We start from the raw sequence: 56,922 nt of genomic DNA, 5'->3' as shown, positions 1-56,922 counted from the left end.
GCTGGTCGATTTCCCGGCCGACCATCATGGCGATCAGCGCCTCGGTATTCTGCAACAGGTCGCGGTCGGGGTAACCGACCACTTCCCCGTTACGCAGCACGGTGCCGCGGTCGCAGAGGGTGGCTATCTCATTGAGGTAGTGGGAAATATACAGAATGGCAATGCCCTGGTCGCGCAGGCGAAGGATGGCGGAAGAGACCAGACTAGCCTCCTGCGCCTCCAGGGGGGCGGTGGGCTCGTCGAACACCACCAGCCGCGCCGCGCCGTCGATCAGCGCGCGGGCAATCTGCACCAGCTTGCGCTCGGCCAGGCTCAGGTCGCGCACCAGCCGTTCGGGGTCGATCGCCAGCTGCCAGTTTTGCTGGAAAAATTGCGCCGTGGCGGCCTTCATCCGTCGGCGATCCAGCGCCCCCCAGCGGGTGCGATACTCCTGGCCGAGAAACACCGATTCCGCGACGGTAAAGTGCGGGATCAGGTTAAGCTCCTGGTGGATAACGCGGATGCCGGCGGCTTCAATGGCTGCCGGGTTGCCGAGGGGCAGCGGGTGACCGTCGAGGGTCGCGCTGCCGCTGTCGGCCTGATAGACGCCGGCGAGGATCTTGATTAGCGTCGATTTACCGGCGCCGTTCTCGCCAATCAGGCCATGAATTTCCCCGGGATTGAGACGCAGGGTAACCGCATTAAGCGCCGTAACGCTGGCAAAACGCTTGCTGATCTGGTTCATGACCAGACCCGCGGCGGGGCGCTCCCCGCCAGGGTGTTGATTTATCACTGCAGTTCGCCGTATCCCAACTGTTTATACACCGCTTTCGCTTCCTGCGGACCTTTCACCGGTATCACCGGGATAAAGGTTTGCACCGGCAGTTTCTGACCGGCAAAGTAGCGGGCCACGTTGTCGGCGGAGGTCTGGCCAATCAGATGCGGCTGCTGCGCGACGTTAGCCACAAACGGACTGCCAGGCTCTGCCATGATCTCCAGCGTCTCCGGACCGGCGTCGATGGCCGTCACTTTCACGTCCTTATCACGGCCGGTCTCTTCCAGTGCCTGGACGATACCGATGGCCGGTTGATCCCAGCAGGCGACATGGATCGCATCCAGTTTGCCTTTCGGATACTGGCTGAGTAATTCGAGGGTTTTCTTCCGCGCATCTTCTGGCGAGTTGGCGAACTGCTCCGCCAGCTCGGGTTGGATAATATGAATATCCGGATAATCCTTAAGGACATATTTCCACTGATCGTAACGAATTCCGCAAATACGCAGCGCGCTGGAGAACGCGTTAAATACGGCGACGTTGCCTTTGCCGCCTAATTCATCCGCCATGTAGCGGCCGATGGTCGAGCCTAAGGTGTAGTTATCGGAGGTGGTATTGTTGACCGAATATTGAGAAACATGATCCACGGTAAATACCGGGATACCAGCATCACGCAATGCTTTAAATTTTGGTTCGACGGCGCTGTCGCCGAGAATACTAATTACCGCGTCCACCTTGCGTGACAGTAAAATATCGTGATTATTGGCATGAACCTGATTATCGCGGCCGCCATCGACGCCAATGACTTTGCCTCCCAGTTTCTCCACTTCCTCTGTCGCACCTTTAAAGGCCTCGCGATCCCAAAAATGCTGAGTGCCAACAACGGCAACGCCAATGGTTTTTCCCTGTAAGGAGAGGGCGTCTGCGGCAGTGACGCTCAGCGAGGCAAGGGAAAGCAGTCCCAGCGCGGCAGGCAATAATTTTCTCTTCTGCGACATTGTTATTATGATCCTGTGATGAAGGTGGTTGCGGACCGGTAGCATGACAAGAAGCACCTCGCCACCTCAAATACAAAATAAGTCTAAGTTATGCCGGGAATGTTATATCGCAGAAACGCCAGAGAAAAAGGTTATTTTGCCATCGGGAACCTGAAAATATTTCATGATGCAAAATATACCTTTTTATTTTGTGGTTTTATTTTTGACTTATTCCGTGTTTATTTAACGGATAAAGACGGCTTTCTGTTTATTGTGATGGCGTGGAGAAATACGGCCCTTGCAGGGAAATGCAGGTGATTGCGCGGGCTAATACTTTTTTTAGCAGAGTAATGTCTGGCTGGGACGGGGATATTTCCGTCATTTCCTCGATTTATTTTAACGAGTTTTTTGGCTGAGAAGAACGCGAGTGCTATGAAGAAACAGCATAATTATACGGTGATGCACTGGGGAACGTGGCAGGTGGAGAGCCGCGAGGGCGATATCGTGGCGGTTAATCCGGTGCCCTGGGATAAAAATCCGTCACGCATTGGTCAGTCGCTCCCCGACGCAGTGACCAGCCAAACGCGCATTCGCCGTCCGGCGGTGCGCGCCGGCTATCTTCAGCAGGGGCCGGCGTCACGAGAAGGGCGAGGCAAGGAGCCCTTTGTCGAAGTCAGCTGGGAGGTGGCGCTGGACCTGCTGGCTCGCGAGCTGCGCTCGGTCAAGGCGCGCTGCGGCAATGAGGCGATCTACGGCGGCTCTTACGGCTGGGCCAGCGCTGGACGCTTTCACCATGCGCAGAGCCAGCTGCACCGGTTTCTCAAGGGATTTGGCGGGTACACCGCCAGCACCAATACCTATAGCAGCGCCGCGGGCGAGCGCATTCTGCCGCATATTCTCGGGCCGCTGAGCCCGCTGCACCGTCAGCATACCCATTTTTCCGAGCTGGCGCGGGAGTGCCAGCTGTTTGTCGCGATTGGCGGTCTGCCGCTGCGCAATGCCCAGGTCAACGGCGGTGGCGCCAATGACCATATGCTGCCGTACTGGCTGGATAAGATGCAGGCCAACGGCACCCGGTTTATGAATATCAGTCCGGTGCGCAATGACCTCAGCGCGGTGCCCGACGCCGAGTGGCTGGCCATTCGGCCGGGCACCGATACTGCATTGCTGCTGGCGCTGAGCTATGTGCTGATCGCTGAGTCCCTTTACGACCAGGCGTTTGTGGCCAGCCATACCGTCGGGTTTGCCCCTTACCGCGCTTATCTGTTGGGCGAGCACGACGGCGTAGCGAAAACCCCGGCGTGGGCGGCGGCGATTACCGGCCTGGACGCCCAGCGCATCGCCGACCTGGCGCGGGAGATGGCCCGCCACCGGACGATGGTGAATATCTCCTGGTCTATCCAGCGCGCCCGTCAGGGGGAGCAGGCCTACTGGGCGACGGTGGCCCTGACCGCGCTGCTGGGACAGATCGGCACACCGGGCGGCGGCCTCGGGTTTGGCTACGCCTGCACTAACCTGGCGGGCGCGGTGCGAAAAGCGTTTTCCGGCCCACGCTTACCCGCCGGAGAGAATGCAGTGGACAGCGTTATCCCGGTGGCGCGGCTGTCCGATATGTTGCTGCATCCGGGAGAAGCCTATGAGTTCGACGGTCAGCAGCTGCACTATCCCGACATCCGTCTGGTTTACTGGGCGGGAGGCAATGCGTTTCATCATCACCAGGACATCAACCGACTGTGCGAGGCCTGGCGCCGTCCGGAGACGGTGGTGGTGCATGAGCAGTACTGGACCGCGCAGGCTAAATTCTCCGATATCGTCCTGCCAGCCACCACCTCGCTGGAGCGAGAGGATATCGGCAGCGGCGGTCACGACGGGTTTATGATCGCCATGAGCGCGCAGATCCCGCCGGTGGGCGAAGCGCGTGACGATTACGCCATTTTCCACGATCTGGCCGATCGGCTGGGCTTCGGAGAACCGTTCAGCGAGGGGCGGGACGCCGGGCAGTGGCTGCGTCATCTCTATGAGGAGTCAAGACCGCGGGCGCAGGAGGAGGGTATTGCGCTGCCTTCGTTCGAGGACTTCTGGCAGCAAGGGGTACTGGAGTACAGCGCGCCGGAGCGGCCGCAGATCTTTCTCGCCGATTTTCGCGCCGATCCGCAGCGCTATCCGCTCTCCACGCCCTCCGGCAAGATTGAACTCTTTTCCGCCACCGTCGCCGGGTTTGGCTATCGTGAATGCCCTGGCCATCCGTGGTGGGATGAACAGGAGGCCGCCCGGCAGCGGCAGGAGGCGGCGCGCTGGCCGCTTCATCTGCTCTCCAGCCAGCCGCGCGCCCGACTGCACAGTCAGTATGACCATGGCAGCGTCAGCCGGGCGACGAAAATTCAGGGACGCGAGCCGCTGTGGATGCATCCGAGCGATGCGCAGGCAAGAGACATCCGCGAAGGCAGCGTGGTGAAGGTCTATAACGACCGCGGGGCGATTCTGGCGGGCGTGCACCTGAGCGAGCAGATTTTGCCCGGCGTGGTACAGATGTCCACCGGCGCCTGGTATGACCCTCTGGATCCGAATGAAAAAGGATCGCTCGATAAGCACGGTAATCCCAACGTGTTAACCGAGGATCGCGGCAGTTCGCGCCTGGGGCAGGGCTGTAGCGCCCAGAGCTGTTGGGTGGAGATCGCCCCGTGGCGTGAGGAACTGCCGCCGATCACCGCCTTTGATCCGCCGAAGTTTATTGCGGTTTAGGTGTGGGGGAGCGCCAGCGGCGGGCGGGTAGCCCGGAGAAGGCGCGGTATGCGCCGTCTCCGGGAAAGTGCGCGCCAGGCAATTTACTGATGGCAGTGGGACGTTACGCCAGCCGTGGGTAGGCGCTGGCGATATCGTCGCCGGTAAACTGGGCGATCCAGCCTTCCGGGTTATCAAAAATGCGAATGGCGGTGAAGTTCGGTTCTGATCCCATATCAAACCAGTGCGGAGTGTGGGCAGGAACCGAAATCAGATCATTCTTTTCGCACAGTACCTGGAACACCTCGTCGCCAATATGCAGGCAAAACAAACCTGCGCCCTCGACAAAGAAACGCACCTCGTCTTCGCCATGGGTGTGCTCGTTAAGGAATTTCTCCCGCAGCGCCGCTTTTTGCGGGTTATCGGCGCGCAGGCTGATGACGTCCCAGCTCTGGTAGCCCTTTTCGGCGACCAGTTTGTCAATCGCGTGCTGATAGGCGGCAATCACCGTTTCTGCGCTGGGGGCTGCGCCCAGATCGCGGTCGGCCTGCCAGCGCTCGAAGCGGACGCCTTTGGCGTTAAGTTGATCCTGAATCGCTTTGGCGTCGGTGCTGTGCCAGAGCGGTGTTTGCGGATCGGTCACGGAAAAAAGAGTTAATGCGCTCATGCTGGGATCTGCTCCGGATGAATGTCGTCAAAACGCTGAACCTGGGGATGGTGGCTCGCCGGGTCGCGGTCGCCGCGTACCAGCTGGATCGTGCGCAAACCCGCGGCCTCGGCGGCGTCGAGTTCCTGATGGATATCCGACAGGAACAGGATGGTGCCGGGGGCATGGCCCAGGTGTTCAGCAATGTTACGGTAGGATTGCACTTCGCGTTTGGCGCCTACCAGGGTATCGAAATAGCCCGTGAACAGATGAGTAATATCACCTTCATCGCTGTAGCCAAATAACAATTTCTGCGCGGCGACGGAGCCTGAAGAATATACATACAGATCAATGCCCTGCGCTTTCCATTTCTCCAGGGCCGGCAGTACGTCCGGGTAGAGATGGCCGGTAAAGTCGCCATTGAGGTAGCCGTCACGCCAGATGATCCCCTGCAGCGCCTTTAGCGCCGTGGATTTACGGTCTTCGTCCATAAAGGCGAAGAGGGTAGTGATAAGGTCGGCGGTGCTGGCGGCCGGAGCGTCTGTCTCGCGGCGCAGGTTGTCGAGAATGGTTTTGACGGGCTCAGCGTACTGCTGAGCGGTCACAAAGCCGGCCAGTCGTTCGCGGGCGTAGGGGAACAGCACGTTATGCACGAAGCGGATATCGCTGGTGGTGCCTTCTATGTCGGTCACGATGGCGCGGATCATGGTTTCTCCAGAGTGGCGTAGCGCGGAATAACATTAGCATTTAGACGTCTAAGCGTCTTGATTGCCAAATATTAACATCGTGTTATAGTGGCTTCAACAACAGCATTACAATCGGTATAAAAAGAATGAGTAATAACCCTTTGATTCCAGAGAGTAAACTCCCGGCGCTCGGCACCACGATTTTTACCCAGATGAGCGCCCTGGCCCAGCAGCATCAGGCCATCAACTTGTCACAGGGCTTTCCCGATTTCGACGGCCCGCGCTATCTTCAGGAGCGTCTGGCGTACCATGTGGCGCAGGGGGCGAATCAGTACGCCCCGATGACCGGCGTGCCGGCGCTGCGCGAGGCGATCGCCGGGAAGACGGCGGAGCTGTATGGTTACCTGCCCGACGTCAATAGCGATATCACGGTCACCGCCGGGGCGACGGAGGCCCTGTACGCGGCGATCACCGCTCTGGTGCGCCGCGGCGACGAAGTGATCTGTTTCGATCCCAGCTATGACAGCTATGCTCCCGCGGTGGCGCTAGCCGGCGGCGAGTTACGCCGTATTGCGCTGCAGCCGCCGCATTTTCGCGTCGACTGGCAGCAGTTTGCTGCGGCGCTGAGCGATAAAACCCGGCTGGTGATCCTCAATACCCCGCACAATCCATCAGCTACCGTCTGGCAGCGCGAGGATTTTGCTGCTCTGTGGCAGGCAATCGCCGAACGCGAGATCTATGTCCTCAGCGATGAGGTTTATGAGCATATCAATTTCGCCGCTGACGGCCACGCCAGCGTACTGGCGCATCCTCAACTGCGCGAGCGGGCGGTGGAGGTCTCCTCGTTTGGCAAAACGTTTCATATGACCGGCTGGAAGGTCGGCTACTGCGTGGCCCCTGCAGCCATCAGCGCCGAGCTGCGCAAGGTGCACCAGTATCTGACCTTCTCGGTGAATACCCCGGCGCAGCTGGCGATCGCCGACATGCTGCGCGAAGCGCCGGAGCACTATCGTGAGCTGCCGGCGTTCTATCGGGAACGTCGCGATCTGTTTATTGACGCGCTGCGCCCGAGCCGGCTGGAACTTCTGCCCTGTGAAGGGACCTATTTCCTGCTGGCGGACTACAGCGCTATTTCCGATCTTGACGACGTCAGCTTCTGCCGTTGGCTGACGACCGAAGTCGGGGTGGCGGCGATCCCGCTCTCCGTCTTCTGCGCCGATCCGTTCCCGCACAAGCTGATCCGCTTGTGCTTCGCCAAACAGCCGGCGACCCTGCTGGCCGCGGCGGCGCGTTTGTGCCAGCTGTAGTTACTTAATCGTCCACGCCTGAGAGAACTGGCGGCCAGCGAACATCTCCGTCAGGCCGCTAATTTGTTTCAGGCGCAGCACCTCATCGGCATCCATTCCCAGCTCTTTGCCGATCTTCTGCGGCGTCCAGCCGAGCTGGGTCAGTTCGCGGACGATTTCCGACATGGCGTGGATTTGGTGGCGTCCGCGCGCCCGGTTGTGGCGTATGGTCGCTGCCATCAGCCCGTCACGCGAGGCGGCTTCACTCGTCAGGCAGGTCACCGGCAGGTAACCTTTCAGTGTTTTTTTCAGCGCGGCTTTGTTGCAGGCCAGCTCATGACGGTGAAAACCGTCGACAATCGTATACGCCTGCGGGCTTTGCTGGATGACGACGACCGGCTGGGTAAAGCCGTCGGCTTCCAGCGACGTTTGCAGCAGGCGTTTTTCCGGTGGCGCCACGTTATTCGGGTTGTAATCGTTGGGGATGACCTGCTCCTGTTTTACCCACAGCACGCAGTCAACGGGCTGGGAGCGGAAGGGGCTGCGCTGGTGGAGCACTCGGCGAAACGCGTTGATTGCCTCGATGCGCGCCTCGTCATCCAGCGTTTGCAGATAAGCGTCCAGCGCCTGCGTCAGTTGTTGTTGCATAATATCCCCCATTGTTGGCGATGTTTTTCCATGCGTTTACGGTAGCGCTGATAGTGGCTGCTTTTGGTCGGGCTAAACGAGAGCTGGCGGCACCAGTAGTCGTTATTGAGCAGCACCTTGCAGACTCGCCGCCAGGACGGGATATCTTTGGTGCCAATGTCTGCGGGCTGGGTGTCGGGAATATCCTCCATGCCTTTTTTCAGATACCAGCGCAGATAAACGGCAATTTTGTTACGGTAGTGCTCGGCAGTGGTTTCCGGCATGCTGTCGAGCAAGAACAGGGCGTAGCTTTTCCACGTCAGGTGGTCGGGTTTTTCGATTTTTCGATGACCGTAGAATTGATTATCATGCCCGGCATAGACCCCACCGCTGTGCGCGCCGCTCACCCGCTGACACATCGCAGCCCAGCGTTCAGGCTCCAGCACATGGTAGAGCCACAGTCCCTGGCGCTGCTCCGGACCGAACGGTTCGCAGATGCGCATATAGCGCAGCGGTACCCCAGCCTGATACATCAGATCGTACAGTGGGTTATAGGACTGACCGCTTTTGGCAAACCAGGTCCAAATGTCGGCGGTTTTCCAGTCATAGAGTGGGTAGATGTACCAGGCATGGCCGCCCGGCGCCGAGGTGGTCCACGGTTTATCGTCGGCGAAACGCTGTTTGCGCTGCGAAGAGATGGTCATAAAGCGATTCAGTGACTCGTCGGCGCGAATGCCGACCAGCACGGCAGCGGGGCGCCGCTGTGAAAACCACTCGGCAAAGTGGCTGACAAAGGACTCAAAGCTCATCCCCGGTTGGTAAAACGAAAAATAGCCCGGGTGGGTAATTGCCCAGGGCGGCGGCTGACGGACCCAGTCGGTCCCGGGCTCCCAGCATTGCCATTGCGGTTTATACTGCGTCAGGGCATTTTGGGTCGTTAGCGGCAGGGCAACCCAGTAAAAGGCGTCGATCACATCCTGATACTGGAGGCGTAGTTTTTCACAGTGGGCGATGGTGCAGGAGAACTGCGCTTCCCAGTCAATAAACAACACACTGATTTTTTTCCCCTGTAACCGTGCCGCCTGGGCGGTTAAATGCAGCATGACGGTGGAGTCTTTTCCACCCGAGAAAGAGACGCAAATACGTGAAAAATTATCCAGCACCCACTGGATGCGCTGCTCAGTTGCCTGCAGCACCGATTCCGGTAAGGGATATTTAATAAACGACATGACCATTAATCCTTTAACAGTAGAAATTCCCGCTCGCTCAGTATAAACGATGAGGGCTGCGAAATTAATGGTCGATTTGCATTCTGACAGGGTGCGAAAAATAGGCAGGAAAGTTACTCGCTGTTATTAAGTTGTGGGCGTGATACATCTCGGTCATTCATTAATATTTTTATTAATTCAGATAAGAAATGATTTTGTGTTGATGATTGGTGATAGTTAATATATATCGTGATGTCCGGAAATAGCTCGTCTATATTGATGACGTGAAGTTGCATGGCCGGCGAAATAAAGTCATATAAATAAGAAGGAACGAAGCCAATTAAGTCGGTTTTATTGATCATGTTAAGAATGGTCATAAAAGAGTCGCTGCGAAAGGCAATATTACGCGGATTTAACCATGGCGTGCTGCTTTGCTGGACGCGCTGAATGACAGGATCGTTGGTGATATAGTGGGTGAAAAATTCCTGCGCCAGCGCATCAATCGACGTGAGTTGCTCTCGCCGCGGATGGTCCGCCCGGCAAACCGCCAGGGTCTGCACCGTCTGATAGGGCTCACACAAAGTGGCACGGTTGGTAACGGGCATTCGGGTGAACACCAGGTCCGCCTGGCGATACGCCAGCAGCTCCTCAGCCGATTCCGTGGTGGTCAGGTTATGGTGCTCAATCTGCAAATTGGCCTGATGACAGAGCTCATTAATCATAAAATGGCTATTGACTGAACAGAACAGCGGGGGGCCATATATCACAATACGTTTACGCAGTTCGGAGCGATTATTGAGATTGATGGTTTTTTCCAGCTGTTCAAGATTTTGTTGCAAATGATAATGAAGATTGACGCAGGCGGTGGTGGGTGTCATCCCTTTCCCGACGCGAACAAATAACGGATCGTCTAACTGCTGGCGCAAACGCTGCAACGACTGACTCACCGCTGACGGGGTGATAAATAACATGGCGGCTGCTTTGCTGATGCTCAAATGTTGATAGATACATTCAAAAATAACCAATAAATTCAAATCGAACTTTTTCAGATCGTAAAGATTTGCCATTAATGCAGTCCTGTGTATTATCAGCGCGGGTGAAAATATTTTTAATGGGAATGTTGAGTGGCTTAATATTCGTGGTGTGAATTTAATTTCTGGCCAATAATGTTAAGTTCTGCTTAATATATCTTATTGTCGACAGGGGCGCCAGCGGTCGTGGTTATCTGGCGCCATTATGCAATGAGATTATTCTTGTTCGCCCATCATGATATGCAGCTTTTCTTTATCTGGCAGACCGACCACCTGCTGTAACATATTATCCTTATTCATATAGTAAATGGCTGGCGTGACGTTGGCCCCCAGCTCGTCCATCAGCTGCTGATTAACGTTGAGCACTTTCATCTTCTCCGGTGGGATAGCCTGCGGGAGCGTCAGGGCCATTTTCCCGTTTGATTGCTCGTAATCATGCCAGGTCTTCGCCGGATCCTTGGTGGCAAGAATGGCGGCGGCGGTGGCCGGGCTTTCTGGCTTGATCACGCCCACCAGCAGGGTGCGAATCTGTACTTTACCGGCTTCCACCCAGGGACGGGATTGCTGCCAGAACTGTTTACAGTAGGGGCAGAAGGGATCGGCAAAGACATACAGCACGATGGGGGCGTCCTTGTGGCCATCCTGCAGCCAGTTGGCCTGAGCCATCTTCTGCCACATCTCCTGTCCTGCCGGAGTGTAGAGTTCTTTCTGAAACAGCTGCTCGCTGAGGTTGGTGCCGTTCTCATCATACATATAGCCGGAGATCGCGTGTTTACCGTCTGGTGTTAGGTAGATGGCGACGCCCATATCCTGATATTTTCCCAGCCAGCCTTTCATTCCCCCCGGTGCGTCAAAAGGTTTGATGATAGTAATGCCCTGTTTTTCAATCGCTTTTACCGGGGCGGGTAGGTCCTCCGCATGGCTGCATAACGGGAAAACGCTGAGTAACAGCAGTCGCTTTAACATGAGTATTCCTTGTAAAATCAGCAGGTAAGGGAAAAGCATTGCCGAACCTATTACAGTCATAGGTAAGAACAGCTGAACGATGGATTGCCCTTTCCTGGCATGGGTGATGTAATCCTGGATGCTGTTACATTAAGGTAATGTAGAGCGCAACACATAGCCAGTCTGACTGGCGCTGAACCTACCTTCGGGTATTTCAGGTAACGGGGCCGCCTGAAAGGGTGGCCTTTTTACTTTTGTCGCGGCAAATGATGCGAAAAACAGCGAACAGCGCTGAACGCGTCGACAGGTTCACAGAGTTGTCTTGTTCCGGTTGTTAGATAACGCTTATTGATTCGATAATGTAAACGCATTGGTCGGGTCAGGAAAAATTCGTTAACTTAGACCTCAACGAAAACACGGAGGAAGTATAGATGTCCTTAATTAACACTAAAATCAAACCGTTCAAAAACCAGGCATTCAAAAATGGTGAATTCATCGAAGTCACCGAGAAAGACACCGAAGGCCGCTGGAGCGTCTTCTTCTTCTATCCGGCTGACTTCACTTTCGTCTGCCCGACCGAACTGGGCGACGTGGCTGACCATTACGAAGAACTGCAGAAGCTGGGCGTAGACGTTTACTCTGTGTCTACCGATACCCACTTCACCCACAAAGCGTGGCACAGCAGCTCTGAAACCATCGCGAAAATCAAATACGCGATGATCGGTGACCCGACTGGCGCCCTGACCCGTAACTTCGACAACATGCGTGAAGATGAAGGTCTGGCTGACCGTGCCACCTTCGTGGTTGACCCGCAGGGTATCATCCAGGCGATCGAAGTTACCGCTGAAGGTATCGGCCGTGATGCGTCTGACCTGCTGCGTAAAATCAAAGCGGCGCAGTACGTTGCTTCTCACCCAGGCGAAGTCTGCCCGGCTAAATGGAAAGAAGGCGAAGCGACACTGGCTCCGTCTCTGGACCTGGTCGGTAAGATTTAAGTCTGTTTGTGCCCGGCGGCGCTACGCTTGCACGGGCCTACAAGATCGTAGGCCGGGTAAACGGCGTGCCACCCGGCAATCAATGGGCGCTTTCGCGCCCATTTTATTCCAACACCATGATGCAAGCGCATTCAGGCCGCCTGGACAAGGCCGCTTGCATGATGATGTTTTAAGCCCAGGAGATAACAATGCTCGACACCAACATGAAAACCCAGCTCAAGGCCTACCTTGAGAAGCTGACCAAGCCTGTTGAGCTGATTGCCACGCTGGATGACAGCGCTAAATCGGCAGAGATCAAGGAACTGTTGGCTGAAATCGCTGAACTGTCAGACAAAGTCACCTTTAAAGAAGACAACACGCTCGCGGTACGTAAGCCATCATTCCTGATTACGAACCCAGGTTCCGACCAGGGTCCACGCTTTGCGGGCTCCCCGCTGGGCCACGAATTTACCTCGCTGGTGCTGGCGCTGTTGTGGACCGGCGGTCATCCGTCGAAAGAGGCCCAGTCGCTGCTGGAGCAGATCCGTGATATCGATGGCGATTTCGAGTTCGAAACTTACTATTCGCTCTCCTGTCATAACTGCCCGGATGTGGTGCAGGCCCTGAACCTGATGTCGGTGCTCAACCCGCGCATCAAGCACACGGCGATTGACGGCGGGACCTTCCAGAATGAAATTACCGATCGTAACGTCATGGGCGTTCCCGCGGTGTATCTGAATGGTCAAGAGTTTGGTCAGGGTCGGATGACGCTGACGGAAATTGTCGCCAAAGTGGATACCGGTGCGGAAAAACGCGCAGCAGAAGAGCTGAACCAACGTGACGCTTACGATGTGCTGATCGTCGGCTCCGGCCCGTCCGGCGCGGCAGCGGCGGTCTACTCTGCGCGTAAAGGTATTCGTACCGGCCTGATGGGCGAACGCTTCGGCGGCCAGGTGCTGGATACCGTGGATATCGAAAACTATATTTCGGTGCCGAAAACCGAAGGCCAGAAACTGGCCGGCGCGCTGAAAGCGCACGTCAGCGACTATGACGTCGATGTGATCGACTCCCAGAGCGCGACCAAACTGACCCCAGCGGCGACAGAGGGCGGCCTGCATCAGATTGAAACCGCCTCTGGCGCGGTGCTGAAGGCGCGCAGCGTGATCATCGCCACCGGGGCGAAATGGCGCAATATGAACGTACCGGGCGAAGATCAGTATCGCACCAAAGGCGTGACCTACTGCCCGCACTGCGACGGTCCGCTGTTTAAGGGCAAACGCGTAGCGGTAATTGGCGGCGGGAACTCCGGGGTAGAAGCCGCTATCGACCTGGCGGGCGTCGTAGAGCACGTGACCCTGCTGGAGTTTGCTCCAGAGATGAAAGCCGACCAGGTGTTGCAGGACAAAGTCCGCAGCCTGAAGAATGTCGACATCATTCTTAATGCGCAGACCACGGAAGTGAAAGGCGATGGCAGCAAAGTCACCGGCCTGCAGTATCGTGATCGGGTAAGCGGTGATGAGCATCATGTCGCGCTGGCGGGGATCTTCGTCCAGATTGGCCTGCTGCCTAACACCACCTGGCTGGAAGGCGCCGTTGAGCGTAACCGCATGGGTGAGATCATCATCGACGCGAAGTGCGAAACCAACGTCAAAGGCGTGTTCGCCGCTGGCGACTGCACCACCGTGCCGTACAAGCAGATTATTATCGCGGCAGGGGAAGGGGCAAAAGCGTCGCTGAGTGCCTTCGACTACCTGATCCGCACGAAAACCGCATAACAAGTCAGACAATAAACCTGCATAACAAAGAGGCTACCCTGGGGTAGCCTCTTTTTTTATCCTTTATTTCGTCACGCTTACCTGACGACCATCACCGGGATATGGGCATGGCGGATCACGCTTGAGGCATTGGATCCGAGCAGGTGGGTACTGATGGACGGGTTGCGCGAGCCAATTACCACGACATCGGCGTTAATTTCGTTGGCCAGCTCGTTGACCATATCGCGCACGCTGCCGAAACGGACATGCAGCTTGATACGCGATGGGTCAATGCTGAAATGGCTGACCATCGTCTGAAGACGGGTTTCCGCTTCATGCTGCAGGTGTTCTTCAAACCGCCGCAGATCGGCGGTAAAGCGGCTCATGGTGAAGCTCGCAGAACCGGGTAATACGTGGAGCAGATGGATCACCCCGTCCTGCTGGGCCAGAAACTCCGCATGCCGGACGGCCTTATCGCTCAGCGCCATCTCAAAGACATCAACGGGCATAATGATAGTCTTATACATATGCATTCCTCCTTGTTCGTTTGCGTCTATATCAACATATTATATGCGGATATAGTGTCATTCAGGTCGCAAAACTGTCAGTCAGGCAGGTGCAAAGCGTAAAAAAAGGTTAGCGGGGGAAGAAACAGCAGAAAGAGGATGTATGGACATCCTCTGAATAAAGCGCGAAACGCCTCAGGCAGCAGGGATTAGCGGTGGAATTCGCCAGCGGCTTCCGGCTGGTACAATAGCTCCAGCACTTCCAGGTGTGTCGATGCACCGCCCGGCAGCTCCCAGTGAATGGTGCTGCCGACTTTCAGACCCAGCAGCGCGGCGCCCACCGGCGCGAGGACGGAGAGCTGGCTGGCGCTGTCAGTCACCTGTGACGGAAACACCAGCGTCCGCACGCGCTCTTCGCCGCTGGTTAAATCGCGGAATTTTACCTTACTGTTCATGGTGACGACGTCATACGGCATCGCTTCCGGCGCCAGCATTTGCGCGCGGTCGAGCTCGTCATTCAGGGCATCGGCAACCGGTAAGTTGGCGAAAGCCGGCTGCTCCAGCAGCCTGTCGATACGTTCGGCATCCAGTTCGTTAATGATGATTGCGGGTCTGGTCATTGCATACTCCATGTTATCCAGGAACCTGTCCGTAAAAGAAAACCCTCGCCGAAAAGGGCAAGGGTTAAGGTTTTACCATCATACTGAGAGTTGCCGGCGGTTTGAAGTGATGAAACGCACATTCAGCGTGCAACGCCACCCGGAGGGCGGCGTTTTCTGCTCAGCACGTCGCTTTGCGCTACTCACCAACCTTATCCAGGATAAACTGGGTTCCACAGTTGCCCGGGTGAGGCTGTGGCAGAAAGGCGGAAGTGGTCAGCGGGGCGTTAATCGTGGCGGCGTTGAGGGAGATTTGCATCTCAGTCAGATAGGCCGGATTACCGTTACAGGTTAATTTAAACGCCTTCACGCTTTGTGGACCCCAGGCGCGGGCCACCGCGGCATCGAAGTCGGCGCGGCTGACGGTTTGACCATAATGCTTCGCGAGGAAATCGCCTACCGGGCTATGCTTAATTTCCCCATTCAGGCGCACCATGGTGCCAAAATAGCTATCGGGATCAAAGCCGAAGCAGACGCCATGTTTGGCGTATTCGTAGCGCTCCAGGCAGGAGGTGCCGCCCGAACCCGGCATCACGTTATTGAGCTTATTGGCCATCTCCAGCGACAGGCCGGTTTCCGCCGCCTGGCATTTGCGGTTCGCTTTCACTTCCGGCATGTCGGGCACCGGGCGCGTGGCGCAGCCGTAGCGCATCCAGCGTCGTTCATCCACCCCGCGTGCGGCAATCGATTTTGGCAGTCCGGGCCACAGGCCGTGCACGGTCAGAAAATCGGCTTTGTTCGCCGTGTCCTGTTGCAGGCGGCACTCTTCCGGTTCGCTACGGTTGCGGTCAAGCATGCTCTGACAGAATCCGGTTTGCCAGGAGAGGGCAAGGACGTAGCGGTCAAAATCAGCGTATCGCGTCGCGGTGAGCGGTTCAGCGCCGGCCTGAGTGGCGGTGAGCACAAGGGCTATCGCGGCGAAATCCTTCCTGAACATGTTTATTCCTGATTGTGGATGACAAAAGATAACGGGGAGTTATTAAAGCATAAAAAAGGCGCCTGCTGGCGCCTTTTCGCGTGGTTAGACCATTAGTGGATTGCGCTGCCGGGTACGAGGATCTCGGTAGCGATAATCACCACCAGCAGGCCAACCATCACCGGCACGGAGGTGCGTTTAACTACTTCGAACGGCGAAATTTTCGCCATCCCGGCGACGGCAACCACTACCCCGGAGACCGGCGATATCGTGCGGCCGAGGTTAGAGGCCTGCAGCATCGGAATCGACAGGTAAGCCGGATTGATGCCGGAAGAGTGCGCCAGCTTGGGGATCATCTCAACAAAGGCATAGAACGGGGCATTACCGGAGCCGGTAGTCATCGCCGCCAGCATGGTCAGGATCACCAGCACCAGCATCAGAATAATACTGGCCGAGCCGAACGACGTGGCGATGGAGATCAGCCCGTTGATAAAGCCGATAGTGCTTAACCCCTGGGCAAAGACGCCGGCAGCGACCAGCAGCATTACCACGCCGGCGAAGGCGTCGGCCATGCCGCGGTAGGCAACTTCCAGCCCGCTGAAGACATTTTTGGTGTTAAACCCGCGCAGGAACTCAAGGATCGCCGCCAGCAGCATGCAGCCAACGAGGATAGTGATAATGTGCAGTTCCGGTCCCCATTTACCATCAAAGATCAGTACGCCGATGATCGGGGTAAACGGCAGAATGGCGTACAGCGCCGGGGCGGTGGTGGTGATGTCGTTGACATCCAGCATTTCGTGGGAAATGTTCTCTTTTTTATCCAGATAACGCTGCCAGAAGAAGTGGGCAATCGCCATGCAAATAATGGCCGCGATGGAAATAGGCAGCGTGGTCTTGAAGGCAAAGTCGATCAGCGGCATTTCAGCGGCTTTCGCCGCCAGCACGACATCGCCAGAGGTGGGCGAGAGGATAATGGCCGCTGGTGAAGCGCAGATGGCGGCAGCCGCGCCGCGGCTGATACCGACGTTCACCATCACCGGGAACAGCGTCGCCATCAGCAGCACGCCAAGGCCGGTCGCCGAGGAGACCGCCAGCGACATCAGGCAGGCGACAAAGTAGGCGGCAATCATCAGCAGATAGGGCGAATTAATATAGCGCAGCGGCTTTGACGCTAATTTCACCACCATGTCATTGGCGCCAATATGGGTCATATAGGTGGCGAAGCCGCACAGCATCATAATCATCATACCCAGATCGCCACCGCGGCTCATGAGTAGAATCTTAATGTATTCAATAATATCGGTAGCGGAATAGCCGGTGCTGTCGGTGTTTCCCGGCAAGACTTTATGCCCCAGCAGGGCGCTGACGATCAATAAGATTAAGCCCCCGACGAACAGCACCCCGGTGGCCGAGTAGCCCTTAATGATATAGCGGGCGACGCCCACAATGACCACAATCCCGATCAGGATCTCAACAAACGTCAGCATTTATTACCCCTAAGCCCAAAGAATATGTAGATAAAAAGCGTCACACCAAATTTTAATGTGCGAATGTGCCGAAAAAACGGACAAAACTCGCTGATGCAAATCAATAAAGCGATAAGAACTACGCGTCACCCGTCTCGCCTGGATATAATCACCAGATGGATAGTTAAAAGGTTCTGATGGTCACCGGGCGAAAATCAGGAGTTTGCCTTATTTCGTTCAACCTGTATTGAGGCTATCTTTGCTATTTTAGGCGGCTTTTAAATGAAAGTGGTAATGGAAAAGTGTTGATGTTACGTCGTTTTTCACTGTTTTCTCTTGGTTTTTTTGGATGGTTGTTGGTATCCGTAAACGCCAGCGCGTCGTTTTCATCGACCCTCAGCGAAGGTTACCATACCTTAAGTAATAACGTGGCGCAGACCTGGAATGAGCCGGAGCACTATGACTTGTACGTTCCAGCCATTACCTGGCACGCGCGGTTTGCCTATGATAAGGAAAAGACGGATAAGTATAACGAACGCCCCTGGGGGGCGGGTTTTGGCGTCTCCCGCTGGGATGACAAAGGAAACTGGCACGGCCTGTACCTGATGGCGTTTAAAGATTCTTTCAATAAATGGGAGCCTATCGGCGGCTACGGCTGGGAGAAAACCTGGCGCCCGCTGACCGACCAGAACTTCCACCTTGGCCTCGGCTATACCCTCGGGGTAACGGCGCGCGATAACTGGAACTACATTCCTATCCCGGTGATCTTGCCATTAGCATCAATAGGTTACGGTCCAGCAACCTTTCAGATGACCTATATTCCAGGCACTTACAATAACGGTAACGTTTACTTCGCCTGGGCTCGTATACAGTTTTAATTCGCTAAGTCTTAGCAATAAATGAGATAAGCGGTGCGTCTTGTGGAAAAACAAGGACTAAAGCGTTACCCACTAAAAAAGATAGCGACTTTTATCACTTTTTAGCAAAGTTGCACTGGACAAAAGGTACCACAATTGGTGTACTGATACCCGACACAGCATTAGTGTCGATTTTTCATATAAAGGTAATTTTGATGTCTAAGATTAAAGGTAACGTTAAGTGGTTTAATGAGTCCAAAGGATTCGGTTTCATTACTCCGGAAGATGGCAGCAAAGATGTATTCGTACACTTCTCTGCAATCCAGTCCAACGGTTTCAAAACTCTGGCTGAAGGTCAGCGCGTAGAGTTCGAAATCACTAACGGTGCCAAAGGCCCTTCTGCTGCAAACGTAATGGCTATCTAACCAACACGTCAGTAGAATATAAAAACCCGCTTTAAGCGGGTTTTTTTTTGCCTGTTTTCAGGGTCTTAACGGCTGGCAGCCTGCGAGAAAAGCCAGAAGGCGGCCGCTGTCATAGCAAACGACCCCAGCAAATTTACCAGCACGTTGAGGAGTGCCCAGCTCACCCGTCCCTGTTGCAGGAGAAAGACCACTTCCGCAGAGAAAGTGGAGAAGGTCGTCAGCCCACCGCAGAATCCGGTGGTAATCAGCAACTTCCACATCGGGTCAATATCGGTTAGACGATTAAACCACGCCAGCCCGGCGCCAATCACAAAGGCACCTACCAGGTTGGCCGTCAGCGTCCCAATCGGGATAGCATGATGCACAGGATTGAGCTTCATGCCGAGCCACCAGCGCAATACGCTGCCGGTGCCACCGCCGATAAAAACGGCGCAAAGAAGTTGAAACACGGTTGTTTCCTGCTATTTGATATAAGAGAGCCTCAAGTGTAGCGCGCGACGGGCGCGGTTGGCTATTCATAACCTGACGGAGAAAAACATGCGGGTAGCGGCAGGACAATTTGCCGTCACGCCAGTATGGCGGACGAATGCGCAGACCTGTGTGGCGATGATGCAACAGGCTGCGCGTGAAGGGGCGGCGCTGCTGGTGCTGCCGGAGGCGTTGCTGGCGCGGGATGACAACGACCCGGACATGTCAGTGAAATCGGCTCAGTCGCTGGATGGGGAATTTTTGCAACTGCTGCTGGCTGAGAGCGGGCGTAACCGTTTGACCACGGTCCTGACACTGCACGTGCCGTCAGGAGAGGGCAGAGCGACCAATACGCTGGTGGTATTGCGGGGTGGCGAAGTGATAGCTCATTATCACAAGCTCCATTTATATGATGCCTTCGCAATGCAGGAGTCGCGGCGGGTGGATCCTGGCCAGCAGATCCCGCCGGTGATTGAGGTGGCGGGATTACGCGTTGGCCTGATGACCTGCTACGATCTGCGCTTTCCGGAACTGGCGCTATCGCTGGCGCTGAACGGGGCGGAGCTGCTGGTACTGCCCACCGCATGGGTGAGGGGGCCGCAGAAAGAGCACCACTGGGCGACGCTGCTGGCGGCGCGCGCCCTTGATACCACCTGCTATATCGTGGCGGCAGGCGAGTGCGGGACGCGGAATATCGGTCAGAGCCGCATTATTGATCCGCTGGGAACGACGCTGGCGGGGGCAGGGAGTGAGCCGCAGGTGATCTTTGCCGATGTCTCCGCGGAATACCTTGCCCGGGTTCGCGAGCGTTTGCCGGTGCTGCAGAACCGACGATTTGCGCCACCGCAATTATTGTGATGTTTTTTTAAACAGGGCTTGATTCACCTTGTTACAGATTGCTATTGTGTCCGCGCGTCAAATACCCGTATTGTTTATCCGAATAATTCGCTGTGCACGTCAGGATGGACACCTCTGCACTAACTCCTTGAGGAGAAGGCTCTGGGCCGAATCACGCAGCCCACGCACAGGTGGATTACAATATGACGGATAAATGCGTGTATGATGGCGTATTCGCAGCTTGTATAGAGAAGAAGGTTAGCTATGGGTGAGATTAGTATTACCAAACTGCTGGTAGTCGCAGCACTGATTATCTTAGTGTTTGGTACCAAGAAATTACGTACGCTGGGCGGCGACCTGGGTTCGGCTATCAAGGGCTTTAAAAAGGCCATGAACGAGGATGACGATAGCGCGAAGAAAGCCACCGTGGAAGAAGAAGCGCCGGCGCAGAAGATCTCTCATAAAGAGTAATTGACCCGATGCATCCCTCCGGAGGGATGCTGGCGGAACGGCGAAGAGGCCGCGACGAATATCGTTGCGGCCTTTGTCGTTTTTGGCGATGCCGTGCAGAAAAGATGCAACGAACTGTTACGAAAACGCGAAGCAGAGGAAGCGGAGAGGGGCCGCTGCGGCGAAAAATCGCGCAGCGGCAGAAGCGGCAGTTACTTCACTTCCATCCCTTTAGCCTGCAGGTCGGCATGGTAGGAAGAGCGAACGAAGGGACCGCAGGCGGCGTGGGTGAAGCCCATAGCCATTGCTTCCGCTTTCATCTCTTCGAACTCTTCCGGGCTGACGTAGCGCTGTACTGGCAGGTGGTGACGGCTCGGCTGCAGATACTGGCCTAACGTCAGCATGGTGACGCCGTGGCGACGCAGGTCGCGCATTACTTCAATGATCTCGGCGTTGGTCTCACCCAGACCGACCATCAGGCCGGATTTCGTCGGGAGCTCCGGGTGCGCTTCTTTAAAACGCTCCAGCAGCTTCAGCGACCAGTTGTAATCCGCGCCCGGACGCACCTGACGATAAAGACGTGGTACGTTTTCGAGGTTGTGGTTAAAGACGTCCGGCGGGGTCACCGTCAGGATTTCGAGCGCGCGATCCATACGGCCGCGGAAATCCGGCACCAGCGTTTCGATCTTAATTGACGGGTTTTTCTCGCGAATGGCGCTAATGCAGTCGGCAAAATGTTGCGCTCCGCCATCGCGCAGGTCGTCACGGTCCACTGAGGTGACCACGACATAGCGCAGACCCATATCGGCGATGGTTTGCGCCAGCTTCTGTGGCTCGTTCGCATCTGGGGTGACCGGACGTCCATGCGCAACATCGCAGAACGGGCAGCGACGGGTACAGATCGCGCCGAGGATCATAAAGGTCGCGGTACCGTGGTTGAAGCATTCTGCAAGGTTCGGGCAGGAGGCCTCTTCACACACAGAGTGCAGGCCGTTCTTACGCATCGCTGCTTTGATACCCTGGATACGGGACGAATCTGCCGGAAGTTTGATTTTCATCCATTCCGGTTTTCTGAGCAGAGCTTCACGCTCAGTTGCCACGTTTTTCACCGGGATAAGGGCCATTTTATCGGCGTCGCGGTACTTAACACCGCGTTCCATCACAATGGGTTTACTCATAGCGTGCGTGTTCCAGTTGCGAGTCACGAAGGAAAGCGAATTAATTCAATGAAATGTTGCAATTATCAACTATTTTTGAATCAAGAGCAGGCAGTATACCATTGAAAAGGGGCAGAAAGCAGCCTGCCTGCCTCGCAAATTGTAAAATAGTTGTTGTTTTATCCTTTTCCTTTCCGTGCGCTACGCCTTAAACGCCTGGATTACCGTCTCGATAATCTCTTTCAGCAACGGCTCCTTCCCACTTTGTTTATTGTAGTGCAGTGCGACATTAATTTTTTCGTCCTGCAGGGGATTGAAATCAAGGGGTTGCAGCGGCCAGAGCCGGGATACCATGGCGAACAGGCGCTCGGTGGTTAGCCCCAGCATGTCGCTCTCGGCGATCATGGCTGCCTGGGTCAGCAGGTTAAAGGTGCTGAATCCGCAGCGTCGTTCGCCCATCTCTTCCTGCAGTCGACGGTGAAGGGTAGGGTAGCGCTGGCCTTCCGGCAGCAGCAGCGCAAACTCATACTGAGCGAGGTGAGTTTCATCCTGCGGGCCGTGCAGCGCGGGGTGTTCAGCACGGCAGTACATCCGCACCCGATCCTGGTACAGCACGTGATGGCTTATCGCCTGGCCGCTGTGCAGATGAGTGTCAATTAACAGATCCACCTGGCGCTGGTCGAGTTGTCGCGCGGCGTCGGTGATGGCGATGTTGTGCAACAGGATCTGCGGAAAGGCCGGTTTCAGCGCGCTGGCCACGATGGGCATCAGCAGCGCCCCCATCCCTGGCGTGGTGGCGATAGTGATCACCCGCTGCTGGTGGGGGCTACCGGCGATATCCAGTGCACTGAGGAAAGCCTCCATACCCCGGCTGATGTACTGATGAAGATGGGTGGCATACGCGGTGGGCATCACGCCTTGCCCCTTGCGGATAAACAGCGGGTCAGGAAAAAGCGCCCGCAGTTTGTTAATCGACTGGCTAATAGCCGACGGCGTGATATTCAGTATCTTAGCGGCGTTGACGATGCCTTTATGGACGTAAACGGCTTCGAAAATAGTTAACAGGTTGAGGTCAATATTGCGCAGGATGCGAAACATCTGGCGGTCATAACGTTCATCCTGTCGTTCAGGGGATTCTGACGGAGACGTATTCTCTGGCACACGATGAGTCCGGTTGGGAATGATAGGGCAAGTATAGCGGCCCACCGCATCCCGTACGTGACAATTGATTGCAAAAATAATGTGTTAATCGTTTAGCGCCCCGCCGCCAGCGGGGCGCTGATCTGCCGTTTACTGCTGGGGGAGATATTCGTGCGGGGGATGGTCCAGCAGCGCCAGCAGATTGGCGACCAGCCGCGGGGCGACCGTCTCTGGAGTCACCTCTGGCTGCCACTGGCGCATTTGCGTCATCTCCATGCCGGCATAGCCGCAGGGATTGATGCGCAGAAACGGCGCGAGATCCATCGCGATATTGAGCGCCAGGCCGTGGAAAGAACACCCTTTGCGGATCCGCAGTCCCAGTGAGCAGATTTTGCGATCGCCGACGTAGACGCCTGGGGCGTCGGCGCGGGGATGCGATTCGATGCCATACTCGGCCAGGGTATTAACGACCGTTTGCTCCAGCAGCGTCACCAGCTCGCGCACACCCAGCTTGCGGCGTTTAAGGTTCAACAGAACATACATTACCTGCTGTCCTGGACCGTGATAGGTCACCTGGCCGCCGCGATCGCTCTGGATCACCGGAATATCGCCGGGCACCAGCACGTGTTCCGCTTTGCCTGCCTGGCCCTGAGTGAAGACCGGGTGATGTTCCACCAGCCAGATCTCGTCGAGGGTGTTTTCATCGCGGGCGTCGGTGAATTCATGCATCGCCTGCGAGATGGGTTCGTAAGGTTGCAGGCCAAGCTGCCGGATAAGAATTTTATTGTGCTGCAAAACAACATCTCCGCCGGGAAGAGAGGACTCAGGGCGGGGAGTATATCACAGCAGGGCAGAAGGGGATGAAAGGACCCGGCACGGCGGCCGGGTCGGGGAAAAGGTTACAGCACCATCCGTACGATATCGATATTGCCTAACTCTTCGTACAGCGTTTCCACTTGCTCAATGTGGGTGGCGTTGATGGTGATGGAGACCGAGTGGTAGTTACCTTTGCTGCTCGGTTTTACTGACGGCGAGTAATCACCAGGCGCATGGCGCTGTACCACTTCCACCACCTGATCAACCAGCTCCGGCAATGCCTGCCCCATTACTTTGTAAGTAAAGGGTGTAGGGAATTCCAGCAGTTCGTTAAGTTTGGTTTTCATGTCAGCTCCGGTGTTACGACAAAATAATAACTCCCACCAAGGGCGGGAGTTATCAGGTTACTTGGATAAATAGTATATGGGGATGGAAATCACACTTTCAAGTGTTCGATTTTTAACCAAACCAGTGGTGGAACATTAACTTAATGTAATCAATAATTTTGCCAAAGAAATTCCCTTCCGGAATTTCCTGCAGCACCACCAGCGGGCGCTGATCGATGGTTTTGCCATCCAGCTGGAAGTTGATGGTGCCGACCACCTGATTTTTCTGCAGCGGGGCGTGCAGTTCAGTGTTATTCAGCACATAGCTGGCTTTCAGATCTTTCATCCGGCCACGCGGGATGGTCAGGTAGACATCTTTATCCACCCCCAGCGAGGCGCGATCGCTGTCGCCGAACCAGGCCGGTTCGGACGCAAACTCTTTGCCGGCTTTAATCGGGTTGACGGTTTCGAAGAAGCGGAAACCCCAGGTCAGCAGTTTTTTACTTTCCGACTCACGACCTTTGAAAGTACGCCCGCCCATGACCGCCGAGATAAGACGCATCTGGCCTTCGGTGGCAGAGGCGACGAGGTTATAGCCCGCCTTGTCGGTATGACCGGTTTTGATGCCATCGACGTTCAGGCTGTTATCCCACAGCAGGCCGTTACGGTTCAGCTGGCGGATACCGTTGAAGGTAAACTCTTTCTCACGATAGATGGAGTACTCGTTCGGCACATCGCGGATCAGCGCCTGGCCAATCAGCGCCATGTCGCGCGCGGAGCTGTACTGCCCGTCGGCATCAAGACCGTGAACGGTCTGGAAATGGGTGTTTTTCAGGCCCAGGGCGTTAACATAGTTGTTCATCAGGCTGACGAAGGCGTCCTGGCTACCGGCAACAAAGTCGGCCATGGCCACGCAGGCATCGTTACCCGACTGCAGGTTGATACCACGGATCAGCTGCGAAACCGGAACCTGCATTCCTGGCTTGAGGAACATCAGGGAAGAGCCTTTGAAAACCGGGTTGCCGGTGGCCCAGGCATCGTTGCCGACAGTGACCAGATCGGACTCTTTGAATTTACCCGCTTTCATCGCCTGACCGATAACATAGCTGGTCATCATTTTAGTCAGACTGGCCGGGTCGCGACGGGAGTCGGCGTTATTTTCCGCCAGCACTTTGCCGGAGTTATAATCAATTAGCACCCAGGATTCGGCGTCAATCTGCGGGGCGCCTGGGATCATCGTTTTGATATTCAGGTCATCGGCGCGGGCAGCGGAGGAGAGCGCTGCAACGGAGAGCGCCGTGATGAGTAAACGAGCGGTGAAAGAGGTCTTCATGGTCAGAACAACGGCATCCGTGATGGAGTTAAAAAAAGTGCCTTACTATAGCAAATGCTCTGCGGGCCAGCATCCGACATTGCGCATGAGTTTGTTAATGACTTTTACATGCGCATCTTGAGCGGGCCGCCCGCGGCGTTTAGTTGGCGTGAGTAATAAAGGACTGCAGCTGCGCTTCGCTTTGCAGGCGCTGCTGAACCGCGCTGGCCTGCGCCTTGTCAGCAAACGGGCCCAGTTGAATACGCCATACCGCGCCATTCTGCATGACCCGGCCTGGTACGGAGAACTGCTGGCTCAGGCGCTGTTGATACTGCTTCGCCCGCGCCTGGTCGCTTACCGCGCCAACCTGGACGACAAAATTACCGCTGGCGCTGGAGGTGGCGGTAGAGGAGGCGGCGCCGGCGGTCGCGGCAGTGGCCGCTGTAGCCGCTACGCTACCCTGGATGGAGCCTGGCGCGGTGACGGGAGCCGTTTGCGTCGCGACGGCAGCAGCAGGGGCCGCAGTGGCAGCGGTCGTGGCTGCCGGCTCGCTACTTTCCAGCACGCCGCTGTTCAGCGGCGTCGGGGCGCCGAGGAAACCGCCGCTGTTCACCGGTGCGCCGACACTGTCTTCCGGCTTCAGGGTGTTGTTGCTGATCGGGCGAACGTCGGCAGGCGCAGGCTGGCTCATGCCTGTGGCGTCACCGCCGTCCAGATTCGGTCGAGCGGGCAGGGCGTACGTTTGTTTGGCGACGGTGGTGCAGGCCATTCCCGGACCGGAAAGCGAACCGTCAGGCGCAACGATGATGGGGTCGATACGCACCTTGGTGTTGTTCGAGGTGTTCAGACGGTCAGCGGACGCACGGGAGAGCGAGATGACGCGATCGTTACCATACGGGCCGCGATCGTTAATCCGTACGACGATCATGCGCCCGTTAGCTAGGTTGGTGATCCGCGCATAGCTCGGGATTGGCAGTGTGGGGTGCGCTGCGGTCAGTTGCGTCGGATCGAAGGCTTCGCCGCTGGCAGTCAGGTTACTGTTGGGCTCAGCGTCATAGATCGCCGCAAAACCGGTCTGAGTAAAGTTTGCCGGATCCTGAACGACTTTGTAACTTTTGCCGTCGCGCTCATAATCCTGATTCGCCGTGGCGTTCGGCGTTTCATACTGCGGATCGGCACCACTGATCTCAACCGTCGGGCCATTACAGACGGCCGGCTGTGGAGTACTGACCGTTTTTTGTTGCACGTCATCACTCGAACATGCCGCCAGCAGCCCCGCTGCTATGCAGATCCCCAGCCATTGCTTACGCATTGCAAACCCCTTTAAACGCTTTTCGACAACATTTTTCTGTGGGTATGGATCGACATCACGATACCAAACCCGGCCATCAATACGATCAGGGCGGAGCCCCCGTAGCTCACCAGCGGCAACGGTACGCCCACCACCGGTAAAATACCACTCACCATACCAATATTTACGAAGACATAAACGAATAAAATCAACATTAAACCACCGGCCATGACCCGGCCAAAGGTGGTTTGTGCCTGGGCGGCAATCCACAGTCCGCGCATGATCAGCAGGATATACAACGCCAGCAGGATCAGCACGCCAATCAGCCCCAGTTCTTCGGCCAGTACGGCGAAGATAAAGTCGGTGTGGCGTTCCGGCAGGAACTCCAGCTGCGACTGCGTGCCGTGCAGCCAGCCTTTGCCGCGCAGACCGCCGGAGCCAATGGCAATTTTAGACTGAATAATGTGATAGCCGGCGCCCAGCGGGTCGGTTTCCGGATCGAGGAGCATCATCACGCGCTGGCGCTGATAGTCATGCATCAGGAAGAACCACAGGATCGGAATAAAGGCGGCGACCAGCACCACGGCGATCCCGATAAGACGCCAGCTCAGGCCGGAAAGGAACAGCACAAACAGCCCGGAGAGAGCGATCAGAATCGAGGTGCCGAGGTCGGGCTGCGCTGCCACCAGCAGGGTCGGCAGGAAGATCAGCACCAGCGCAATCGCGGTGTTCTTCAGCGAGGGCGGACAGACGTCGCGGTTAATAAAGCGCGCGACCATCAGCGGCACGGCGATTTTTGCTATCTCCGACGGCTGAAAGCGAACGATACCGAGATCCAGCCAGCGCTGCGCCCCTTTGGAGATGGCGCCGAAAGCATCAACGGCCACCAGCAGAATAATACAGAAAATATAGAGATAGGGCGCCCAGCCTTCATAGACCCGCGGCGGGATCTGCGCCATGACGATCATGATCACCACGCCCATGGCGATCTGGCCGATTTTACGCTCCATCATGCCGACGTCCTGACCGCTGGCGCTCCAGATAACCAGCGCGCTATAGGTCAGCAGCGCCAGCAGGATCAGCAGCATGGTGGGGTCAAGATGGATTTTATCCCACAGCGATTTTTTGTTCGGATTATCCGTCATTATTGATCCTCCCCTGCGGTGACCGCCGGGTTTTCGCTTGGCAGCGTGGTGTTGTTATCGCCCAGCATAATGTGATCGAGGATTTGGCGCATAATGGTGCCGACCGCCGGGCCGGCGCCGCCGTTTTCCAGGATCATCGCCACGGCAACCTGAGGGTTGTTATAAGGCGCAAACGCCGTCATCAGTTTGTGGTCACGCAGACGTTCAGAGATGCGGTGCGCGTTATAGGTTTCGTTAGCTTTCAGACCGAATACCTGGGCGGTACCGGACTTGGCCGCGATCTTATACGGCGCGCTGGCGAAGTATTTGTGCGCGGTGCCGTTGCCGCGGTTGGCCACGCCGAACATGCCGTCTTTGGCGATTTCCCAGTAGCCGGAATGGATGTCGCCCACCGGCGGCTCATGCGGCTGGACCCACGGAACGGGCTTGCCGTCTTCCACGGTGCTTTGCAGCAGATGCGGTACTTTCACCACCCCGTCGTTAATCAGGATCATCAGCGCTTTGTTCATCTGGATGGGAGTGGCAGTCCAGTACCCCTGACCGATGCCCACCGGAATGGTGTCCCCCTGGTACCAGGGTTTCTTGAAGCGCTTGAGCTTCCATTCGCGGGTCGGCATGTTGCCCGAGCGCTCTTCAGAAAGGTCGATACCGGTGTAGTGGCCGTAGCCAAACTTGCTCATCCACTCTGAGAGGCGATCGATGCCCATGTCATAGGCGACCTGGTAGAAATAGGTATCCGCAGACTCCTCCAGCGCTTTGGTGACGTTCAGGTGGCCGTGGCCCCATTTTTTCCAGTCACGATAGCGTTTATCGGAGCCAGGCAGTTGCCACCAGCCAGGGTCGAACAGGCTGGTATTGCGAGTGATCACCCCGGCGCTCAGCGCCGAGACGGCGACGTACGGTTTTACCGTCGACGCCGGCGGATAGACCCCCTGCGTCGCACGGTTGACCAGCGGCGTGTTCGGATCGTTGAGCAGGCCGGAGTAATCTTTACTGGAGATGCCATCGACGAACAGGTTCGGGTCGTAGCTCGGCGTAGACACCAGCGCCAGAACGGCGCCGGTACGTGGATCGGTGACCACCACGGCGGCACGACTACCGGCCAGCAGGGTTTCGATATACTGCTGCAGCTTGAGATCGAGGGTGAGGTAGATATCGCGTCCGGCCTGCGGCGGCACCTCTTTCAGCTGACGAATGACGCGGCCGCGGTTGTTCACTTCAACCTCTTCGTAGCCGGTCTGACCGTGCAGGACGTCCTCATAATAACGCTCAATACCCAGCTTACCGATGTCGTGGGTCGAGGCGTAGTTAGCCAGTTTGCCCTCTTTGTCGAGGCGGTCGACGTCTTTATCGTTAATTTTTGAGACGTAGCCAATGACGTGCGTCAGCGCGGAGTTATAGGGGTAGTAGCGACGCTTGTAGCCTTTGACTTCCACACCGGGAAAGCGGTACTGGTTGACGGCAAAGCGGGCAACCTGCACTTCACTGAGGTTGATCTTTACCGGAATCGAGGTAAAGCGATGGGAGCGGGCTCGCTCCTTTTTGAAGCCGGCGATATCGTCGTCCGTTAAATCGACGACGTCACGCAGCGCATCCAGCGTCTGCTGCACGTTATCGACTTTCTCCGGCATCATCTCCAGCTGATAAATGGTGCGGTTAAGCGCCAGCGGGGTGCCGTTGCGATCGTAAATAATGCCGCGGCTCGGCGGGATCGGCACCAGCTTGATGCGGTTTTCGTTCGAACGCGTCTGATAGTCATTGAAGCGAACGATTTGCACATTGTACAGGTTGGCGACCAGAACGCCGGTAAGCAGCAAAATCCCCAAAAAAGCGACCAGCGCCCGGCGCACGAACAGCGAGGATTCAGCCGTATAGTCGCGGAAAGAATTCTGTAATTTCATTCGCTGCTTAGTCTACCCTGATCATCATTACTCACGGTGGTACGGGTGGTTGGTGGTAATGCTCCACGCCCGATACAGACTCTCGGCCACCAGTACGCGCACCAGCGGGTGAGGTAAGGTGAGGGTGGAGAGCGACCAACTCTGTTCCGCCGCTGCTTTACAGGCTGGAGAGAGGCCTTCCGGGCCGCCTACCAGCAAACTGACGTCGCGCCCGTCCTGTTTCCAGCGTTCCAGTTCGCGCGCCAGCTGCGGCGTATCCCATGGTTTTCCCGGAATATCCAGGGTCACGATACGGTTCTTACCGGCAGCGGCCAACATCATCTCGCCCTCTTTTTCGAGGATGCGCTTGATATCGGCGTTCTTGCCGCGTTTACCGGCGGGGATCTCCACCAGTTCAAACGGCATATCTTTGGGAAAACGGCGCAGATACTCGCTAAAGCCGGTCTGTACCCAGTCCGGCATTTTGGTGCCAACGGCCACCAGCTGCAACTTCACGCATTAACTCCAGAGTTTTTCCAGCTCGTACAGACGACGGCTCTCTTCCTGCATGACGTGAACCATCACGTCGCCGAGGTCGACGACGATCCAGTCGGCGGCGGCTTCCCCTTCAACGCCCAGCGGCAGCATGCCGGCGGCGCGGGATTCCTGAACCACGTGGTCGGCGATGGACATCACGTGACGGGTGGAGGTGCCGGTGCAGATAATCATGCAATCGGTGATGCTGGATTTGCCATGTACATCAATGGCGACGATGTCCTGACCTTTCAGGTCATCAATTTTGTCGATAACAAAATCCTGGAGTGCTTTACCCTGCAAGTGTTCCCCCTGGGTGCATGAAGATTGATAATGATAAAGAGCCTGACAGTATACCTGAACTGATGAAAAAGTCGGGTGAAATGTCTGTCGGCAGGCGTTCGTGGCGGGGTATCATCCCATCCCTCGCCGCGGATTGCATCGCCATTTTTGTAAAACAATTTCTGCAAACATGCTGTGGCGGATGCTGCCCGGCAGCGGAGAATAGCAGCCTGCTCTGGCCTGTCAATGGTCTGGCGGGAATTCTTCTTGCGGCTGCCAGACGGCCTGGCTATTTAATACGCGCAGGGTGGTGAAATCGTCGCGCATATCGAGGAGGCTCCAGGCGCCATGGGCAATCGGGAAATGCCACATCGCCGCCGGGGGCATCTGCAACAGCAGGGCCGTCAGCAGGCTCAGAACGCCCTGATGGCCGACAATCAGCAGGTGGTCAAGATGGCGGCAGTCGGCCAGCGTTGTGGTGAATTCGCTGACGCGGCGGGCAAAATTCTGAAAGCTTTCGCCGTTGGTGGGGGCCACGTGCTGCCAGTCAGCACACCACGCGGCATAGTTTTCCGCATCCTCTCGCTGAAGGTCGCGATGATGACGCATCTCCCAGTCGCCGAAAAACATTTCATTGAGCGCGGCATGGCACTCACGCGGGATATGGCGATCGCCAAGCAGCAGATCGGCCGTTGTCCCGGTTCTCGCCAGCTCGCTACAGAATACTTTATCGAAAGGCACCGCGCGCAGCCGTTCGCCGAGCGCTCGCCCCTGGGCGACGCCGCGCGGCGTCAGAGGAGTGGGGGCGTGGCCGCTGTATAACCCGGCAACGTTGGCTTCGGTTTCGCCGTGGCGAACTAACCATAATTTCATGATGATGCTCAGACAGGCGGTGGAGACGTGGCGCTACGATAGCGCTTTTTTAGCATCAGGCCCAGTCCGGGGTCAGCAATAGAGTCCCTGCTCGCGGATGTAGTCCAGCACGGTGGCCGGTAGCATCTCGGCGCAGGATTCCCCGCGCTCGAGGCGCTGGCGGATAATCGTCGCTGAGATATCGAACCATGGCGTCTCAGCCAGGTAGATGGCCCCGGCGGGGCGGTTATGCAGACGCTCTACGTCGTGGGTTAAGTGGCGATCCAGCCACTGCTGATCCGCGTCGTGCGCCATGGTCAGCGGGTAACCCGGGCGGCGGCAGACGATCAGATGAACGTTATCAAGGATGGTTTCATAGCGATGCCAGGTGGGGAAGGTGAGCAGCGAATCCTGGCCGATGATAAACGCCAGCGGTTTTTCTGACCCCTGCTCCTGACGCCACGCCTGCAGCGTGTCTGCCGTCCAGGAGGGGGTGTCACGCTGCAGCTCGCGTTCGTCGAGCGTGAACAGCGGCTTATCGGCGATCGCCAGCTTAAGCATATGCACGCGCTGGGCGCTGGTGGCTTCCGGCTGGGGACGGTGCGGCGGAACGTTGTTAGGCATGATGATGACCTTGCTCAGGCCAATCTGATTCGCCAGGATCTCGACCGGCTTGAGGTGACCATAATGCACCGGATCGAAGGTGCCGCCATAGATTGCCTGCAACTGAGTCATATCAACCATCAATAAAAACGTCCGCCAGGGCTTTGTGGCAGAGCAACAACGAAAGACTTTCCAGTTCGGGCCAGACGTCGTGCCCGTAATCCTGTTTAAAGGTCAGTTCTGCACGGGTCAGGAGGGTCACCGCCTGGCGCAGCTGTTCCCCGCTCAGTCGGGCGAGGGCATCGCTGAGCAGCTGACGGCGGTTTTGCCAGACCCGATGTTTATCAAACAGCGAGCGCAGTGGCGTGTGCGTCGACTGGCGTTTGAGCGTGACCAGCAGCAGCAGCTCCCGCTGTAGCGTGCGCAGCAGGATCGCCGGCTCGCAGCCTTCAAGGCGTAGCTGTTGCAGGACATGCAGCACGCGCTTGCTTTTGCCTGCCAGCAGCGCATCGACCCAATGGTAAGGGGTAAAGTGGGCGGCATCGTTTACCGCTTGCTCAACGCGAGGCAGGGTCAGCTTGCCGTCCGGCCAGAGTAGCGCCAGACGCTCCAGCGCCTGCGCCAACGCCAGCAGGTTGCCTTCGTAACAATAGCACAGCAACTGACTGGCCGCGTCGTCGAGCTGCAGCCGGTGCTGTTTGGCCCGGGCGGCCAGCCAGCGCGGCAGCTGCGCGTATTCCGGCGTCTGGCAACTGACCTGGACGGCCCGCTGCGCCAGGGCGGTGAGCCACGCGGCATTCTCCTGGGCTTTGGTCAGCTTATTCCCGCGAACCAGCAACAGCAGATCGTCGTGCAACAGGCTGACCAGGGTCGCCAGCTGTTCGTTGATCGCCGCGTTAGGGCCGTTTTCCGGCAGGATTAGCAACAGCGTTTGCCGGCTGGAGAACAGACTCAACGCCTGGCTTAACGCGAAAATCGCCTGCCAGTCGGTGCTGTTATCGATGGTGAAGGTGTGGTGCTCGGTAAAGCCCTGGGCGGCAGCGGCTTCACGAATGGCGTCCTGGCTTTCCTGCAACAACAGGGGATCGTTGCCAAGCAGCAGATAGGCCGCGCGCAGCCCTTCAGTGAGCTGCGCGCGGAGCTGTTCCGGGTACAACCGAATCATCATTGACCCAGAGTGGTGGAGACGCGGTTACCCGAGGAAGCCGGTGCCGTGCTGCTGGCGACCGGTTTCTCTTCCTGCTGGGTTGCTTCAACATCTGCAACCTGTACGCTCGGCAGCTTACGAATCAGCTGTTCCGCTGCTTTGTCGTACATTTCCTGGATAATCATATCCTGCTCGGCGTCTTTCGCTAACGCCGCCTGCGGGTTATCGAAGAACGAACGATAGACCTTAGTGGTAATCGGATAGATATCGTGACCCGGGATCAGGACGCTGGCATGAACGGTCATGACCATCTGATACTCCGCGGTACGACCATCCTGGAACACCGAGGCGGTATCTTTCTGAATCGACGAACCATCGAGGCGCAGAGAAGGAACATCTTTACGCAGCGTGCTGGCGTCAATCAGGTCCACGCCATTAAGACGCAGCTGATTACGTACCGCGCGACTTAACGGTCCGTTCGGATCGCTCGACTGAAGAATCATGGTTTTCATGGTGGTGGGCACCTTCGTAGTGCTACGCAGATGCCAGCCACAGCCGGCGGTGACAAGCACCGCCAGGGATAACAACATTGTTACCAGATATCGCACGCTTCCTCCCGCGCTTAGCCAACGACCAGATTGAGCAGTTTACCCGGAACGTAAATCACTTTACGCACGGTTTTACCGTCGAGATATTTCGCAACCAGATGTTCCTGGCCGGCACGCTCGCGGACCTGCTCTTCAGTTGCATCTACCGCAACGGTAATTTTACCACGAACTTTGCCATTGACCTGGACGACGACGAGGGTGCTGTCTTCCACCATCGCGCTTTCATCCGCCACCGGCCACGGCGCGTTGTCGATATCGCCTTCGCCGTTCAGCTCGCGCCACAGGGTGAAGCTGGCGTGCGGGGTGAACGGGTTCAGCATACGCACCACCGCCAGCAGCGCTTCCTGCATCAGGGCACGATCCTGTTCGTCTTCCTGCGGCGCTTTCGCCAGCTTGTTCATCAGCTCCATGATCGCCGCGATGGCGGTGTTGAAGGTCTGACGACGGCCGATGTCATCGGTCACTTTGGCGATAGTTTTGTGAATATCGCGACGCAGCGCTTTCTGATCTTCACTCAGCGCCGCCACGTTCAGTGCCGCAACGTCCCCCTTGGTGGTGTGCTCGTAGACCAGCTTCCAGACGCGTTTCAGGAAGCGGTTAGCCCCTTCAACGCCAGATTCCTGCCACTCGAGGGTCATATCCGCCGGGGACGCAAACATCATGAACAGACGCACGGTGTCTGCGCCATAACGCTCAACCATCACCTGCGGATCGATGCCGTTGTTTTTCGACTTGGACATCTTGCTCATGCCGGTGTACACCAGTTCATGGCCCGCCGCGTCTTTCGCTTTCACGATGCGGCCTTTTTCGTCGCGCTCAACGATGGCGTCAACCGGGGAGACCCAGTTACGCTCGCCGTTTTCGCCTACATAGTAGAAGGCGTCAGCCAGCACCATGCCCTGGCACAGCAACTGCTTCGCCGGCTCATCGGAGTTGACCATGCCCGCGTCACGCATCAGCTTGTGGAAGAAACGGAAGTAGAGCAAGTGCATGATGGCGTGTTCGATACCGCCGATGTAGATATCTACCGGCAGCCAGTAGTTGGCCGCTTTCGAATCCAGCATCCCTTCCTGATACTGCGGGCAGGTGTAGCGCGCATAGTACCAGGAGGATTCCATAAAGGTGTCAAAGGTGTCGGTTTCGCGCAGCGCCGGCTGGCCGTTAACGGTGGTCTTCGCCCACTCAGGATCGGCTTTGATCGGGCTGGTGATGCCGTCCATGACCACATCTTCCGGCAGGATCACCGGCAGTTGATCTTCCGGGGTCGGCAGCACGGTGCCATCTTCCAGGGTCACCATCGGGATCGGCGCGCCCCAGTAGCGTTGACGGGACACACCCCAGTCACGCAGGCGGAAGTTAATTTTACGCTCGCCCACGCCCATGGCAGCCAGTTTGTCGGCAATGGCGTTGAAGCCGGCTTCATAATCGAGGCCGCTGAACTCGCCGGAGTTAAACAGAACGCCTTTCTCGGTCAGCGCCTGCGCGGAGAGATCCGGCTCGGAGCCGTCGGCAGCGAGGATAACCGGCTTGATGTTCAGACCGTATTTGCTGGCGAACTCATAGTCACGCTGGTCGTGGCCCGGAACGGCCATGACCGCGCCGGTGCCGTATTCCATCAGCACGAAGTTTGCCGCCCAGACAGGAATTGCTTCGCCGGTCAGCGGATGAATGGCTTTAAAGCCAGTATCGACGCCTTTTTTCTCCATCGTCGCCATGTCGGCTTCGGCCACTTTGGTGTTACGGCATTCGTCGATAAAGGCAGCCAGTGCCGGATTGTTCGCTGCAGCCTGCTGCGCCAGCGGGTGACCCGCCGCGACGGCCAGGTAGGTGCAGCCCATAAAGGTGTCCGGACGGGTGGTGTAGACGGTCAGCTTATCGGCGTAGTTGTTGACGTCAAAGGAGATTTCCACCCCTTCGGAACGGCCGATCCAGTTGCGCTGCATGGTCTTCACGGTGTCTGGCCAGTGATCCAGTTTATCCAGATCGTTCAGCAGTTCATCGGCGTAGGCGGTGATTTTAATAAACCACTGCGGGATCTCTTTACGCTCGACTTTGGTATCGCAGCGCCAGCAGCAGCCGTCAATAACCTGTTCGTTGGCCAGTACGGTCTGGTCGTTCGGGCACCAGTTCACCGCGGAGGTTTTCTTGTATACCAGGCCTTTTTTGTACAGCTCGGTGAAGAACTTCTGCTCCCAGCGGTAGTATTCCGGGGTGCAGGTCGCCAGCTCGCGGCTCCAGTCATAGCCAAAACCCAGCATTTTGAGCTGGTTTTTCATGTAGGCGATGTTGTCGTAGGTCCATGGTGCTGGCGCGGTGTTGTTTTTCACTGCCGCGCCTTCCGCCGGCAGACCAAACGCATCCCAGCCGATCGGCTGCAGGACGTTTTTGCCCAGCATACGCTGGTAGCGGGCAATCACATCGCCGATGGTGTAGTTACGCACGTGACCCATGTGTAGTCGACCAGAAGGATAAGGAAGCATCGACAGGCAGTAATACTTCTCTTTGCTCTCGTCTTCAGTTACTTCAAATGTACGATTTTCGTCCCAGTGAAGCTGGACTTTCGATTCTATCTCTTCCGGGCGGTATTGCTCTTGCATGGCAGCCAGTGGTCCTGTTTTCAATACAGCTACAAAATGTAGCCAATGGATGTGTTATTTCAGATCGGCATAGCATAGCCCAAACGCCCCCGTCAAAACAGCCTTTCGCACATTAACATCGGCAAAAGCCGCGCTGATTATTTCGCGACTCTGTGGCTTGTCAGACACAGCGGGAGAGGAATAAGGTCTATTATCAGAAGACGTTAACCACACCGGAGGCGAAATGATGAACAAGGTTGCTCAATATTACCGTGAACTGGTCTCCTCGCTCAGCGAACGGCTCCGCCATGGAGAGCGAGACATCGATGCGCTGGTGACACAGGCGCGTGAAAAAATCGTCCGCGCCGGCGATCTCACGCAGAGCGAGGTCGAGTCGGTGATTGCGGCGGTGAAGCGCGATCTCGAGGAGTTTGCCCGCAGCTACGAAGAGAGTCATGAAGACGAGAGCGATAGCGTATTTATGCGAGTGATCAAAGAGAGCCTGTGGCAGGAGCTGGCTGATATCACTGACAAAACGCAGCTCGAGTGGCGGGAGGTCTTTCAGGATCTGAATCACCACGGCGTGTACCACAGCGGCGAAGTGGTCGGTCTGGGTAACCTGGTGTGCGAGAAGTGCCACTATCATCTGGCGGTGTATACCCCAGACGTGCTACCGCGCTGCCCGAAGTGCGGCCACGATCAGTTTCAGCGTCGGCCCTTTGAACCCTAAGCGGAACAAAAAAAACGATGCGCGAACCCTCGCGCATCGTGGACTGCCTTATTTCACGGTGTTGACTTCAGTGCTCTTGAAATATTGTTTCCCGCCCATGTCGCTAACATATTTCTGCGATGAGTTCAGTACCAGCTTGTCAGCAGTTAACGTCCCTACGCCGCATTTCGCCAGGCCCATTATGCCGCAACTTTTTCCACCATTGGCCACTTTGGTGGCGGTTAACGTCATGTTGTCGCCCGCGCTGAGGGTTGAATAGTTGTAGATCACGCCTTTATTTTGGGTATTTAAGGTCAGGTCGCCGGCGCTGCGGATCTGCCCTTCGTTAGTGATGTCTGAAGTGGTAGTAATAGAAATATTATTTGCAGTGATATTGCCAGAGTTACTGACCACGCCGTGATCGGTGGTGATATCGGTGGCTTTCATGTCACCATTCTGATTCAGCCAGTAGCTGTGGGCGGTAATGGCATTGGTAGCCTCTATTCGTCCATTGCTGCTTTGCGCCAGCGTACCGTTGGTCTGCAGGTTGATATTTTCGCCGGTGATATTGCCGAGGTTATAGATCTCGCCCGTATTGGCGCTGCCATCCTGCTTAAGAGACTGAACGGTGGTTTTGCTGGTGGAAGTGATGTTACCGGTATTCTTAAAGCTATCGCCTACAAAAGAGAGGGTGGTGTTTTTGGCGCTGATTTTCCCTTCGTTGAGAAAGTCACCCATTGCTGTTGCAGAGATTTGGTTATTGGACAGCATAGAGGCTTTGGCTTCATTACGGATTTGAGTACCACTGGTCAAACTTAAACCATTGGTGCCGGTCATTGTCCCGGAATCGCCGTTATTAATATTTCTGCTGGCGGAGGCAATGAGTTGTCCACCAGTCATGGTGCCGACATTGACGATATACCCTTGAGTGGACAGCATGAGATAATAGGCGCCGGACAAGGTACCTTCATTCGTCACACCGCTGGCTGTAGAGATAGTGCTCAGCAGGCCATTACCTTTAATTGTGCCTTTATTTTGCAGGTCGCCGTTGCTGGTGAGCTGCAGTGTGCTGTTCGCGACAATTGAACCTTTATTACGTACGCCAAAGCCAATGTTATTGCCGACCATGCTGATACTGTTGGCCTCGATCCCGCCAAGACTGCTAACGTCGATACTGTATTGCGGATTGACCGTCATCTGGATAAGGGTGGCCTGCTTACCGGCGGAGGTCACCGAGCCGGTGCTGTTATCCATGGTGAAGTTGCCCGCGCTGACCAGGGCGTTGTTGGCCTGCACTTTGCCATTAATTTTGATGGCGTCGGCGAGCAGAACTGCATAGCTGTTGGCGGCGTTCATGCCGTTTTCGCCGATGGTGAGGGTGCCGCCCGTCACGGTATAGCTGCCGATAGCGCCGTCGCTGGTCATGTTGACTTTACCGGTGGTCAGGATGGCCTTGTTGGTATTGACAAAGCTACAGCCGGAGCAGGTGATGCCGTTCGGGTTGGCGATCACCACGTCCGCTTTCTGGCCGTTGACTTCGATAAAGCCCTTTAGGCTACTGGCGTTTTTGGAGGTGACCTCGTTCAAAATCACCGAGGCGCTGCCGGCGGTCAGGTTGTTGTTTTTGGCGATATTGCCAAAGGTGCTGTGGCTGACATCATCGCCGCTGTTATTGAGGATGGTGCCATTGGTGCCAACGTTGAAGTCGCGGTACAGGTTATGGGAGACGCCAGCGGCGTTCGGCTTTTCAATATCAATAACCGTGGCGCCGGACGAATGCGTATAGCTGGTCGGGTCGGCATAAACCACCGACGAGGTTAATACTGCCGCCAGTGCGACATAAGAAGCTTTAAACTTAAACATTTCATTTATTCCTTTAAATTAAGATTAATAAACAACGTAGCTGAAAGGGTCGATAATGACTGAATTAATACCTCCACTGTAATGAAAAGCCCATATTCAGGGCGTCGCTATGAAACTTATCCGGCTTACTGAGCGGGGTGCTAATAAACAGATCGTATTGCGTTGACCATAATTGTCCGCGCAAGCCGCTGACGGCGCCGGAGAGCACTTTGCCTTTTTGATACAGATCGGCGCCGATAAGGCGACCCACATCCGCGCCCAGATAGAATTGCCGCTCGTGGGTGGGCAGATCCCAGATAAAATCGTTGCGCCAGTACCATCCCTGATTGCCGGACAGGCTGTTTTCACCGTCAAAACCGCGCACGCTCCAGCGACTACCAATATTGAATTTATTATCGGAAGCGAGTTTGTCGGGGCTGAACTGGGCGCTGAAGCGGGGAGCCCAGGTAAATTTGTCGCCGGTGGCGTCAAATTTCATTAGCGCCTGCATATTACCATGCACGATCCGCGACAGCGGGCTGTATAACCCGGCCTTTTCCTCCGGCGTTGGCGTTGAGCTGAGCCACGGCAGGCTGCGCTGGATGCCGATGCTGGCATCGACAATCTTTTTGTTAAAGTAGTGCTGGTGGTTGAGGGTGAACTCCCAGGAGGGCGTTTGCTTGCGCATCACCTGTAGTTCACTGCCGCCGAAGTAATAATGCGAGGTACTCTTGGCGATCCGCAGGTCGGCGGTGGTTTTTTGCTGCCGGGTGTGGGAGAGCAGACGGCTCAGCGTGGCGCTGTAGTAGCGATTCTTGCTCTTATAATCCATCGTCGACCAGTTGCCGTTAAACTGCTGGCGATACTGGCTGTATGCCCCGTAGGCGCTCAATGACCAGTAGCCGAAGGGAATTGAATAATACAGGCTGCCGTTGTGGTTGCCGTCGTTATGCTGATTGAATTCAATATCCCCCCCGCCGGAAAGGTACAGGATATCGTTGAGAGTAGTCAGGTCATAGAGATAGAGGGCCCCGCCGGCCTGGTAGCGGCCGCTGGCTTTGCTGCCGGCGTCGTCGAGCCAGGCGCCAAGCTGCCATTTTTTCTCCAGGCTGCGGGCAATCTGGATATCGCTTTCCCCCTCGTGCTGCCCCGGCAGCAGTTTCATGTGCGCGGTGGCGCCGGGCAGACGCTGCAGATTGGCCATGCCCTGCTCGAGGTCGCTTAAGCGCAGGATCGTGCCGGAAGAGGTTGGCAGTGAATTCCACAAGCGGGTGGTGTCTGAGCCGTCGGCATAGTCGATAGCGCCCACTTTGCCATAGTGCAGCGTCAGCCTGAGAATGCCTTGCTCCAGCGACTGGGAGGGCACATCAATCAGCGAGGTGATGTAGCCTTGCGCGATCAGCTCATTTTGCAAGGTATAGGCCAGCAGACGAATGCCTTCACCACCCAGACAGCGCCCCTGCGCCTGCTGCGCCGTTTTCGCCAGTAATTGGTGGGTGAGCGTCTGGTTATCGGAGTCGATATCGACCCGGTTGATCAATTTGCAATGCGTTTCCTCAGGAAAAGGGATACCCTGCGGCGCCACGCGCTGTTGTGAAGACTGAAAATCCTGTTGCTGCGGCGTCAGCGCCTCCTGACGGGCTTTATCCTGCTCCGTCTGGTGAGCAGAGGTGGTCAATTGTGCGGCCCCGGCGGCTGAGGTGCCCGCCAGCGTGATACACAGCAGCCCAGTGAGCGTGCGAGATCGAATTAACATGAAGCAATATCCATTTGTTTCATTGGTTCGGTGACGCATCAGTTATCCTGCGGGTGGCAGAGAACACTGATGGTCTTTATTTCGGCGCAGGCGAGGTCAGGCAAGAATATTATATTCAATTAATAAAATAATCGTGCGACGAACCTGTTACGAGGCGTTATATGCTAGCGGCGGTGGTGAGGCAGATCCACGAATTCATTATTGAATTCTTTATGAATTGATCGATTAAATAAATAAGTTCAGGTTTTATCGGTGAGGTTTATTTAGTACGTAAATGGTAGTGGCGATAAGCAGCCGCATAAATAATATTGACGAATAATATGGCGGGAAAGATAAGCTGCGCATACCGGGCGGTATGCGCAGAGAAAAACCATTAATGAAGTATTTTGGCGAGGAAATCTTTGGCGCGATCGGATTGCGGATTGGCAAAGAAGGCTTCTTTATCGGCATCTTCGACAATCTTCCCTTCATCCATAAAGATCACCCGGTTCGCCACCTTGCGGGCAAAGCCCATTTCATGGGTCACAACCATCATGGTCATCCCCTCGTTGGCCAGTTCGACCATGACGTCCAGCACCTCGTTGATCATCTCCGGATCAAGCGCTGAGGTGGGCTCATCAAACAGCATGGCGATCGGGTCCATGCACAGGGCACGAGCAATGGCCACACGCTGCTGCTGGCCGCCGGAGAGCTGTGCCGGATATTTTTCCGCATGCGCTGCCAGGCCAACGCGCTCCAGCAATTTGAGGCCTTTCTTGCGCGCTGATGCTTTATCGCGATTAAGCACTTTGACCTGCGCCAGCGTCAGGTTGTCGATAATCGACAGATGCGGGAACAGTTCAAAATGCTGAAATACCATCCCGACGTGCGAGCGCAGTTTGGCCAGATTGGTCTTTTTATCGTTAACCACGGTGCCGTCGACGATAATCTGCCCCTGTTGCACGGGCTCAAGACCGTTTACCGTTTTAATCAGCGTGGATTTACCCGAGCCTGACGGTCCGCAGACCACCACGACTTCGCCTTTTTTCACTTCCGTGGAGCAATCGGTCAGCACCTGAAAGTGACCATACCATTTTGAAACGTTTTTCAGGGTAATCATTACACAGTCCTTTTCTTCAACCAGCTGACCAACAGCGAGGCGCTGAGGCTAATCACAAAATAGACGCCGCCCGCGAACAGGATCATTTCGACCTGGGTTCCGTCACGCTCGCCAATCGTGGAGGCGGTACGGAAGAAGTCGGCGAGGCTCAATACATACACCAGCGAGGTATCCTGGAACAGGACGATCCCCTGGGTTAGCAGCAGTGGCACCATGGCGCGGAAGGCCTGCGGCAGGATCACCAGCCGCATTGACTGCCAGTGGGTCATCCCCAGCGCCAGCGCGGCGCCGGACTGGCCGCGGGAGATGCTCTGGATGCCGGCGCGGATAATCTCTGAGTAGTAGGCGGCTTCGAACATCGAAAAGGCCACCATCGCCGAGATCAGGCGAATATCCGTCTTCGGCGACAGGCCCAGCACGTTCTGCAGGAAGCCCGGGACAATCAGGTAGAACCACAGCAGGACCATCACCAGTGGGATAGAGCGGAACACGTTGACGTAGGTTTTAGCAAACCAGGCCAGCGGCAGAAAGCTGGACAGGCGCATCACCGCCAGCAGGGTGCCCCAGACGATGCCGAAAATAATGGCTATCACTGTAATTTTCAGGGTGATCACCAGCCCCGCCAGCAGATAAGGCATGGACGGAACGATCGAACTCCAGTCAAAATCGTACATTATTTGCCTCCCAGATTGCCAGGCAGGCGAACCTTACGCTCGACCACATACATAATCAGCATAATCACCGCGTTGATGAAGACGTAGGCCAGGGTGATGGCGGTAAAAGACTCCCAGGCATGAGCGGAGTAGTCCAGCAGTTTGCCCGCCTGCGCGGCCATATCGGCAAGACCGATGGTGGAGGCGATGGCCGAGTTTTTCACCAGGTTCATCATTTCCGAGGTCATCGGCGGCACGATAACGCGGTAGGCGTTCGGCAGCAGCACGTAGCGGTAGGTTTGCGGCAGGGTCAGCCCCATCGCCAGACCGGCGTTCTTCTGCCCGCGCGGCAGCGACTGAATGGCGGCGCGTACCTGTTCGCAGACGCGGGCGGCGGTAAACAGCCCCAGGCACAGCATGGAAGAGACAAAGAACTGAATGTTCGGATCCAGCTCGGATTTAAACCACATGCCGATATTTTCCGGCAGGAACTCCGGCACCACCAGGTACCAGGTAAAGAACTGCACGATCAGCGGCACGTTGCGAAACAGTTCGACATAGCAGGTGCCAATCCCTGAGAGCAGACGATTGGGGACCGTGCGTAAAATGCCAAACAGTGAGCCGACGAGAAAAGCGATGATCCAGGCCGAGATGGAGAGGGCGACGGTTATCTGAAAACCGCTCCACAGCCAGCCCAGGTAGGTAGTGTTGCCGAAGGGGGCCTGTTGCAGGAAAATCCCCCAGTTCCAGTCTATTGACATACATGACTCCTGGAAAAAAAAGGGTAGCCATTGCTACCCTCGAAGACGGTTGTCCAGCTTGTTTCGGTATTCGCGGCGGCTGGGGAACGACCAGCCACCGTATAGTCTGTCCGTGCTGTGACAATCATCGGGAGGGCAGGATATCCTGCCCCTGGTTGTTATAATTAGTTCAGTGCTTTGTCATTAGGTGATTTGAACAGCGCTTTCATGTCGTCAGACAGTTCGAAGTTCAGGTTAAGGTTTTTCGGCGGAATTGGATTTTTGAACCATTTATCAAACCATTTCGCCGCTTCACCAGAGGTCTGGGCCTGGGCAACGGTTTCATCGACCAGCGCTTTGAACGACGGATCGTCTTTACGCAGCATGCAGCCATAGGCTTCTTTCGACTGCGCAGTGCCGACGATTTCCCAGTTATCCGGTTTCTTCGCCTTCGCGCGTTCGCCCGCCAGCAGGGCGTCATCCATCATAAAGGCCACGGCGCGTCCGCTTTCCAGGGTGCGGAAAGAGTCACCATGATCTTTGGCGCTGATAATGCGCATATTCATTTTTTTCTCATCGTTCAGCTTATGCAGCAGGATCTCTGAGGTGGTTCCGGAGGTGACAACAACGGCTTTGTCTTTCAGGTCCGGGAAATCTTTGATCGGACCGCCTTTCTTCACCAGCAGACGGGTGCCGACCACGAAGATGGTATCGGAGAAGGCCGCCTGTTTCTGGCGCTCAAGGTTGTTAGTGGTTGAGCCGCACTCGAAATCAAAGGTGCCATTCTGCAGCAGCGGGATACGGTTCTGCGAGGTGACCGGGATCAGTTTGACCTGCAGGTCAGGTTTATTCAGCTTTTTCTTGATGGCATCAACGATGGCGTTGGAGTAGTCCTGAGAGTAGCCCACAACCTGCTGCTGGTTATCGTAGTAAGAGAACGGGACTGAAGATTCACGATGACCGACAACGATAACCCCATTTTTGGCGATCTTATCCAGGGTGCTCTGGCCTGCCGCCGGGGCGGCATCTTCTGCGTGTGCCACACCGGCGGTCACACCCATGACCAGCATTGCGGCGGCCAGTTTACGTAATTGCATATCCAACTCCTTATCCGTAGCGTTAGCGACGCTATTGATACCCATTGTGATTGTGTGTGTTGTTATTCGGGGCACGCGTCCACGTGCCGCATTTGTATGTGTTTGTTAGCATTTAGTTTGGCTTAATGTAAAGATTTTGCTGTTTTATTGTTTATTTTTGCGAAGTGCTCCGCACCAATGGGAGGCAAATATCTTCCATTGCACCAAAATAGCGCGACCGCCGAACGTTTATGGTGCAACCCGGTTGCACTGGGTCGGACGATGTCGCTACCAGGGAAAATAAAGCAATGACTGTGCCAGGATGGCAAACAGGGTGAGAAAAAACGCCGGCGACGGGGGTCGCCGGCGGAGAGACTTATCGGCGACGCTGACGCAGGCTCATTAGCAGTGCAGCGAAGCCAAACAACGCCGTCAGCGCCCATAGCGGCCAGTTGCCGGTGCGGGCGTAAGGGGTTAAGCCGCTGGTGGGTGTCACGGTGGTGGTCAACACTTCGCGGGTAAACTGCGGGATCATCTTCTGGATCTCGCCGCGCGGGCCGATGACCGCGGTAATGCCATTATTGGTGCTGCGCAGGAGTGGGCGGGCGAGCTCCAGCGCACGCATCCGCGCCATCTGGAAGTGTTGCCACGGGCCGATGGACTTACCGAACCAGGCGTCGTTGGAGATGGTCAGCAGGAAGTCGGTGTCCGGCCGGAAGTTATCGCGTACCTGTTCCCCGAGGATGATCTCGTAGCAGATGGCGGCGGTCAGCTTCAGGTTATGCGCCATCAGCTGCGGCTGCACGTAGGGGCCGCGGCTGAAGGAGGACATTGGCAGGTCAAAGAACGGCGCCAGCGGACGCAGAATCGATTCCAGCGGCACAAACTCACCGAACGGCACCAGATGGTTCTTGTTGTAACGGTTGGTCGAGTCGTAGCGGTACGGGTTATCTTTACCGAGGGTAATGATGGTGTTGTAGGTATCGTAGCGGTTCTGCTTATTGAGACGCGCATCGACAATGCCGGTGATCAGAGAACTGTCTTTTGCGCGCAGCAGATCGTCCATCATGCTGAGGAACTGCTGCTGGTTGATCTCCAGATCCGGGATCGCCGACTCGGGCCAGATAATCAGCTGCGAGTGGCCGATATGCGGCTGGGTCAGCGCCAGGTACGTTTTCAGGGTGTTGACCAGCTGCTTCTCGTCCCATTTCATGGCCTGCGGAATGTCGCCTTGCACCAGCGAGACCTGGGTCGCGCGCTCCGGCAGCAGCTGATACCACTGGATATAGCGCAGCGGGAACGGCAGGGCGAACAGCAGCGCGGCAATAGCCAGCGGCTTCCAGTTGCGCTGGACGAGGGCCAGGGCCAGCAGGCCGCTAACCATCATCAGCAGGAAGTTGATCGCCTCGACGCCCATCACCGGCGCCAGACCTTTCAGCGGGCCGTCAATCTGGCTGTAGCCGAACTGCAGCCACGGGAAACCCGTCAGCACCCAGCCGCGCAGGAACTCGGTGATTTGCCAGACGACGGGAGCGGCGATAGCCACCCGCAGCCAGCTGGTTTTGGGCCACAGCCGGGCGAGCAGGCCGGCAAACAGGCCGGTATAGAGCGAGAGATAAGCCGCCAGCAGAACGACGAGGAAGACGTTAACCGGACCTGGCATACCGCCGAATTGCGCGATGCTGACATAGACCCAGTTGATACCGGTGCCAAACAGCCCGAATCCCCAGAAATAGCCGATCCCGGCGCTTTGCAGCGGGCGTCGGTTGAGGGTCAACGCCTGCAGACCGGCCAGCGAAACGATAGCTGCCGGCCAGAAGTCATAAGGTGAAAAAGCCAGCGTTCCGCTGGCTCCGAATAGCAGCGCCAGCAGCAGACGAACGCGCTGACGTTCAAGAAGAGAGGCAAATACCATTTAGGCTAATCGTCCCGTAAATTAACGCCTGTTGCCACAGGCTATGCTGTTTGCCAGCAGGGAGAGGGGACAGCCGGGGATCGCCCACGGTCTGTCTCCCGGCTGGCCGTGACCTTCAGCGCCGCGGCTTACTCTTCCAGCTTCGGCTGGGGAGCGTCATCGGGCAGCTTTACATGCACCTGAATGATACGACGGCTATCTGCCATTGCTACCTTGAATTGGTAACCATCAATGTCGATAGATTCGCCACGAGCCGGTAGATGGCCGAAGGCCTGCATCACCAGCCCACCAATGGTATCCACTTCTTCATCGCTGAAGTGCGTGTCGAAGGCGTCGTTGAAGTCTTCGATGGAGGCCAGAGCGCGCACCGTCCAGGTGTGGCGGCTCAGCTGGCGGAAATCAATATCTTCTTCTTCGTCGTATTCGTCTTCAATTTCCCCGACGATGAGCTCAAGGATATCCTCGATGGTCACCAGGCCGGAGACGCCGCCGAATTCGTCAATAACGATCGCCATATGGTAGCGCTGTGAGCGAAACTCTTTCAGCATGCGGTCGACCCGCTTGCTTTCCGGGACGACAACCGCCGGCCGTAACACTTTTTCCATGCTGAAGGCTTCGGCATCGCTGCGCATAAACGGCAGCAGATCCTTAGCCATCAGAATCCCTTCGATGTGATCTTTGTCTTCACTGATGACCGGGAAGCGCGAGTGAGCGGATTCGATGATGACATCAAGGCACTCGTCCAGCGTCTGGTTGCGTTTCAGGGTTATCATTTGTGAACGGGGGATCATAATGTCGCGGACCCGCTGGTCGGCGATATCCATTACCCCTTCGAGCATGTCACGCGTATCTTCATCGATAAGATCGTTCTGCCCGGAATCACGGATCAGCGCCAGCAGTTCATCACGGTTTTTCGGTTCTCCGTGAAAAAGCTGGCTGAGTAACAGGGAGAAAAATCCCTTTTTGCTGTTTACTGTGTCACTACTGTGTGAATTGTCGTCGCTCATGGCGTCGTTTGGGTTCTCATGTTGATTTAACTGTCGCTCGTCGCGCGTAAACTCAGCGCCGGACGGCATGGGTTGCCTGACGATCAGGCTGGTAAAATGCAGGAACAGCGGCCGGATGCGGCGCAAGCGCCGCCATCCGGCAGGGGGCTATTCAGCAATCTTCTCGGAAATGTACGGGTCCTCATAGCCCAGAGCAAGCATTATCTCTGTTTCGAGGCCTTCCATCTCTTCCGCTTCGTCGTCTTCGATATGATCGTAGCCCAGCAGATGCAGGCTGCCGTGCACCACCATATGCGCCCAGTGCGCCTCCAGCGGCTTACCTTGCTCGCTGGCTTCCTGCTCCACCACCTGACGGCAGATGATCAGATCGCCGAGCAGCGGCATTTCAATCCCCGGCGGCGCTTCAAACGGGAAGGAGAGAACGTTGGTCGGTTTATCCTTGCCGCGGTAGGTCAGGTTCAGCTCGTGGCTTTCTGCAACATCGACCAGACGAATCGTTAACTCTGACTCCTCCTGAAATGGCGGAATGACGGCATCGACCCAGCGCTGAAAAAGGGCTTCGTCCGGCAGGCCGCTGGTCTCTTCGCAGGCCAGCTGTAAATCGAGGATCACCTGACTCATTTTTGCTCCTGTTCCTGGGCTTCGCGTTTGCGCTCGGCGGCCAGTTCTGCTTTACGTTTCTGGTCTGCGGCTTCCCACGCCTCATAGGCGTTAACGATGCGGGCAACCACCGGATGGCGCACCACGTCTTCGCTATGGAAGAAGTTGAAGCTGATCTCATCGACTTCGGCCAGCACTTCGATGGCGTGGCGCAGACCGGATTTGGTGCTGCGCGGCAGGTCAATCTGCGTGATGTCGCCGGTGATCACCGCCTTGGAGTTAAAGCCGATGCGGGTCAGGAACATCTTCATCTGTTCGATGGTGGTGTTCTGGCTTTCATCAAGAATGATAAAGGCGTCATTCAGCGTTCGTCCGCGCATATAGGCCAACGGGGCCACTTCGATGACGTTACGCTCAATCAGCTTTTCCACTTTCTCAAAGCCGAGCATCTCAAACAGCGCGTCATACAGCGGGCGCAGATATGGGTCGACCTTCTGGCTCAGATCGCCGGGCAGGAAGCCGAGCTTTTCGCCAGCCTCGACGGCCGGACGGGTCAGCAGAATACGGCGGATCTCCTGGCGCTCCAGCGCATCGACCGCCGCCGCCACCGCCAGATAGGTTTTACCTGTACCCGCCGGGCCGACACCAAAGGTAATGTCGTGATCGAGAATATTGGCGATGTACTGCGCCTGGTTCGGCGTACGCGGTTTGATCACCCCGCGCTTGGTCTTGATATTGACGGCTTTCCCGTACTCCGGCACGCTCTCGGCGCTCTGCTCCAGTACGCGTGCTTCTTTGATCGCCAGGTGGATCTGCTCCGGCTCAATATCCTGAATCTGACCGCGCATCGGCGCCGTATCGACATACAGGCTGCGCAGAATATCGGCGGCGGCGTGTACGCAAATGGCGCGTCCGGTCAGTTTAAAGTGATTGTCACGGCGGTTGATCTCAATGCCTAACCGACGCTCCAGCTGTTTGATGTTGTCGTCAAACGGGCCGCACAAGGCTAACAGGCGTGCGTTATCCGCTGGCTCCAGGGTAATTTCACGAGTGTCTATGTTCAAACTGTTCCTCTTTACGCAGGTGGCCGGACGCGGCGCGTGGCCGGCTAATCAGGAAATTATTTACGTCACAGGAAAATGGCGCAAGCATTGCTGTAGATATAGGGACGGAGAGAGGAATTACAAGGCCTGCCGGAACCGACAGGCCTGAAGGGATCACGGCTGATAGATACCCACGCCAAGATCGTTCTCTTTACGGGTGCGGGCAATCACTGATTCAGGTGATTCAGCGATACGCAGACCCATCTCCGCCTCGGTACGCACGATTTTGCCGCGCAGCGAGTTGGTGTAAACATCGACGATTTCAACATCGACGAATTTACCGACCATATCCGGCGTACCTTCGAAGTTGACCACGCGGTTGTTCTCGGTGCGCCCGGAAAGTTCCATCAGGCTCTTACGCGACGTGCCTTCCACCAGAATGCGCTGTACCGTGCCGAGCATGCGACGGCTCCAGGCCATTGCCTGCTGATTGATCCGCTCCTGCAGAATATACAGACGCTGCTTTTTATCCTCCTCCGGCACGTCATCGACCATATCGGCCGCTGGAGTGCCCGGGCGAGCGGAGAAGATAAAGCTGTAGCTCATATCGAAATTGACGTCGGCGATTAGCTTCATCGTCTTTTCGAAATCGTCTGTGGTTTCGCCAGGGAAGCCGACAATAAAGTCGGAGCTTATCTGAATATCCGGGCGCGCCTCACGCAGCTTGCGAATAATCGCTTTGTACTCCAGTGCGGTATGGGTGCGTCCCATCAGATTCAGAACCCGGTCAGAACCGCTCTGCACCGGCAGGTGCAGGAAGCTCACCAGTTCCGGCGTATCGCGATAGACCTCGATGATATCGTCGGTAAATTCGATCGGGTGGCTGGTGGTGAAGCGAATACGATCGATGCCGTCGATGGCGGCGACCAGACGCAGCAGATCGGCAAAGCTGCCGGTGGTGCCGTCGTAATTCTCACCGCGCCAGGCGTTAACGTTCTGGCCCAGCAGATTAACCTCACGCACGCCCTGCGCCGCCAGCTGGGCGATTTCAAACAGGATATCGTCGCACGGACGGCTGACCTCTTCTCCGCGGGTGTACGGCACCACGCAGTAGGTGCAGTATTTGTTGCAGCCTTCCATAATCGAAACAAAGGCGGTCGGGCCGTCGGCGCGCGGCTCTGGCAGGCGATCGAACTTTTCAATTTCCGGGAAGCTGATATCCACCACCGGGCTGCGGTTGCCGCGCACGGCGTTAATCATCTCCGGCAGGCGGTGCAGGGTTTGCGGCCCGAAAATAATATCGACATAGTGCGCGCGCTGGCGAATATGGTCGCCTTCCTGAGAGGCCACGCAGCCGCCAACGCCAATAATCAGGTCCGGATTCTTCTCTTTCAGCAGCTTCCAGCGTCCGAGCTGATGGAAAACTTTTTCCTGGGCCTTCTCACGAATTGAGCAGGTATTGAGCAACAGCACATCTGCTTCTTCCGCCACTTCGGTCAGTTGATACCCATGTGTCGCATCCAGCAGATCGGCCATCTTTGATGAATCATACTCGTTCATCTGACAGCCCCAGGTTTTAATATGGAGTTTTTTTGTCATTGACTTGCTCATGCTCAGTAATAGATATCCAAAACGCGGGGATATATACAGGGTGAATTTCGCTTTCCAGGGCGCGTATTGTAATGCTTTGGTCGCCCCCTGACCAGTGCGAGCGTTATCACCGCAAGGGGACAAAAAATCCGGTAAACTTAACGGATTCTGCTTTAAGGATAATAGCCATGACAATTCACGCAACAGATGTCGCTATCGTGGGCGGCGGCATGGTCGGCGGCGCCCTGGCGTTAGGGCTGGCGCAACAGGGATTTACCGTGACGGTGCTTGAGAAAGCGGCGCCACCGGTTTTCGATCCGGCATCCGCCCCGGATGTACGGATCTCGGCTATCAGCGCGGCTTCGGTCGGCCTGCTGAAGAGCCTCGGCGTCTGGGATGCCATAAGGGCGATGCGCGTCCACGCTTATCGTCGTCTGGAGACCTGGGAGTGGGAGAGCGCGCACGTCGCCTTTGACGCCGCAGAGCTTAAACTGCCGGAACTGGGCTATATGGTCGAGAACAAGGTCCTGCAATGGGGCCTCTGGCAAGCGCTGGCGGCGCATGAAGGGGTCACCCTGCGCGTTGGTAGCGAACTGGAGGCGATGCAGCGCGGCGAGGCGCATACCGCGCTGCATTTACGCGAGGGAGAGGCGATCCACGCCCGGCTGGTGATCGGCGCCGACGGCGCCAATTCCCAGGTGCGGGAGATGGCCGGCATCGGCGTACACGCCTGGCAATATCAGCAATCCTGTATGCTGATCAGCGTCGAATGCCCCGACGATCCCGGTGACAGCACCTGGCAGCAGTTTACCCCCAGCGGACCGCGCGCCTTCCTGCCGCTGTTTGACAACTGGGCCTCGCTGGTCTGGTACGACGCGCCGGCGCGGATCCGTCAGCTGCAGGGCATGACCATGGCGCAGCTCCAGCAGGAGGTCGCCAGTCACTTTCCGGCACGCCTGGGTCGTGTGACGCCGCAGGCGGCGGGTGCTTTTCCGCTCACCCGGCGTCATGCGCTGCAGTATGTCCAGCCCGGCCTGGCGCTGGTGGGCGATGCGGCACATACCATTCATCCCCTGGCGGGGCAGGGGGTTAACCTTGGCTACCGCGATGTGGATGCCCTGCTGGAGATCCTGGCGGAAGCGCGCGGTCGAGGCGAAGACTGGGCCAGCCTGCCGGTGCTGAAGCGCTACCAGGCGCGGCGGCGAGCGGATAATTTTATCATGCAGTCGGGGATGGATCTGTTTTATGCCGGATTCAGTAATGACCTGGCGCCGGTGCGGATGCTGCGCAATATTGGCCTGATGGCGGCTGAACGCGCCGGGGTATTCAAGCGTCAGGCGCTGAAGTATGCCTTAGGCTTGTAAAACTGGCTTCCCGGGCAGGGGCGGAGTGGAAAGCGCCTGCCCGGCAGTCAGTACTGCGTAAGCGTGTCAGGACGCCAATAGCAAAAAAGCCCACCGAAGTGAGCTTTTTTGCATTTAAGTGGCTGGGGTACGAGGATTCGAACCTCGGAATGCCGGAATCAGAATCCGGTGCCTTACCGCTTGGCGATACCCCAATTGTCTGTTGCGCTTTACCGTAACTACCCCGGTTGAGGGCAACAGTGCGTTCATTGCTGAGCGACTTTTTAATTTGGCTGGGGTACGAGGATTCGAACCTCGGAATGCCGGAATCAGAATCCGGTGCCTTACCGCTTGGCGATACCCCAATTGTCTGTTGCGCTTTACCGTAACTACCCCGGTTGAGGGCAACAGTGCGTTCATTGCTGAGCGACTTTTTAATTTGGCTGGGGTACGAGGATTCGAACCTCGGAATGCCGGAATCAGAATCCGGTGCCTTACCGCTTGGCGATACCCCAATTGTCTGTTGCGCTTTACCGTAACTACCCCGGTTGAGGGCAACAGTGCGTTCATTGCTGAGCGACTTTTTAATTTGGCTGGGGTACGAGGATTCGAACCTCGGAATGCCGGAATCAGAATCCGGTGCCTTACCGCTTGGCGATACCCCAACAAATTGTTTACGGATTTATCGATGCGTATCGATACGTCCTGAATATGGTGGCTACGACGGGATTCGAACCTGTGACCCCATCATTATGAGTGATGTGCTCTAACCAGCTGAGCTACGTAGCCAAATTGTCTCACTGTTTCTTCGATGGCTGGGGTACCTGGATTCGAACCAGGGAATGCCGGTATCAAAAACCGGTGCCTTACCGCTTGGCGATACCCCAATACCGTCGCGGTGAACCGCAAATATCGAAGAAATATGGCTGGGGTACCTGGATTCGAACCAGGGAATGCCGGTATCAAAAACCGGTGCCTTACCGCTTGGCGATACCCCATCCGTACAACGCTGACTGGTGAATGGTGCGGGAGGCGAGACTTGAACTCGCACACCTTGCGGCGCCAGAACCTAAATCTGGTGCGTCTACCAATTTCGCCACTCCCGCAAAAAAGATGGTGGCTACGACGGGATTCGAACCTGTGACCCCATCATTATGAGTGATGTGCTCTAACCAGCTGAGCTACGTAGCCATCTTTTTTCGCGTAACCTTATCGGCGTTGCGGGGCGCATTATGCGTATTGGGCCTGCGAGCGTCAACCTCTTTTTCAAGGAAAATCGTTGTAATGTGACTGTTTGGTTAGGTTGCGAACAGCTCGCTGCAATATTCGGCAATTATTGGTTATTTATCGTTTTTCAGCGGTATAAATCCTGCAAAAAGAAAACGGACCCCGGAGGGTCCGTTTGGCGTTTCAGCACCCGTCAGGGCTTATTTGTAGGCCGACTGGTGGACGCCCACCGCACGGCCTGATGGATCGTTCATGGTCTTGAACGCTTCATCCCACTCAATGGCTTTCGCTGAAGAGCAGGCCACCGACGGACCGCCAGGGACACACTCTGCCGCGCTCGGCAGCGGGAACAGCTCTTCGAAGATCTCGCGGTACAGATAGCCTTCTTTGGAGGTCGGCGTGTTGTACGGGAAGCGGAAGCTCGCCGTTTCCAGCTGCTGATCGCTGACCTGTTTCGCGGCCACTTCTTTCAGCGTATCGATCCAGCTGTAGCCGACGCCGTCAGAGAACTGTTCTTTCTGCCGCCAGGCAACGCTGGCCGGCAGGTAAGATTCGAAGCATTCACGCAGTACGTGTTTTTCCATTTTGCCGTTGCCGCACATCTTATCCTGCGGGTTAATGCGCATCGCCACGTCGAGGAATTTCTTATCGAGGAACGGCACGCGGGCTTCCACGCCCCAGGCGGACATCGCTTTGTTGGCGCGGGCGCAGTCAAACATATGCAGCGCCTGCAGCTTACGCACCGTCTCTTCGTGCAGTTCTTTGGCGTTCGGCGCCTTATGGAAATAGAGGTAGCCGCCGAACACTTCGTCCGAGCCTTCGCCGGAAAGCACCATCTTGATGCCCATGGCTTTAATTTTACGCGACATCAGGTACATCGGCGTCGAGGCGCGGATAGTGGTCACATCGTAGGTTTCGATGTGATAGATAACGTCGCGGATCGCATCCAGCCCTTCCTGGACCGTAAAGTGAATTTCGTGGTGTACGGTGCCGAGGTGGTTGGCCACTTCCTGCGCCGCTTTCAGGTCAGGAGAGCCTTCCAGACCGACCGCGAAGGAGTGCAGCTGCGGCCACCAGGCTTCGCTACGCTCCTGATCTTCGACGCGACGGGCGGCGAATTTCTTGGTGATAGCCGAGATGACCGATGAATCAAGACCGCCGGAGAGCAGCACGCCGTAAGGCACGTCGGACATCAGGTGGCTTTTCACCGATTCTTCCAGCGCCTGACGCAGCTCGTTCTTATCGGTAACGTTGTCTTTCACCGCGTCGTAATCGAACCAGTCGCGCTGATAGTACTGGCGAATTTCGCCGTCTTTGCTCCACAGGTAGCTACCCGCCGGGAACTCTTTAATGGTGCGGCATACCGGCACCAGCGCTTTCATTTCGGAGGCGACATAGAAGTTGCCGTGTTCGTCATGGCCCATATACAGCGGAATAATACCGATATGGTCGCGACCAATTAAGTACGCGTCTTTCTCGCTGTCGTACAGGGCGAAGGCGAACATCCCCTGCAGGTCGTCGAGGAACTCCGGGCCTTTTTCCTGATACAGCGCGAGGATCACTTCGCAGTCAGAGCCGGTCTGGAACTGATAGCGATCGCCATACTCCGCGCGCAGTGCCTGATGGTTGTAGATCTCGCCGTTAACGGCCAGCGCATGGGTTTTTTCGGCGTTGTACAGCGGCTGGGCACCGGCGTTGACGTCGACAATAGACAGGCGCTCGTGCGCCAGAATCGCTTTGTCGCTGGCATACACGCCAGACCAGTCCGGACCGCGATGGCGCATCAGGCGGGAAAGCTCCAGCGCCTTTTTACGCAGCTCGCCTGCGTCAGTTTTAATATCCAGTACGCCAAAAATAGAACACATAACCTTCTCCATTACCCTGTCGTGTTTGATGTTGTGCTGGCTTCGTCTCGTGGCGAAGCCTGAGTGCGTGTTTAAGAAAATGCCGTAAAGGGGGCGCTGGCGCAAGGGTTTTGCAGCCTGAAAAAGAAAAAACGCAACTGTGATTGTTGAACAGTAAAAAAAGAGTATCTTTTGAGCGGCTTTATTGAGGAATACGCATTTATAAGCCGTTTTTATTAGATGAATGACTTTTGGCAGGCGCTATAAATGAAAAACCACGTCCTGCGACGTGGTTGGCATCAGAAAATATCGATTTCCGCAACGGAAGGGTAAATCCACGATGGGCGAAACGGCATGCTGTCGATGTCATCGAGGGTGGAGACCCCGGAGAGCACCAGAATAGTCTCCAGCCCCGCCTGGAAGCCGGCCAGAATGTCGGTGCGCAGGTTATCGCCGACGATCACCGTCTGCTCGGAGTGAGCCTGCATTTTGTTCAGCGCTGAGCGGATGATCCACGGGCTCGGTTTACCGACGTAAAACGGCTTGCGGCCGGAGATCTTCTCAATGCCGGCGCACAGTGCGCCACAGGCCGGGTAGAAGCCGCGACCGTGCGTATCCGGGTTGGTGGCAATGAAGCGGGCGCCGTTGGCAACGAAGAAGGCGGCCTTATGCATCATCTCCCAGTTGAATGAACGGGTTTCCCCGACGATGACAAAATCCGGGTTCACATCGGTGATGGTAAAGCCGGCTTTGTACAGTTCGTGGATCAGCGCCCCTTCACCCACCACATAGGCTTTCTTGCCTTCCTGGCGGCGCAGGAAATCGGCGGTGGCCATCGCCGAGGTGTAAAACGCGGTATCCGGCACGTCGATGCCGGCGGTGGCGAAACGGTTGGCCAAATCCTGGCCGGTTTGCGACGGGTAGTTGGTCAGCATTACCAGCGGCATGCCTTTATCGAGGATGCGTTTGATAAACTCGGCAGCGCCGGGAACGGCGACGTTATCGTGCATCAGCACGCCGTCAATATCACAAATTATGTTTTGAATGGTCATGGTGGGTCCAGAATCATTAACAAAGACGAAACTATACTCGTCATCGATGAGGTTTCACATCGCTGGTGGACCATACCCACCAGCGACAGGGTGATGCGGATCGTTTCGCGCTATCAATAAAGAGGCGATTAGCTCTCAAGCAAGCGCTGCAGCAGCGTGCCATTGAGCATGGCGCGTTTGACCAGCGCGAAGGCGCCAATTGCTGAGCGATGGTCGAGAGTAGAGCGCACCACCGGCAGGTTCTTGCGAAACGCTTTCAGCGCCTGGGCGTTAATGCAGCCTTCGATGGCCGGAAGAAGGACCTTCTCAGCTTCCACTATTTCGCCGGCAACGACGATTTTTTGCGGATTGAACAGGTTAATCGCGATGGCGATCGTTTTCCCAAGGTGACGCCCCACGTACTCAATCACCTCGCAGGCCAGGGCATCGCCCTTGTTGGCCGCTTTGCAGATAGTTTTGATCGTGCAGTCATCCAGCGTTAGACGGCTCTGGTAGCCCTGCTCAAGCAGGTGGCGAACCCGCTGTTCGATGGCGGCATTGGCCGCGACGGTCTCGAGGCAGCCGAAGTTGCCGCAGTGGCAGCGCTCGCCCAGCGGGTCGACCTGGATATGGCCTATTTCGCCGACGTTGCCGTTCCGGCCAATAAAAATGCGCCCGTTGGAGATGATGCCCGCGCCGGTACCGCGGTGTACGCGCACCAGGATGGAGTCTTCGCAGTCCTGACTTGCACCGAAATAGTGCTCGGCCAGCGCCAGGCTGCGGATATCGTGCCCGACATAGCAGGTGACGTTGAAGCGTTTTTCCAGCGCTCCGACCAGGCCCCAGTTTTCCACCGCAATATGTGGCATATAGCGGATCACGCCGCTTTCCGGATCGACCAGCCCCGGCAGGATCACCGAGATGGCGATCAGCTCGCGAATTTTGCGCTGACAGTTTTCAATAAAGGTAGCGATGATATTCAGCAGGGCGTGTTCCAGCGTTTCCTGGGTGCGCTCGGGCAGGGGAAAATGTTCCTCTTCCAGGGTCTTGCTGCTTAAATCATACAGGGTCAGAGTGGCGTCATAGCGGCCAAGCCGCACGCCGATGGCGTTGAAGTTGCGGGTTTCAGCGATGATAGAGATAGCGCGGCGGCCTCCGGTGGAGGCCTGCTGATCAACTTCTTTGATCAGGCCGCGCTCAATAAGCTGACGCGTGATTTTGGTCACGCTGGCAGGGGCAAGCTGGCTTTGTTCGGCTATCTGAATGCGCGAGATAGGCCCATGCTGGTCAATCAGGCGGTACACGGCCGCGCTGTTCAGTTGTTTTACGAGGTCAACGTTACCAATTTGAGCTTGTCCGCCTGCTGTCATACTTTTACTTACTCAGTGACGACCTCGTTACCATTAACGATGGTCTTGGTGATTTTATAATCGCGTGTAAAGGCGGTCAGGTTAGCGACCATGCCCGGCGCAATGCTGCCGAGCTGCTTGTCCACACCGATAGCGCGCGCGGGATAGAGCGTCGCCATCCGCAATACTTCGTCCAGTGCCACGCCGCAATGCTCCACCAGATTACGCACCCCTTCAAT

Annotated in this window: 54 protein-coding genes and 9 tRNA genes (2 of these 63 running past the window's edge); 11 read left to right on the top strand and 52 right to left on the bottom strand. The window is 56.3% G+C overall.

Going from position 1 to position 56,922, the window contains the following annotated elements; translation table 11 throughout:
- Both CWM61_RS16465 and CWM61_RS16460 read right to left on the bottom strand, forming a co-directional pair.
- Positions 1–724, bottom strand: the beginning of a protein-coding gene (locus CWM61_RS16465) for a sugar ABC transporter ATP-binding protein (RefSeq protein ID WP_162678330.1). It extends 779 nt beyond the left edge of the window; the window shows 724 of its 1,503 coding nt (coding positions 1–724); its start codon is at positions 722–724; the stop codon falls past the left edge of the window.
- 44 nt (positions 725–768) lie between these two features.
- Entirely contained in the window at positions 769–1,749 is a 981-nt protein-coding gene (locus CWM61_RS16460; RefSeq protein ID WP_008805613.1) for a sugar ABC transporter substrate-binding protein, read from the bottom strand.
- Positions 1,750–1,839: 90 nt separating this feature from the next.
- On the opposite strand from CWM61_RS16460, the gene CWM61_RS28820 reads away from it, so the two are divergent.
- Positions 1,840–2,046: a hypothetical protein gene (locus CWM61_RS28820; RefSeq protein WP_133122463.1), complete on the top strand. Its 207-nt coding sequence runs from the start codon at positions 1,840–1,842 to the stop codon at positions 2,044–2,046.
- A gap of 114 nt (positions 2,047–2,160) precedes the next feature.
- Positions 2,161–4,470: a molybdopterin-dependent oxidoreductase gene (locus CWM61_RS16455; protein WP_100631559.1), complete on the top strand. Its 2,310-nt coding sequence runs from the start codon at positions 2,161–2,163 to the stop codon at positions 4,468–4,470.
- A gap of 103 nt (positions 4,471–4,573) precedes the next feature.
- Here CWM61_RS16455 and CWM61_RS16450 read toward each other — a convergent pair whose 3' ends face one another.
- Positions 4,574–5,116: a 1,2-dihydroxy-3-keto-5-methylthiopentene dioxygenase gene (locus tag CWM61_RS16450; protein ID WP_061155367.1), complete on the bottom strand. Its 543-nt coding sequence runs from the start codon at positions 5,114–5,116 to the stop codon at positions 4,574–4,576.
- Positions 5,113–5,802 carry an acireductone synthase gene (mtnC, locus tag CWM61_RS16445; RefSeq protein ID WP_008805616.1) on the bottom strand — a complete coding sequence of 230 codons (690 nt, stop codon included), beginning with the start codon at positions 5,800–5,802 and terminating at the stop codon, positions 5,113–5,115. The genes CWM61_RS16450 and mtnC overlap by 4 nt, the downstream gene beginning before the upstream one ends.
- A gap of 140 nt (positions 5,803–5,942) precedes the next feature.
- Here mtnC and CWM61_RS16440 point away from each other — a divergent pair, with 140 nt between their 5' ends.
- Complete coding sequence (locus CWM61_RS16440; RefSeq protein ID WP_165785277.1) at positions 5,943–7,088, top strand: pyridoxal phosphate-dependent aminotransferase; 1,146 nt, start codon at positions 5,943–5,945, stop codon at positions 7,086–7,088.
- Here CWM61_RS16440 and CWM61_RS16435 read toward each other — a convergent pair whose 3' ends face one another.
- The 4 genes from CWM61_RS16435 to dsbG form a co-directional block, all read right to left on the bottom strand.
- Positions 7,089–7,715: an IbrB-like domain-containing protein gene (locus tag CWM61_RS16435; RefSeq protein ID WP_074386619.1), complete on the bottom strand. Its 627-nt coding sequence runs from the start codon at positions 7,713–7,715 to the stop codon at positions 7,089–7,091. It abuts the gene before it with no gap.
- Entirely contained in the window at positions 7,700–8,923 is a 1,224-nt protein-coding gene (locus CWM61_RS16430) for a phosphoadenosine phosphosulfate reductase (RefSeq protein ID WP_100631557.1), read from the bottom strand. The genes CWM61_RS16435 and CWM61_RS16430 overlap by 16 nt, the downstream gene beginning before the upstream one ends.
- Before the next feature lie 113 nt (positions 8,924–9,036).
- Complete coding sequence (gene citR / locus CWM61_RS16425; RefSeq protein ID WP_100631556.1) at positions 9,037–9,969, bottom strand: DNA-binding transcriptional repressor CitR; 933 nt, start codon at positions 9,967–9,969, stop codon at positions 9,037–9,039.
- 180 nt (positions 9,970–10,149) lie between these two features.
- Positions 10,150–10,899 (bottom strand): thiol:disulfide interchange protein DsbG, encoded by a 750-nt coding sequence (dsbG, locus tag CWM61_RS16420; RefSeq protein ID WP_100631555.1) that lies wholly within the window; start codon positions 10,897–10,899, stop codon positions 10,150–10,152.
- Between the two features lie 410 nt (positions 10,900–11,309).
- On the opposite strand from dsbG, the gene ahpC reads away from it, so the two are divergent.
- Positions 11,310–11,873 (top strand): alkyl hydroperoxide reductase subunit C, encoded by a 564-nt coding sequence (gene ahpC / locus CWM61_RS16415; RefSeq protein ID WP_002894394.1) that lies wholly within the window; start codon positions 11,310–11,312, stop codon positions 11,871–11,873.
- A gap of 188 nt (positions 11,874–12,061) precedes the next feature.
- A complete protein-coding gene (gene ahpF / locus CWM61_RS16410) occupies positions 12,062–13,627 on the top strand; it encodes an alkyl hydroperoxide reductase subunit F (protein WP_074386552.1) in 1,566 nt (521 codons plus the stop codon).
- Between the two features lie 77 nt (positions 13,628–13,704).
- Here ahpF and uspG read toward each other — a convergent pair whose 3' ends face one another.
- From uspG to dcuC, 4 genes are all read right to left on the bottom strand, one after another.
- Positions 13,705–14,133: a universal stress protein UspG gene (gene uspG / locus CWM61_RS16405; RefSeq protein WP_061155360.1), complete on the bottom strand. Its 429-nt coding sequence runs from the start codon at positions 14,131–14,133 to the stop codon at positions 13,705–13,707.
- 188 nt (positions 14,134–14,321) lie between these two features.
- Positions 14,322–14,732 carry a nucleoside diphosphate kinase regulator gene (gene rnk / locus CWM61_RS16400; protein WP_100631554.1) on the bottom strand — a complete coding sequence of 137 codons (411 nt, stop codon included), beginning with the start codon at positions 14,730–14,732 and terminating at the stop codon, positions 14,322–14,324.
- A gap of 178 nt (positions 14,733–14,910) precedes the next feature.
- Positions 14,911–15,708 carry a ribonuclease I gene (rna, locus tag CWM61_RS16395; protein WP_074386551.1) on the bottom strand — a complete coding sequence of 266 codons (798 nt, stop codon included), beginning with the start codon at positions 15,706–15,708 and terminating at the stop codon, positions 14,911–14,913.
- Between the two features lie 92 nt (positions 15,709–15,800).
- A complete protein-coding gene (gene dcuC, locus CWM61_RS16390; protein WP_100631553.1) occupies positions 15,801–17,174 on the bottom strand; it encodes an anaerobic C4-dicarboxylate transporter DcuC in 1,374 nt (457 codons plus the stop codon).
- Positions 17,175–17,506: 332 nt separating this feature from the next.
- Between dcuC and pagP the strand changes: the two genes are divergently transcribed.
- On the top strand, positions 17,507–18,031 hold the full coding sequence (pagP, locus tag CWM61_RS16380) for a lipid IV(A) palmitoyltransferase PagP (protein ID WP_319826661.1): 525 nt from the start codon (positions 17,507–17,509) through the stop codon (positions 18,029–18,031).
- Between the two features lie 194 nt (positions 18,032–18,225).
- Complete coding sequence (cspE, locus tag CWM61_RS16375; RefSeq protein ID WP_012542460.1) at positions 18,226–18,435, top strand: transcription antiterminator/RNA stability regulator CspE; 210 nt, start codon at positions 18,226–18,228, stop codon at positions 18,433–18,435.
- Between the two features lie 65 nt (positions 18,436–18,500).
- On the opposite strand, the gene crcB is transcribed toward cspE, so the two are convergent.
- Complete coding sequence (gene crcB, locus CWM61_RS16370; RefSeq protein ID WP_074386548.1) at positions 18,501–18,884, bottom strand: fluoride efflux transporter CrcB; 384 nt, start codon at positions 18,882–18,884, stop codon at positions 18,501–18,503.
- Between the two features lie 88 nt (positions 18,885–18,972).
- Between crcB and CWM61_RS16365 the strand changes: the two genes are divergently transcribed.
- Both CWM61_RS16365 and tatE read left to right on the top strand, forming a co-directional pair.
- Positions 18,973–19,761: a deaminated glutathione amidase gene (locus tag CWM61_RS16365; protein ID WP_074386547.1), complete on the top strand. Its 789-nt coding sequence runs from the start codon at positions 18,973–18,975 to the stop codon at positions 19,759–19,761.
- A gap of 243 nt (positions 19,762–20,004) precedes the next feature.
- Complete coding sequence (tatE, locus tag CWM61_RS16360) at positions 20,005–20,211, top strand: twin-arginine translocase subunit TatE (protein WP_008805630.1); 207 nt, start codon at positions 20,005–20,007, stop codon at positions 20,209–20,211.
- Between the two features lie 191 nt (positions 20,212–20,402).
- Here tatE and lipA read toward each other — a convergent pair whose 3' ends face one another.
- The 15 genes from lipA to leuS form a co-directional block, all read right to left on the bottom strand.
- Positions 20,403–21,368 (bottom strand): lipoyl synthase, encoded by a 966-nt coding sequence (lipA, locus tag CWM61_RS16355; protein WP_061155356.1) that lies wholly within the window; start codon positions 21,366–21,368, stop codon positions 20,403–20,405.
- Positions 21,369–21,548: 180 nt separating this feature from the next.
- Entirely contained in the window at positions 21,549–22,508 is a 960-nt protein-coding gene (locus CWM61_RS16350; RefSeq protein WP_100631552.1) for a YbeF family transcriptional regulator, read from the bottom strand.
- Positions 22,509–22,637: 129 nt separating this feature from the next.
- Entirely contained in the window at positions 22,638–23,282 is a 645-nt protein-coding gene (gene lipB / locus CWM61_RS16345) for a lipoyl(octanoyl) transferase LipB (RefSeq protein ID WP_100631551.1), read from the bottom strand.
- Positions 23,283–23,386: 104 nt separating this feature from the next.
- Positions 23,387–23,650, bottom strand: coding sequence for a DUF493 family protein YbeD (gene ybeD, locus CWM61_RS16340; RefSeq protein WP_002894474.1), 264 nt, complete (start codon positions 23,648–23,650; stop codon positions 23,387–23,389).
- Positions 23,651–23,762: 112 nt separating this feature from the next.
- Positions 23,763–24,962 (bottom strand): D-alanyl-D-alanine carboxypeptidase DacA, encoded by a 1,200-nt coding sequence (gene dacA / locus CWM61_RS16335; protein ID WP_061155353.1) that lies wholly within the window; start codon positions 24,960–24,962, stop codon positions 23,763–23,765.
- Positions 24,963–25,101: 139 nt separating this feature from the next.
- Entirely contained in the window at positions 25,102–26,253 is a 1,152-nt protein-coding gene (gene rlpA / locus CWM61_RS16330; RefSeq protein ID WP_100631550.1) for an endolytic peptidoglycan transglycosylase RlpA, read from the bottom strand.
- Between the two features lie 11 nt (positions 26,254–26,264).
- Positions 26,265–27,377, bottom strand: coding sequence for a peptidoglycan glycosyltransferase MrdB (gene mrdB / locus CWM61_RS16325; RefSeq protein WP_008805635.1), 1,113 nt, complete (start codon positions 27,375–27,377; stop codon positions 26,265–26,267).
- Positions 27,377–29,278 (bottom strand): peptidoglycan DD-transpeptidase MrdA, encoded by a 1,902-nt coding sequence (mrdA, locus tag CWM61_RS16320; protein WP_061155351.1) that lies wholly within the window; start codon positions 29,276–29,278, stop codon positions 27,377–27,379. The genes mrdB and mrdA overlap by 1 nt, the downstream gene beginning before the upstream one ends.
- 27 nt (positions 29,279–29,305) lie before the next feature.
- Positions 29,306–29,773: a 23S rRNA (pseudouridine(1915)-N(3))-methyltransferase RlmH gene (gene rlmH / locus CWM61_RS16315; protein WP_002894620.1), complete on the bottom strand. Its 468-nt coding sequence runs from the start codon at positions 29,771–29,773 to the stop codon at positions 29,306–29,308.
- A 3-nt stretch (positions 29,774–29,776) separates the two neighbouring features.
- Positions 29,777–30,094: a ribosome silencing factor gene (gene rsfS, locus CWM61_RS16310; RefSeq protein ID WP_002894623.1), complete on the bottom strand. Its 318-nt coding sequence runs from the start codon at positions 30,092–30,094 to the stop codon at positions 29,777–29,779.
- 222 nt (positions 30,095–30,316) lie between these two features.
- The gene (locus CWM61_RS16300) at positions 30,317–30,946 is read right to left on the bottom strand and encodes an adenosylcobalamin/alpha-ribazole phosphatase (protein ID WP_100631549.1); all 630 of its coding nucleotides are present in this window, start codon (positions 30,944–30,946) and stop codon (positions 30,317–30,319) included.
- 72 nt (positions 30,947–31,018) lie between these two features.
- Positions 31,019–31,669 carry a nicotinate-nucleotide adenylyltransferase gene (gene nadD / locus CWM61_RS16295; protein ID WP_008805638.1) on the bottom strand — a complete coding sequence of 217 codons (651 nt, stop codon included), beginning with the start codon at positions 31,667–31,669 and terminating at the stop codon, positions 31,019–31,021.
- Complete coding sequence (gene holA, locus CWM61_RS16290; RefSeq protein ID WP_100631548.1) at positions 31,662–32,693, bottom strand: DNA polymerase III subunit delta; 1,032 nt, start codon at positions 32,691–32,693, stop codon at positions 31,662–31,664. Before holA ends, nadD begins: the two co-directional genes overlap by 8 nt.
- The gene (lptE, locus tag CWM61_RS16285) at positions 32,693–33,283 is read right to left on the bottom strand and encodes an LPS assembly lipoprotein LptE (protein ID WP_061155347.1); all 591 of its coding nucleotides are present in this window, start codon (positions 33,281–33,283) and stop codon (positions 32,693–32,695) included. Before lptE ends, holA begins: the two co-directional genes overlap by 1 nt.
- 14 nt (positions 33,284–33,297) lie before the next feature.
- Positions 33,298–35,880: a leucine--tRNA ligase gene (gene leuS / locus CWM61_RS16280; RefSeq protein WP_074386540.1), complete on the bottom strand. Its 2,583-nt coding sequence runs from the start codon at positions 35,878–35,880 to the stop codon at positions 33,298–33,300.
- A gap of 226 nt (positions 35,881–36,106) precedes the next feature.
- Here leuS and CWM61_RS16275 point away from each other — a divergent pair, with 226 nt between their 5' ends.
- Complete coding sequence (locus CWM61_RS16275) at positions 36,107–36,589, top strand: zinc ribbon-containing protein (protein ID WP_061156401.1); 483 nt, start codon at positions 36,107–36,109, stop codon at positions 36,587–36,589.
- Between the two features lie 48 nt (positions 36,590–36,637).
- On the opposite strand, the gene CWM61_RS16270 is transcribed toward CWM61_RS16275, so the two are convergent.
- The 11 genes from CWM61_RS16270 to miaB form a co-directional block, all read right to left on the bottom strand.
- Positions 36,638–38,431, bottom strand: a complete 1,794-nt coding sequence (locus tag CWM61_RS16270; protein ID WP_100631547.1) for a filamentous hemagglutinin N-terminal domain-containing protein — start codon at positions 38,429–38,431, stop codon at positions 36,638–36,640.
- Between the two features lie 64 nt (positions 38,432–38,495).
- Complete coding sequence (locus CWM61_RS16265; RefSeq protein WP_100631546.1) at positions 38,496–40,166, bottom strand: ShlB/FhaC/HecB family hemolysin secretion/activation protein; 1,671 nt, start codon at positions 40,164–40,166, stop codon at positions 38,496–38,498.
- A 373-nt stretch (positions 40,167–40,539) separates the two neighbouring features.
- Positions 40,540–41,265: an amino acid ABC transporter ATP-binding protein gene (locus tag CWM61_RS16260; protein ID WP_008805645.1), complete on the bottom strand. Its 726-nt coding sequence runs from the start codon at positions 41,263–41,265 to the stop codon at positions 40,540–40,542.
- On the bottom strand, positions 41,265–41,939 hold the full coding sequence (gltK, locus tag CWM61_RS16255; RefSeq protein ID WP_074386537.1) for a glutamate/aspartate ABC transporter permease GltK: 675 nt from the start codon (positions 41,937–41,939) through the stop codon (positions 41,265–41,267). The genes CWM61_RS16260 and gltK overlap by 1 nt, the downstream gene beginning before the upstream one ends.
- On the bottom strand, positions 41,939–42,679 hold the full coding sequence (locus tag CWM61_RS16250) for an amino acid ABC transporter permease (protein ID WP_061155342.1): 741 nt from the start codon (positions 42,677–42,679) through the stop codon (positions 41,939–41,941). The genes gltK and CWM61_RS16250 overlap by 1 nt, the downstream gene beginning before the upstream one ends.
- Positions 42,680–42,843: 164 nt before the next feature.
- Positions 42,844–43,755 carry an amino acid ABC transporter substrate-binding protein gene (locus tag CWM61_RS16245; RefSeq protein ID WP_074386536.1) on the bottom strand — a complete coding sequence of 304 codons (912 nt, stop codon included), beginning with the start codon at positions 43,753–43,755 and terminating at the stop codon, positions 42,844–42,846.
- Between the two features lie 355 nt (positions 43,756–44,110).
- Positions 44,111–45,649: an apolipoprotein N-acyltransferase gene (gene lnt / locus CWM61_RS16240; RefSeq protein ID WP_061155340.1), complete on the bottom strand. Its 1,539-nt coding sequence runs from the start codon at positions 45,647–45,649 to the stop codon at positions 44,111–44,113.
- Between the two features lie 128 nt (positions 45,650–45,777).
- A complete protein-coding gene (gene corC / locus CWM61_RS16235; RefSeq protein WP_004197606.1) occupies positions 45,778–46,656 on the bottom strand; it encodes a CNNM family magnesium/cobalt transport protein CorC in 879 nt (292 codons plus the stop codon).
- A 147-nt stretch (positions 46,657–46,803) separates the two neighbouring features.
- Positions 46,804–47,277 (bottom strand): rRNA maturation RNase YbeY, encoded by a 474-nt coding sequence (gene ybeY, locus CWM61_RS16230; RefSeq protein WP_002894722.1) that lies wholly within the window; start codon positions 47,275–47,277, stop codon positions 46,804–46,806.
- Positions 47,274–48,320 carry a PhoH family protein gene (locus CWM61_RS16225; RefSeq protein ID WP_008805649.1) on the bottom strand — a complete coding sequence of 349 codons (1,047 nt, stop codon included), beginning with the start codon at positions 48,318–48,320 and terminating at the stop codon, positions 47,274–47,276. The genes ybeY and CWM61_RS16225 overlap by 4 nt, the downstream gene beginning before the upstream one ends.
- Before the next feature lie 153 nt (positions 48,321–48,473).
- Positions 48,474–49,898 carry a tRNA (N6-isopentenyl adenosine(37)-C2)-methylthiotransferase MiaB gene (miaB, locus tag CWM61_RS16220; RefSeq protein ID WP_012542448.1) on the bottom strand — a complete coding sequence of 475 codons (1,425 nt, stop codon included), beginning with the start codon at positions 49,896–49,898 and terminating at the stop codon, positions 48,474–48,476.
- A 179-nt stretch (positions 49,899–50,077) separates the two neighbouring features.
- Between miaB and ubiF the strand changes: the two genes are divergently transcribed.
- Positions 50,078–51,253: a 3-demethoxyubiquinol 3-hydroxylase gene (gene ubiF, locus CWM61_RS16215; protein WP_074386535.1), complete on the top strand. Its 1,176-nt coding sequence runs from the start codon at positions 50,078–50,080 to the stop codon at positions 51,251–51,253.
- Positions 51,254–51,372: 119 nt separating this feature from the next.
- On the opposite strand, the gene CWM61_RS16210 is transcribed toward ubiF, so the two are convergent.
- From CWM61_RS16210 to nagA, 13 genes are all read right to left on the bottom strand, one after another.
- A tRNA-Gln gene (locus CWM61_RS16210) sits at positions 51,373–51,447 on the bottom strand.
- A gap of 75 nt (positions 51,448–51,522) precedes the next feature.
- Positions 51,523–51,597, bottom strand: a tRNA-Gln gene (locus CWM61_RS16205).
- Positions 51,598–51,672: 75 nt separating this feature from the next.
- A tRNA-Gln gene (locus CWM61_RS16200) sits at positions 51,673–51,747 on the bottom strand.
- Positions 51,748–51,822: 75 nt separating this feature from the next.
- Positions 51,823–51,897 (bottom strand) — tRNA-Gln (locus tag CWM61_RS16195).
- A gap of 47 nt (positions 51,898–51,944) precedes the next feature.
- A tRNA-Met gene (locus tag CWM61_RS16190) sits at positions 51,945–52,021 on the bottom strand.
- A 23-nt stretch (positions 52,022–52,044) separates the two neighbouring features.
- Positions 52,045–52,119, bottom strand: a tRNA-Gln gene (locus CWM61_RS16185).
- Between the two features lie 36 nt (positions 52,120–52,155).
- A tRNA-Gln gene (locus CWM61_RS16180) sits at positions 52,156–52,230 on the bottom strand.
- A gap of 23 nt (positions 52,231–52,253) precedes the next feature.
- Positions 52,254–52,338 (bottom strand) — tRNA-Leu (locus CWM61_RS16175).
- An 8-nt stretch (positions 52,339–52,346) separates the two neighbouring features.
- Positions 52,347–52,423, bottom strand: a tRNA-Met gene (locus CWM61_RS16170).
- A 236-nt stretch (positions 52,424–52,659) separates the two neighbouring features.
- Complete coding sequence (asnB, locus tag CWM61_RS16160) at positions 52,660–54,324, bottom strand: asparagine synthase B (protein WP_061155338.1); 1,665 nt, start codon at positions 54,322–54,324, stop codon at positions 52,660–52,662.
- A 278-nt stretch (positions 54,325–54,602) separates the two neighbouring features.
- Positions 54,603–55,355, bottom strand: a complete 753-nt coding sequence (locus tag CWM61_RS16155) for an HAD-IIA family hydrolase (protein ID WP_022065694.1) — start codon at positions 55,353–55,355, stop codon at positions 54,603–54,605.
- A 128-nt stretch (positions 55,356–55,483) separates the two neighbouring features.
- Positions 55,484–56,704, bottom strand: a complete 1,221-nt coding sequence (nagC, locus tag CWM61_RS16150; protein ID WP_061155337.1) for a DNA-binding transcriptional regulator NagC — start codon at positions 56,702–56,704, stop codon at positions 55,484–55,486.
- An 8-nt stretch (positions 56,705–56,712) separates the two neighbouring features.
- Positions 56,713–56,922: the 3' end of an N-acetylglucosamine-6-phosphate deacetylase gene (gene nagA / locus CWM61_RS16145; RefSeq protein ID WP_074386533.1), read on the bottom strand. 939 nt of this gene lie beyond the right edge of the window; only the last 210 of its 1,149 coding nucleotides appear in the window; its start codon lies beyond the right edge, outside the window; it ends in the stop codon at positions 56,713–56,715.

Source organism: Klebsiella sp. K-Nf6 (assembly GCF_002806655.1).
Taxonomy (GTDB): domain Bacteria; phylum Pseudomonadota; class Gammaproteobacteria; order Enterobacterales; family Enterobacteriaceae; genus Klebsiella; species Klebsiella variicola.
The sequence above is the reverse complement of the archived record's forward strand: the minus strand, read 5'-3'. Positions and strand labels throughout refer to the sequence as shown.

Excerpts from the sequence above, each read along its gene's own strand:
- CWM61_RS16460 (WP_008805613.1), bottom strand. The coding sequence starts at position 1,749 with ATGTCGCAGAAGAGAAAATTATTGCCTGCCGCGCTGGGACTGCTTTCC.
- CWM61_RS28820 (WP_133122463.1), top strand. The coding sequence starts at position 1,840 with ATGCCGGGAATGTTATATCGCAGAAACGCCAGAGAAAAAGGTTATTTT.
- CWM61_RS16455 (WP_100631559.1), top strand. The coding sequence starts at position 2,161 with ATGAAGAAACAGCATAATTATACGGTGATGCACTGGGGAACGTGGCAG.
- CWM61_RS16450 (WP_061155367.1), bottom strand. The coding sequence starts at position 5,116 with ATGAGCGCATTAACTCTTTTTTCCGTGACCGATCCGCAAACACCGCTC.
- mtnC (WP_008805616.1), bottom strand. The coding sequence starts at position 5,802 with ATGATCCGCGCCATCGTGACCGACATAGAAGGCACCACCAGCGATATC.
- CWM61_RS16435 (WP_074386619.1), bottom strand. The coding sequence starts at position 7,715 with ATGCAACAACAACTGACGCAGGCGCTGGACGCTTATCTGCAAACGCTG.
- CWM61_RS16430 (WP_100631557.1), bottom strand. The coding sequence starts at position 8,923 with ATGTCGTTTATTAAATATCCCTTACCGGAATCGGTGCTGCAGGCAACT.
- citR (WP_100631556.1), bottom strand. The coding sequence starts at position 9,969 with ATGGCAAATCTTTACGATCTGAAAAAGTTCGATTTGAATTTATTGGTT.
- dsbG (WP_100631555.1), bottom strand. The coding sequence starts at position 10,899 with ATGTTAAAGCGACTGCTGTTACTCAGCGTTTTCCCGTTATGCAGCCAT.
- ahpC (WP_002894394.1), top strand. The coding sequence starts at position 11,310 with ATGTCCTTAATTAACACTAAAATCAAACCGTTCAAAAACCAGGCATTC.
- ahpF (WP_074386552.1), top strand. The coding sequence starts at position 12,062 with ATGCTCGACACCAACATGAAAACCCAGCTCAAGGCCTACCTTGAGAAG.
- uspG (WP_061155360.1), bottom strand. The coding sequence starts at position 14,133 with ATGTATAAGACTATCATTATGCCCGTTGATGTCTTTGAGATGGCGCTG.
- rnk (WP_100631554.1), bottom strand. The coding sequence starts at position 14,732 with ATGACCAGACCCGCAATCATCATTAACGAACTGGATGCCGAACGTATC.
- rna (WP_074386551.1), bottom strand. The coding sequence starts at position 15,708 with ATGTTCAGGAAGGATTTCGCCGCGATAGCCCTTGTGCTCACCGCCACT.
- dcuC (WP_100631553.1), bottom strand. The coding sequence starts at position 17,174 with ATGCTGACGTTTGTTGAGATCCTGATCGGGATTGTGGTCATTGTGGGC.
- cspE (WP_012542460.1), top strand. The coding sequence starts at position 18,226 with ATGTCTAAGATTAAAGGTAACGTTAAGTGGTTTAATGAGTCCAAAGGA.
- CWM61_RS16365 (WP_074386547.1), top strand. The coding sequence starts at position 18,973 with ATGCGGGTAGCGGCAGGACAATTTGCCGTCACGCCAGTATGGCGGACG.
- tatE (WP_008805630.1), top strand. The coding sequence starts at position 20,005 with ATGGGTGAGATTAGTATTACCAAACTGCTGGTAGTCGCAGCACTGATT.
- lipA (WP_061155356.1), bottom strand. The coding sequence starts at position 21,368 with ATGAGTAAACCCATTGTGATGGAACGCGGTGTTAAGTACCGCGACGCC.
- ybeD (WP_002894474.1), bottom strand. The coding sequence starts at position 23,650 with ATGAAAACCAAACTTAACGAACTGCTGGAATTCCCTACACCCTTTACT.
- dacA (WP_061155353.1), bottom strand. The coding sequence starts at position 24,962 with ATGAAGACCTCTTTCACCGCTCGTTTACTCATCACGGCGCTCTCCGTT.
- rlpA (WP_100631550.1), bottom strand. The coding sequence starts at position 26,253 with ATGCGTAAGCAATGGCTGGGGATCTGCATAGCAGCGGGGCTGCTGGCG.
- mrdB (WP_008805635.1), bottom strand. The coding sequence starts at position 27,377 with ATGACGGATAATCCGAACAAAAAATCGCTGTGGGATAAAATCCATCTT.
- mrdA (WP_061155351.1), bottom strand. The coding sequence starts at position 29,278 with ATGAAATTACAGAATTCTTTCCGCGACTATACGGCTGAATCCTCGCTG.
- CWM61_RS16300 (WP_100631549.1), bottom strand. The coding sequence starts at position 30,946 with ATGAAATTATGGTTAGTTCGCCACGGCGAAACCGAAGCCAACGTTGCC.
- nadD (WP_008805638.1), bottom strand. The coding sequence starts at position 31,669 with ATGGTTGATATGACTCAGTTGCAGGCAATCTATGGCGGCACCTTCGAT.
- holA (WP_100631548.1), bottom strand. The coding sequence starts at position 32,693 with ATGATTCGGTTGTACCCGGAACAGCTCCGCGCGCAGCTCACTGAAGGG.
- leuS (WP_074386540.1), bottom strand. The coding sequence starts at position 35,880 with ATGCAAGAGCAATACCGCCCGGAAGAGATAGAATCGAAAGTCCAGCTT.
- CWM61_RS16275 (WP_061156401.1), top strand. The coding sequence starts at position 36,107 with ATGAACAAGGTTGCTCAATATTACCGTGAACTGGTCTCCTCGCTCAGC.
- CWM61_RS16270 (WP_100631547.1), bottom strand. The coding sequence starts at position 38,431 with ATGTTTAAGTTTAAAGCTTCTTATGTCGCACTGGCGGCAGTATTAACC.
- CWM61_RS16265 (WP_100631546.1), bottom strand. The coding sequence starts at position 40,166 with ATGTTAATTCGATCTCGCACGCTCACTGGGCTGCTGTGTATCACGCTG.
- CWM61_RS16260 (WP_008805645.1), bottom strand. The coding sequence starts at position 41,265 with ATGATTACCCTGAAAAACGTTTCAAAATGGTATGGTCACTTTCAGGTG.
- gltK (WP_074386537.1), bottom strand. The coding sequence starts at position 41,939 with ATGTACGATTTTGACTGGAGTTCGATCGTTCCGTCCATGCCTTATCTG.
- CWM61_RS16250 (WP_061155342.1), bottom strand. The coding sequence starts at position 42,679 with ATGTCAATAGACTGGAACTGGGGGATTTTCCTGCAACAGGCCCCCTTC.
- CWM61_RS16245 (WP_074386536.1), bottom strand. The coding sequence starts at position 43,755 with ATGCAATTACGTAAACTGGCCGCCGCAATGCTGGTCATGGGTGTGACC.
- lnt (WP_061155340.1), bottom strand. The coding sequence starts at position 45,649 with ATGGTATTTGCCTCTCTTCTTGAACGTCAGCGCGTTCGTCTGCTGCTG.
- corC (WP_004197606.1), bottom strand. The coding sequence starts at position 46,656 with ATGAGCGACGACAATTCACACAGTAGTGACACAGTAAACAGCAAAAAG.
- ybeY (WP_002894722.1), bottom strand. The coding sequence starts at position 47,277 with ATGAGTCAGGTGATCCTCGATTTACAGCTGGCCTGCGAAGAGACCAGC.
- miaB (WP_012542448.1), bottom strand. The coding sequence starts at position 49,898 with ATGACAAAAAAACTCCATATTAAAACCTGGGGCTGTCAGATGAACGAG.
- ubiF (WP_074386535.1), top strand. The coding sequence starts at position 50,078 with ATGACAATTCACGCAACAGATGTCGCTATCGTGGGCGGCGGCATGGTC.
- asnB (WP_061155338.1), bottom strand. The coding sequence starts at position 54,324 with ATGTGTTCTATTTTTGGCGTACTGGATATTAAAACTGACGCAGGCGAG.
- CWM61_RS16155 (WP_022065694.1), bottom strand. The coding sequence starts at position 55,355 with ATGACCATTCAAAACATAATTTGTGATATTGACGGCGTGCTGATGCAC.
- nagC (WP_061155337.1), bottom strand. The coding sequence starts at position 56,704 with ATGACAGCAGGCGGACAAGCTCAAATTGGTAACGTTGACCTCGTAAAA.